This is a genomic window from Kribbella sp. NPDC104740, from assembly GCF_055583505.1.
Map to the genome: position 1 here is coordinate 182,322 of NZ_JBVJNV010000009.1, position 54,229 is coordinate 236,550.

General features: G+C 69.8%; 58 protein-coding genes (1 of these 58 running past the window's edge). 36 read left to right on the plus strand and 22 right to left on the minus strand.

The window, feature by feature from the left end:
* Positions 1-58 precede the first annotated feature (58 nt).
* Positions 59-565, plus strand: a complete 507-nt coding sequence (locus tag ACZ6Z4_RS34925; protein ID WP_465574982.1) for a hypothetical protein — start codon at positions 59-61, stop codon at positions 563-565.
* A 227-nt stretch (positions 566-792) separates the two neighbouring features.
* On the opposite strand, the gene ACZ6Z4_RS34930 is transcribed toward ACZ6Z4_RS34925, so the two are convergent.
* From ACZ6Z4_RS34930 to ACZ6Z4_RS34940, 3 genes are all read right to left on the minus strand, one after another.
* The gene (locus ACZ6Z4_RS34930) at positions 793-1,431 is read right to left on the minus strand and encodes an arginase family protein (RefSeq protein ID WP_465574984.1); all 639 of its coding nucleotides are present in this window, start codon (positions 1,429-1,431) and stop codon (positions 793-795) included.
* 300 nt (positions 1,432-1,731) lie between these two features.
* Positions 1,732-2,922 carry a hypothetical protein gene (locus ACZ6Z4_RS34935; protein ID WP_465574987.1) on the minus strand — a complete coding sequence of 397 codons (1,191 nt, stop codon included), beginning with the start codon at positions 2,920-2,922 and terminating at the stop codon, positions 1,732-1,734.
* A gap of 15 nt (positions 2,923-2,937) precedes the next feature.
* Complete coding sequence (locus ACZ6Z4_RS34940; RefSeq protein WP_465574991.1) at positions 2,938-3,372, minus strand: hypothetical protein; 435 nt, start codon at positions 3,370-3,372, stop codon at positions 2,938-2,940.
* 146 nt (positions 3,373-3,518) lie between these two features.
* Between ACZ6Z4_RS34940 and ffh the strand changes: the two genes are divergently transcribed.
* From ffh to ACZ6Z4_RS34980, 8 genes are all read left to right on the plus strand, one after another.
* Positions 3,519-5,090, plus strand: a complete 1,572-nt coding sequence (gene ffh, locus ACZ6Z4_RS34945; protein ID WP_465574994.1) for a signal recognition particle protein — start codon at positions 3,519-3,521, stop codon at positions 5,088-5,090.
* A gap of 242 nt (positions 5,091-5,332) precedes the next feature.
* Positions 5,333-6,703, plus strand: coding sequence for a lytic transglycosylase domain-containing protein (locus ACZ6Z4_RS34950; protein WP_465575001.1), 1,371 nt, complete (start codon positions 5,333-5,335; stop codon positions 6,701-6,703).
* Positions 6,704-7,345: 642 nt separating this feature from the next.
* Complete coding sequence (locus tag ACZ6Z4_RS34955; protein ID WP_465575004.1) at positions 7,346-8,380, plus strand: lytic transglycosylase domain-containing protein; 1,035 nt, start codon at positions 7,346-7,348, stop codon at positions 8,378-8,380.
* Positions 8,381-8,703: 323 nt separating this feature from the next.
* Complete coding sequence (locus ACZ6Z4_RS34960; protein ID WP_465575009.1) at positions 8,704-9,789, plus strand: amidohydrolase family protein; 1,086 nt, start codon at positions 8,704-8,706, stop codon at positions 9,787-9,789.
* A gap of 274 nt (positions 9,790-10,063) precedes the next feature.
* Positions 10,064-11,413: an N-acetylmuramoyl-L-alanine amidase gene (locus ACZ6Z4_RS34965; protein WP_465575012.1), complete on the plus strand. Its 1,350-nt coding sequence runs from the start codon at positions 10,064-10,066 to the stop codon at positions 11,411-11,413.
* A 147-nt stretch (positions 11,414-11,560) separates the two neighbouring features.
* Entirely contained in the window at positions 11,561-12,796 is a 1,236-nt protein-coding gene (locus ACZ6Z4_RS34970) for a sensor histidine kinase (RefSeq protein ID WP_465575017.1), read from the plus strand.
* Positions 12,784-13,422: a LuxR C-terminal-related transcriptional regulator gene (locus ACZ6Z4_RS34975; protein ID WP_465575020.1), complete on the plus strand. Its 639-nt coding sequence runs from the start codon at positions 12,784-12,786 to the stop codon at positions 13,420-13,422. The genes ACZ6Z4_RS34970 and ACZ6Z4_RS34975 overlap by 13 nt, the downstream gene beginning before the upstream one ends.
* A gap of 117 nt (positions 13,423-13,539) precedes the next feature.
* Complete coding sequence (locus ACZ6Z4_RS34980; protein WP_465575025.1) at positions 13,540-14,685, plus strand: alpha-lytic protease prodomain-containing protein; 1,146 nt, start codon at positions 13,540-13,542, stop codon at positions 14,683-14,685.
* 49 nt (positions 14,686-14,734) lie between these two features.
* On the opposite strand, the gene ACZ6Z4_RS34985 is transcribed toward ACZ6Z4_RS34980, so the two are convergent.
* The 3 genes from ACZ6Z4_RS34985 to ACZ6Z4_RS34995 form a co-directional block, all read right to left on the minus strand.
* Positions 14,735-15,517: a peptidoglycan DD-metalloendopeptidase family protein gene (locus ACZ6Z4_RS34985; protein ID WP_465575028.1), complete on the minus strand. Its 783-nt coding sequence runs from the start codon at positions 15,515-15,517 to the stop codon at positions 14,735-14,737.
* 141 nt (positions 15,518-15,658) lie between these two features.
* Positions 15,659-17,002 (minus strand): flotillin family protein, encoded by a 1,344-nt coding sequence (locus tag ACZ6Z4_RS34990; RefSeq protein WP_465575031.1) that lies wholly within the window; start codon positions 17,000-17,002, stop codon positions 15,659-15,661.
* A gap of 27 nt (positions 17,003-17,029) precedes the next feature.
* Positions 17,030-17,224, minus strand: a complete 195-nt coding sequence (locus tag ACZ6Z4_RS34995) for a hypothetical protein (RefSeq protein WP_363677410.1) — start codon at positions 17,222-17,224, stop codon at positions 17,030-17,032.
* A 99-nt stretch (positions 17,225-17,323) separates the two neighbouring features.
* On the opposite strand from ACZ6Z4_RS34995, the gene ACZ6Z4_RS35000 reads away from it, so the two are divergent.
* Positions 17,324-17,965 carry a maleylpyruvate isomerase family mycothiol-dependent enzyme gene (locus tag ACZ6Z4_RS35000; protein WP_465575035.1) on the plus strand — a complete coding sequence of 214 codons (642 nt, stop codon included), beginning with the start codon at positions 17,324-17,326 and terminating at the stop codon, positions 17,963-17,965.
* Between the two features lie 36 nt (positions 17,966-18,001).
* Here the strand turns inward: ACZ6Z4_RS35000 and ACZ6Z4_RS35005 are convergent, their stop codons facing one another.
* The 4 genes from ACZ6Z4_RS35005 to ACZ6Z4_RS35020 are packed head-to-tail and all read right to left on the minus strand — an operon-like array spanning position 18,002 to position 22,038.
* Positions 18,002-18,823 (minus strand): carbohydrate ABC transporter permease, encoded by an 822-nt coding sequence (locus tag ACZ6Z4_RS35005; protein ID WP_465575039.1) that lies wholly within the window; start codon positions 18,821-18,823, stop codon positions 18,002-18,004.
* Positions 18,820-19,755, minus strand: coding sequence for a carbohydrate ABC transporter permease (locus ACZ6Z4_RS35010; RefSeq protein ID WP_465575043.1), 936 nt, complete (start codon positions 19,753-19,755; stop codon positions 18,820-18,822). Before ACZ6Z4_RS35010 ends, ACZ6Z4_RS35005 begins: the two co-directional genes overlap by 4 nt.
* Positions 19,752-21,035, minus strand: a complete 1,284-nt coding sequence (locus tag ACZ6Z4_RS35015; protein WP_465575047.1) for an ABC transporter substrate-binding protein — start codon at positions 21,033-21,035, stop codon at positions 19,752-19,754. Before ACZ6Z4_RS35015 ends, ACZ6Z4_RS35010 begins: the two co-directional genes overlap by 4 nt.
* 4 nt (positions 21,036-21,039) lie before the next feature.
* A complete protein-coding gene (locus ACZ6Z4_RS35020) occupies positions 21,040-22,038 on the minus strand; it encodes a carbohydrate kinase family protein (RefSeq protein ID WP_465575050.1) in 999 nt (332 codons plus the stop codon).
* Between the two features lie 125 nt (positions 22,039-22,163).
* Between ACZ6Z4_RS35020 and ACZ6Z4_RS35025 the strand changes: the two genes are divergently transcribed.
* From ACZ6Z4_RS35025 to ACZ6Z4_RS35075, 11 genes are all read left to right on the plus strand, one after another.
* On the plus strand, positions 22,164-22,916 hold the full coding sequence (locus ACZ6Z4_RS35025) for a DeoR/GlpR family DNA-binding transcription regulator (protein ID WP_465575053.1): 753 nt from the start codon (positions 22,164-22,166) through the stop codon (positions 22,914-22,916).
* Positions 22,913-24,256 (plus strand): 6-phospho-beta-glucosidase, encoded by a 1,344-nt coding sequence (locus tag ACZ6Z4_RS35030; protein ID WP_465575056.1) that lies wholly within the window; start codon positions 22,913-22,915, stop codon positions 24,254-24,256. Before ACZ6Z4_RS35025 ends, ACZ6Z4_RS35030 begins: the two co-directional genes overlap by 4 nt.
* A gap of 170 nt (positions 24,257-24,426) precedes the next feature.
* Positions 24,427-24,936: a 30S ribosomal protein S16 gene (rpsP, locus tag ACZ6Z4_RS35035; RefSeq protein ID WP_465575059.1), complete on the plus strand. Its 510-nt coding sequence runs from the start codon at positions 24,427-24,429 to the stop codon at positions 24,934-24,936.
* Between the two features lie 5 nt (positions 24,937-24,941).
* On the plus strand, positions 24,942-25,193 hold the full coding sequence (locus ACZ6Z4_RS35040; RefSeq protein WP_363677423.1) for an RNA-binding protein: 252 nt from the start codon (positions 24,942-24,944) through the stop codon (positions 25,191-25,193).
* Between the two features lie 105 nt (positions 25,194-25,298).
* On the plus strand, positions 25,299-25,847 hold the full coding sequence (gene rimM / locus ACZ6Z4_RS35045; RefSeq protein ID WP_465575062.1) for a ribosome maturation factor RimM: 549 nt from the start codon (positions 25,299-25,301) through the stop codon (positions 25,845-25,847).
* Positions 25,847-27,046 carry a tRNA (guanosine(37)-N1)-methyltransferase TrmD gene (gene trmD, locus ACZ6Z4_RS35050; protein WP_465575067.1) on the plus strand — a complete coding sequence of 400 codons (1,200 nt, stop codon included), beginning with the start codon at positions 25,847-25,849 and terminating at the stop codon, positions 27,044-27,046. The genes rimM and trmD overlap by 1 nt, the downstream gene beginning before the upstream one ends.
* Before the next feature lie 154 nt (positions 27,047-27,200).
* On the plus strand, positions 27,201-27,551 hold the full coding sequence (gene rplS, locus ACZ6Z4_RS35055) for a 50S ribosomal protein L19 (protein ID WP_363677394.1): 351 nt from the start codon (positions 27,201-27,203) through the stop codon (positions 27,549-27,551).
* Positions 27,552-27,687: 136 nt separating this feature from the next.
* Positions 27,688-28,317 (plus strand): signal peptidase I, encoded by a 630-nt coding sequence (gene lepB, locus ACZ6Z4_RS35060; protein ID WP_363677392.1) that lies wholly within the window; start codon positions 27,688-27,690, stop codon positions 28,315-28,317.
* A complete protein-coding gene (lepB, locus tag ACZ6Z4_RS35065; protein ID WP_363677391.1) occupies positions 28,314-29,084 on the plus strand; it encodes a signal peptidase I in 771 nt (256 codons plus the stop codon). Before lepB (ACZ6Z4_RS35060) ends, lepB (ACZ6Z4_RS35065) begins: the two co-directional genes overlap by 4 nt.
* Before the next feature lie 368 nt (positions 29,085-29,452).
* Positions 29,453-30,151 (plus strand): ribonuclease HII, encoded by a 699-nt coding sequence (locus ACZ6Z4_RS35070; protein ID WP_363677390.1) that lies wholly within the window; start codon positions 29,453-29,455, stop codon positions 30,149-30,151.
* Positions 30,148-30,471 carry a DUF2469 domain-containing protein gene (locus tag ACZ6Z4_RS35075; protein WP_012922325.1) on the plus strand — a complete coding sequence of 108 codons (324 nt, stop codon included), beginning with the start codon at positions 30,148-30,150 and terminating at the stop codon, positions 30,469-30,471. The genes ACZ6Z4_RS35070 and ACZ6Z4_RS35075 overlap by 4 nt, the downstream gene beginning before the upstream one ends.
* 165 nt (positions 30,472-30,636) lie before the next feature.
* Here the strand turns inward: ACZ6Z4_RS35075 and ACZ6Z4_RS35080 are convergent, their stop codons facing one another.
* Complete coding sequence (locus ACZ6Z4_RS35080) at positions 30,637-31,419, minus strand: phosphotransferase (protein ID WP_465575081.1); 783 nt, start codon at positions 31,417-31,419, stop codon at positions 30,637-30,639.
* Between the two features lie 96 nt (positions 31,420-31,515).
* Here ACZ6Z4_RS35080 and ACZ6Z4_RS35085 point away from each other — a divergent pair, with 96 nt between their 5' ends.
* Entirely contained in the window at positions 31,516-32,283 is a 768-nt protein-coding gene (locus ACZ6Z4_RS35085) for an SDR family NAD(P)-dependent oxidoreductase (protein ID WP_465575084.1), read from the plus strand.
* A 525-nt stretch (positions 32,284-32,808) separates the two neighbouring features.
* Positions 32,809-33,075: a hypothetical protein gene (locus tag ACZ6Z4_RS35090; protein WP_465575090.1), complete on the plus strand. Its 267-nt coding sequence runs from the start codon at positions 32,809-32,811 to the stop codon at positions 33,073-33,075.
* 535 nt (positions 33,076-33,610) lie between these two features.
* Here ACZ6Z4_RS35090 and ACZ6Z4_RS35095 read toward each other — a convergent pair.
* The 5 genes from ACZ6Z4_RS35095 to ACZ6Z4_RS35115 all read right to left on the minus strand — a co-directional run bounded on the left by ACZ6Z4_RS35095 (position 33,611) and on the right by ACZ6Z4_RS35115 (position 39,454).
* Positions 33,611-34,453 carry a LysR family transcriptional regulator gene (locus ACZ6Z4_RS35095; RefSeq protein WP_465575093.1) on the minus strand — a complete coding sequence of 281 codons (843 nt, stop codon included), beginning with the start codon at positions 34,451-34,453 and terminating at the stop codon, positions 33,611-33,613.
* A gap of 41 nt (positions 34,454-34,494) precedes the next feature.
* Positions 34,495-35,583, minus strand: a complete 1,089-nt coding sequence (dprA, locus tag ACZ6Z4_RS35100) for a DNA-processing protein DprA (protein ID WP_465575096.1) — start codon at positions 35,581-35,583, stop codon at positions 34,495-34,497.
* A 191-nt stretch (positions 35,584-35,774) separates the two neighbouring features.
* A complete protein-coding gene (locus ACZ6Z4_RS35105; RefSeq protein ID WP_465575101.1) occupies positions 35,775-37,358 on the minus strand; it encodes a YifB family Mg chelatase-like AAA ATPase in 1,584 nt (527 codons plus the stop codon).
* A complete protein-coding gene (locus tag ACZ6Z4_RS35110; RefSeq protein ID WP_363677379.1) occupies positions 37,358-37,717 on the minus strand; it encodes a YraN family protein in 360 nt (119 codons plus the stop codon). Before ACZ6Z4_RS35110 ends, ACZ6Z4_RS35105 begins: the two co-directional genes overlap by 1 nt.
* A 126-nt stretch (positions 37,718-37,843) precedes the next feature.
* Positions 37,844-39,454 carry an APC family permease gene (locus ACZ6Z4_RS35115; RefSeq protein WP_465575105.1) on the minus strand — a complete coding sequence of 537 codons (1,611 nt, stop codon included), beginning with the start codon at positions 39,452-39,454 and terminating at the stop codon, positions 37,844-37,846.
* Between the two features lie 136 nt (positions 39,455-39,590).
* Between ACZ6Z4_RS35115 and ACZ6Z4_RS35120 the strand changes: the two genes are divergently transcribed.
* Positions 39,591-40,529 carry a tyrosine recombinase XerC gene (locus tag ACZ6Z4_RS35120; RefSeq protein WP_465575107.1) on the plus strand — a complete coding sequence of 313 codons (939 nt, stop codon included), beginning with the start codon at positions 39,591-39,593 and terminating at the stop codon, positions 40,527-40,529.
* 72 nt (positions 40,530-40,601) lie between these two features.
* Positions 40,602-41,081 (plus strand): RrF2 family transcriptional regulator, encoded by a 480-nt coding sequence (locus ACZ6Z4_RS35125; RefSeq protein WP_363677375.1) that lies wholly within the window; start codon positions 40,602-40,604, stop codon positions 41,079-41,081.
* A 12-nt stretch (positions 41,082-41,093) separates the two neighbouring features.
* Here ACZ6Z4_RS35125 and ACZ6Z4_RS35130 read toward each other — a convergent pair whose 3' ends face one another.
* A complete protein-coding gene (locus ACZ6Z4_RS35130) occupies positions 41,094-41,726 on the minus strand; it encodes a M23 family metallopeptidase (protein WP_465575113.1) in 633 nt (210 codons plus the stop codon).
* A gap of 297 nt (positions 41,727-42,023) precedes the next feature.
* Between ACZ6Z4_RS35130 and rpsB the strand changes: the two genes are divergently transcribed.
* The 6 genes from rpsB to ACZ6Z4_RS35160 all read left to right on the plus strand — a co-directional run bounded on the left by rpsB (position 42,024) and on the right by ACZ6Z4_RS35160 (position 47,210).
* A complete protein-coding gene (rpsB, locus tag ACZ6Z4_RS35135) occupies positions 42,024-42,968 on the plus strand; it encodes a 30S ribosomal protein S2 (protein WP_465575120.1) in 945 nt (314 codons plus the stop codon).
* A 423-nt stretch (positions 42,969-43,391) separates the two neighbouring features.
* Positions 43,392-44,210 carry a translation elongation factor Ts gene (gene tsf, locus ACZ6Z4_RS35140; protein WP_465575123.1) on the plus strand — a complete coding sequence of 273 codons (819 nt, stop codon included), beginning with the start codon at positions 43,392-43,394 and terminating at the stop codon, positions 44,208-44,210.
* Between the two features lie 54 nt (positions 44,211-44,264).
* A complete protein-coding gene (gene pyrH / locus ACZ6Z4_RS35145) occupies positions 44,265-45,026 on the plus strand; it encodes a UMP kinase (RefSeq protein ID WP_344183774.1) in 762 nt (253 codons plus the stop codon).
* A 156-nt stretch (positions 45,027-45,182) separates the two neighbouring features.
* On the plus strand, positions 45,183-45,737 hold the full coding sequence (gene frr, locus ACZ6Z4_RS35150; RefSeq protein WP_465575417.1) for a ribosome recycling factor: 555 nt from the start codon (positions 45,183-45,185) through the stop codon (positions 45,735-45,737).
* Positions 45,737-46,570 (plus strand): phosphatidate cytidylyltransferase, encoded by an 834-nt coding sequence (locus tag ACZ6Z4_RS35155; protein WP_363677369.1) that lies wholly within the window; start codon positions 45,737-45,739, stop codon positions 46,568-46,570. Before frr ends, ACZ6Z4_RS35155 begins: the two co-directional genes overlap by 1 nt.
* A 31-nt stretch (positions 46,571-46,601) precedes the next feature.
* On the plus strand, positions 46,602-47,210 hold the full coding sequence (locus ACZ6Z4_RS35160) for a GNAT family N-acetyltransferase (RefSeq protein WP_465575128.1): 609 nt from the start codon (positions 46,602-46,604) through the stop codon (positions 47,208-47,210).
* Here the strand turns inward: ACZ6Z4_RS35160 and ACZ6Z4_RS35165 are convergent.
* Positions 47,200-48,195: an LLM class flavin-dependent oxidoreductase gene (locus ACZ6Z4_RS35165; protein WP_465575131.1), complete on the minus strand. Its 996-nt coding sequence runs from the start codon at positions 48,193-48,195 to the stop codon at positions 47,200-47,202. The two genes, ACZ6Z4_RS35160 and ACZ6Z4_RS35165, sit on opposite strands and share 11 nt — an antisense overlap.
* A gap of 146 nt (positions 48,196-48,341) precedes the next feature.
* Here ACZ6Z4_RS35165 and ACZ6Z4_RS35170 point away from each other — a divergent pair, with 146 nt between their 5' ends.
* Positions 48,342-48,983: a C39 family peptidase gene (locus ACZ6Z4_RS35170; RefSeq protein WP_465575134.1), complete on the plus strand. Its 642-nt coding sequence runs from the start codon at positions 48,342-48,344 to the stop codon at positions 48,981-48,983.
* Here the strand turns inward: ACZ6Z4_RS35170 and ACZ6Z4_RS35175 are convergent.
* From ACZ6Z4_RS35175 to ACZ6Z4_RS35185, 3 genes are read right to left on the minus strand one after another with little or no spacing between them, the layout of a single operon-like run.
* On the minus strand, positions 48,971-49,159 hold the full coding sequence (locus ACZ6Z4_RS35175; protein ID WP_465575139.1) for a hypothetical protein: 189 nt from the start codon (positions 49,157-49,159) through the stop codon (positions 48,971-48,973). The two genes, ACZ6Z4_RS35170 and ACZ6Z4_RS35175, sit on opposite strands and share 13 nt — an antisense overlap.
* Positions 49,114-49,587: an NAD(P)-dependent oxidoreductase gene (locus tag ACZ6Z4_RS35180; protein WP_465575143.1), complete on the minus strand. Its 474-nt coding sequence runs from the start codon at positions 49,585-49,587 to the stop codon at positions 49,114-49,116. The genes ACZ6Z4_RS35175 and ACZ6Z4_RS35180 overlap by 46 nt, the downstream gene beginning before the upstream one ends.
* Entirely contained in the window at positions 49,584-50,405 is an 822-nt protein-coding gene (locus tag ACZ6Z4_RS35185; protein WP_465575146.1) for an SDR family NAD(P)-dependent oxidoreductase, read from the minus strand. The genes ACZ6Z4_RS35180 and ACZ6Z4_RS35185 overlap by 4 nt, the downstream gene beginning before the upstream one ends.
* A 71-nt stretch (positions 50,406-50,476) precedes the next feature.
* Here ACZ6Z4_RS35185 and ACZ6Z4_RS35190 point away from each other — a divergent pair, with 71 nt between their 5' ends.
* The 3 genes from ACZ6Z4_RS35190 to ACZ6Z4_RS35200 all read left to right on the plus strand — a co-directional run bounded on the left by ACZ6Z4_RS35190 (position 50,477) and on the right by ACZ6Z4_RS35200 (position 53,119).
* Entirely contained in the window at positions 50,477-51,379 is a 903-nt protein-coding gene (locus ACZ6Z4_RS35190; RefSeq protein ID WP_465575151.1) for a LysR family transcriptional regulator, read from the plus strand.
* Between the two features lie 61 nt (positions 51,380-51,440).
* Positions 51,441-52,559: a dual-specificity RNA methyltransferase RlmN gene (rlmN, locus tag ACZ6Z4_RS35195; protein WP_465575154.1), complete on the plus strand. Its 1,119-nt coding sequence runs from the start codon at positions 51,441-51,443 to the stop codon at positions 52,557-52,559.
* Positions 52,559-53,119, plus strand: coding sequence for a DivIVA domain-containing protein (locus ACZ6Z4_RS35200; RefSeq protein WP_465575157.1), 561 nt, complete (start codon positions 52,559-52,561; stop codon positions 53,117-53,119). The genes rlmN and ACZ6Z4_RS35200 overlap by 1 nt, the downstream gene beginning before the upstream one ends.
* On the opposite strand, the gene ACZ6Z4_RS35205 is transcribed toward ACZ6Z4_RS35200, so the two are convergent.
* Complete coding sequence (locus ACZ6Z4_RS35205) at positions 53,109-53,807, minus strand: alpha/beta fold hydrolase (RefSeq protein ID WP_465575160.1); 699 nt, start codon at positions 53,805-53,807, stop codon at positions 53,109-53,111. The genes ACZ6Z4_RS35200 and ACZ6Z4_RS35205 overlap by 11 nt on opposite strands.
* 64 nt (positions 53,808-53,871) lie before the next feature.
* On the opposite strand from ACZ6Z4_RS35205, the gene pdxY reads away from it, so the two are divergent.
* Positions 53,872-54,229 carry the start of a pyridoxal kinase PdxY gene (gene pdxY, locus ACZ6Z4_RS35210; protein WP_465575163.1) on the plus strand. The gene runs 494 nt beyond the window's last position, so the window shows 358 of its 852 coding nt (coding positions 1-358); it begins with the start codon at positions 53,872-53,874; its stop codon lies off the right edge, out of view.

Consider the following 54,229-nt stretch of genomic DNA (forward strand, 5'->3'; position numbering starts at 1 on the left):
TCTGAGCGTGTTAGTTAGGTAAACCTAACCTAACTTCAGACGAGAGGATTGCGCCCCGATGATCCGTCGTACCGTCCTGACCGTGGCCGCCGCCACCGCGCTGGCCGCCGGTCTGGTCACCCCCGCCCACGCCGCGCCCGGCAGCGCCAGCAACCTCGGCAAGACCCTGACCGCGTCGAACGCGACCGGCCTGGCCGCGGCCGGCGAGACGATCACCGTCACCGGCAGCGGGTACAGCCCGAGCCAGGGGTACTACGTCGCGCTCTGCGCGGTCCCGTCCGACTACAGCTACGGCACCAAGCCCAGCCCGTGCGCCGGCGGCGACGGCCAGGGCGGTACGACGGTCGGCCCGTCCGCCTGGGTCACCAACAACCCGCTCGGCGGCAGCGCGTCGTACCCGATCGCCGCGAACGGCACCTTCACCGCCCAGATCCGGATCGCCGAAACCAGCCCCGGCCTGGACTGCGCCGACCCCGACATCACCTGCGCGATCGTCTCCCGCCGCGACCACTTCGCCGCCAACGACCGCTCCGGCGACGTGTACATTCCGGTCTCCTTCAGCTGATCGCCCTGATCGCCCTGGACGTCCATCGGGGCGCCGATCTCCTTCGATGCGACGAGCGCTGAAGATCCCAGACGCCGGTCCGGCTGACCTGTTCTCGGTCGGTCAGCCGACCGGTCCTCGACCGGCGGCAGCTGTCAGGTGGCTGCAGCCCCCGGTCGAGCAGTAGCGAGTTCTCGGCTCGCCACTGTCGGCCCCACCCGCGCATGGCGGCCCGGGTGGGGCCTTCCTCACGTCAGCGCGGCGACGAGCGCATCCGTCAGCTCCACCGCGTACTTCCCGTCCGGATCCAGATCCGGGTCGAAGATCCCGATGTCGATCCCCACGCACCCCTCGGCCCGCACCAACGGCTTGAGCAACGCCACCAGCTCGTCGTACCCGATCCCACCCGGATCCGGACTGTCCACCGCCGGCATCACCGAGGCGTCGAGGATGTCCACATCCAGATGCACCCAGAACCCGTCGAGCCCGCGCATCCGCTCCAACACCTCACCCGCGGTCCCGTCCCCGATGGAAGCCGCCGGCCAAACCCCGATCCCCGCCGCCACCATCTCTTCCCGATCCGAGTCGTCCTCCCGAATCCCCACGGACGCGGCGTCGCTGTCCCGCACATACGGCGACAATCCCTCCAGATCCGTCAAATCCCCCTGCCCCCGCCCGGTGACCAACGCCAACGCCTCCCCACCGGCCGCCCCCACCTGCCCCGAGTTCTCCACAGTCCTGAAGTCCGAATGCCCATCCAGATAAACCACCCCGAACCGCCCCCGCCGCCGCAACGCCACCGCCGGCCCGAGCAGATTGCTGCACTCCCCACCCAGCAGCACCACGAAGTTCCCGTCGTCAATGAGCCGCCCCACCCGCTCAGCCACCCGCAAGCTGTACGCCGCAATCCCCGCCGCGTTGAACACCCCGTCCCCCGGAGCCCAGTCCCCCCGGTCATACCGAGGCGGCGTCACACACCCTCCGTCGACCGCCCCGATCCGCCCCAAGAACCCCAGATCCCGAACCGCCCCCGCCAACTTGTAACACCCCGGCACCGCCCCCACCACCGGCGGCCGCAACCCCAAGTTCGAAGGCCCATCCACCACGACTCGCCGCTTCACCACACGCCACTCCTAACCGCTAATCAGTCACGTAGCGGTTAACCCTCACATCCACCCCACCCCCTGTCAACGCTCCACCCCCGACCGCCCCTCACTTCCACGCCCACGCCCGTCCGCCCCCACCCCACGAACCCCCTGCCCCAACACAGGCACCTTCCGCACAGCCCCGGCAGCCCCCGCAACCCCATCCAAAAACCGCATCTCCACCCCACCCGAAGCCGCCTCCCCGCGAGCTTCGTCAGCACCCCTCGTGACAGCGCCGCCAACCGCAGACTCCGCCGCAACCTCACCCGCAGCCGCGGCCCTCCCCGCGGAGCCACCATCCGGCCCGCCCGCCGGAGCCCTCACGTCCGGCACCCACCCGCCCCGCACCGGCCCCTCCACCCGATCCCGCGCCACAGGCGGCGGCAACGCCGCCAACTTGTTGCCCTCAGCAACACGCACGACCTCCGCGTTCGCCCCCTCCGCGGGAAACACCACCCCCGGCGCCGCCCGGTAGTGCCGCCGGATCTCGTCCACCTTCGCGTCCACCGCCGAGCGGATGTCGTTCGCCACCCCCTCCCCGATGCTCGCGTGCCGCGCGCCCTTCAGATCGGGCCACCGCGGGTGCATCATCGCCTCGATCAGCGCCGCCCGCACCGCGAGCCGATCCTCAGCTCGGTCCGGCACGAAGTCGTGCAGCCGATTCAGCAGCACCCCGTTCGCGAACTGATCGATGTGCATCACCCCGGGCCCGCGCGTACCCTCGGCGATCAGGTCGGCGAACGTCCTCCGCGGCCCTGCCGCTTCCTTCATCAACTCCGCGACCGCGGTGTAGACAGCCGGATAGTGCGGCGTCGGCAGCGTCAGCCCGGCGTACCCGGTCAGTCGGGCGAAAGCGCGAAAGTCCCTCAGTGCACGGACTTCGGCGAACCCCTCCATCACCCCGAGCGAGTGCTTGCTCCGCACGGCGTTCGGCTCGTCGGGAGCGTCGGTGGGCATCTGGGCGTGCGTGGCCTCGTGCAGAACCGTCGTCAGCGCCTGCGCCTGCTCGTCGGGGCTGGTCGTGTACCCCGATCCCTTGAGGTGACGCAGGACCAGCTCCCGGGACAGGCTGATACGGCCGGAGCCCGGATCGAAGGAGCCCCAGGTGTCGTCGTCGATGACCGCCAGTTCGCCGTTCCACCGGTCCGCGACCGTCGGCCGGAGGACCTGCGCCAGGCGGTACAGCCGCTCGAACTCGCGGTAGACCGCGGAGCCGCGCGGGACGAGTGTCACGCCTGGGCTCATCGATCAGTCGGTCGTCGCGGGCGGATCCGCCGGCCAGTTCGGGTTCCGCAGCGCGTTCTCGATGTGCTCGAGCGACCGGGTCATCGCCTGGATGTGCGGCCTCTCGTCGTCGGCGGCCCGGTCGGCGATCGCGAAGATCTCGCGGCGCGCCTGCTCGATCGCCGCGATCTTCTCCTCTGCTGTCCCTCCTTGCGCGTACGCCGCCTCGGCCACCGCCCCGGCCTGGTGGTACAGCTCACTCCACTCTCGCGGCGGCTCCGGCGGCTCGGCGAGGGAAGTCACCAGGTACTCGGCCCAGTCACGGTCCTCCGCGGCGGCGTCGTCCGGGATCAAGGTCCGGAGCTTGGCCTGCTCCGTGGGAATGTCGGCCTGGTGCTCCTCCACCTGGAAGCGTGCCTCCGTGTACGCCGAGTTGAACTGTGCGATGTCGAGTGGCACCGGTGCTCCCTTGGTCTGGTCGTGTCAGCAAAACGCTAGCCGCTCCGGCCGACCGGGCGTGGGAGTTATCCACAGGTTCGGGCGCCCCGGACCGGCCGGTAGACTCGTCGAGTTGTCTGGGTTGGACTGAAGAAACGGACTTTGCTGTGTTCGACACGCTTTCCGATCGGCTTTCTGGTGCGTTCAAGAACTTGCGGGGCAAGGGCAAGCTGACCGACGCCGACATCGACGCGACCGCCCGGGAGATCCGGATCGCGTTGCTGGAGGCCGATGTCGCGTTGCCGGTGGTGAAGGAGTTCATCGCTGCCGTCAAGGAGCGGGCCAGTGGGGCCGAGGTGCGCGGTGGGCTGAACCCGGCGCAGCAGGTGATCAAGATCGTCAACGAGGAACTGGTCAAGATCCTCGGTGGCGAGACCCGTGAGCTGCGGATGGCGAAGCGGCCGCCGACGGTGATCATGCTGGCCGGTCTGCAGGGTGCCGGTAAGACCACGCTGGCGGGCAAGCTCGCCAAGTGGCTGAAGGAGGTCAAGCACCAGACGCCGATGCTGGTCGCGGCGGACCTGCAGCGCCCGAACGCGGTGACCCAGCTCCAGGTGGTCGGCGACCGCGCCGGCGTACCGGTGTTCGCGCCGGAGCCGGGCAACGGGGTCGGTGACCCGGTCCAGGTCGCCCAGCAGGCGATGGACGAGGCCCGGACCAAGCAGTACAGCGTCGTGATCGTCGACACCGCCGGCCGGCTGGGTGTCGACGAGGAGCTGATGAAGCAGGCCGCGGACATCCGCGACGCGGTCACGCCGGACGAGATCCTGTTCGTCGTCGACGCGATGATCGGCCAGGACGCGGTCACCACCGCGCAGGCCTTCCTGGACGGCGTCGGCTTCGACGGCGTCGTCCTGTCCAAGCTGGACGGCGACGCCCGCGGTGGTGCGGCGCTGTCGATCGCGCAGGTCACCGGCCGCCAGGTGATGTTCGCCTCGAACGGCGAGAAGCTCGAGGACTTCGACGTCTTCCACCCCGACCGGATGGCGTCCCGCATCCTCGGCATGGGCGACGTGATGAGCCTGATCGAGCAGGCCGAGCGGACCTTCGACGCCGACCAGGCGGCCAAGACCGCGGCGAAGCTGCAGAAGAAGGGTGGCAAGGAGTTCACCCTGGACGACTTCCTCGCCCAGATGCAGTCGGTGCGCAAGATGGGCCCGCTGACCAAGATCTTCGGGATGCTGCCGGGCGCGGCCCAGTTCAAGGACCAGCTGGAGAACTTCGACGAGCGCGAGATCGACCGGATCGAGGCGGTCATCCACTCGATGACCCCGGCCGAGCGCAACGACCCGCACATCATCAACGGCTCCCGCCGGGCCCGGATCGCGAAGGGTTCCGGGACCGAGGTGGCCACCGTCAGCGGCCTGGTCGAGCGGTTCTTCGAGGCCCGCAAGATGATGTCGGCGATGGCCAGCGGCAAGGGCATGCCGGGGATGCCCGGGATGCCGGGCATGCCGGGGATGGGCGGCGGCAAGAAGGGCAAGCAGCAGGCCAAGAAGGGCAAGCCGAAGCGCGGCTCGGGGAACCCGGCCAAGCGCGCCAAGGGTCCGGGCCAGCCGGCCGAGCCGGCCGCTCCGGGTGAGCTGCCGGCCGCGTTCGGTGGTCAGCTGGGCAACAGCAACTTCGAGCTCCCGGACGCGTTCAAGAACCTGCTCGACGGCGACGACAAGAACAAGTAGCCAATTCTTCGGCGGAGGGTGCGGCCGCCGGTGGTGGTGACGTACGGTGATCCTGCGGGGTTTCGCCTCGCGGGGGAGCCGGCGGTACGACGGGCGCCAGTACGTCGTACGAGCGCCGGCAGCGGTTGTTCGGGCAGTGGGGACTCACCGTGACCGGTTGTGCCTGACGGGTCACCGGTTAAGATCGTCCCTGCGCCCGGAGCACGGGGGTACTGCAGAACACGTCGAGGAAACGGGTTCGGATGAGGCGGCAGTTCAAGGATCTCGACACGTGGCGGGGCAAGTTGACCGCGACGTGGATCTGTCTTGCCCCGCCGGCCGCGATGGTCGCCGTGTTCGTCGCCGGCGGCCCGTCGAACACCTTCGTGGTCGACGCGCACGCGCTCAGCCAGCCGCGCCAGGACTCGATCTTCGACGCCCTGGTCGACGACGTGCCGAACCAGCCCGGTGTCGACGGCAGCATCCCGTCGGAGAAGAAGTCGACGATCGAGGTCCCGGTGACCGGGACGACGAACAACAACCAGCAGCCGGTGATCGGCCCGAGCGGAGCCGTCTCGGGGATTCCGGGGACGGTGCTGGCGGCGTACCAGAAGGCGGCGAACGACCTCGCGGCGCTGAAGCCGGGCTGCCACATCACCTGGCCGCTGCTGGCCGGCATCGGCAAGGTCGAGTCGGCGCACGCCTCCGGCGGCCGCGTCGACGCCGCGGGCAACACGCGTGGACAGATCCTCGGGCCGGTGCTCGACGGCGGGCCGGGGATGGCCGCGATCGCGGACACCGACGGCGGTCAGTACGACGGCAACGCGCAGTGGGACCGGGCGGTCGGGCCGATGCAGTTCATCCCGGGCACCTGGAAGGGTTTCGGGGCCGACGGCAACGGCGACGGCGTGAAGAACCCGCACAACGTGTTCGACGCCTCGCGGGCCGCGGCCGACTACCTGTGCTCGGCCAACGCCGACCTGAGCAGCCCGCAGGGGCTCGTCGAGGCCGTGCTGCGCTACAACCACTCGATGGACTACGTGTCCACGGTGCTGCGCTGGATGAAGTCGTACAGCAACTCGACGATCACCACGCCGGACGACGACAACGTGATCACCCCGCCGTCAGGTGACGACGGCAACGTGCAGCAGGACGACGACCCACGACAGGTCCCGGGCGACGACGACAGTACGCCGAAGCCGAGCGCGACGACGACCACGACGCAGCCGACCACCCGGCCGACGCAGCCGACCAAGTCACCGACGCTGACCCCGACCAACTCGCCGTCGTCGCCGCTGCCGACCAAGTCGCCGACCTCGCTGCCGCCGTGGACGAACACGCCGAAGCCGCCGACCAAGCCGACGCCGCCGACGCTGACCCCGACCACGCCGACGCCGACCAACACCCAGGACACCGAGACGCCGACGCCGACCCCGACGCCGACTCCCACGCCGACGGACACCCCGACGACGACCACGCCGCCGCCCACGGGCGAGCCGACCTGTACGTCGGAGGAGACGCCGACCGCGACGCCGACGCCGACGGTCACCCCCACCCCGGACCCGAACTGCGCGGCGACCGAGGCGCCGGACAACAACGCGACGCCGGACGAGGCCCCGAAGCCCGCCAACTGAGTTCGGCCGGGCCTGCCGCTGGGCGCGCACCGCACACGCTGCGCGGGCGGCAGGTGAGGGAATGCGGTGCCGCTCGGAGTAGAGGCCCGGGGGAGTGAAGGCCTGCAGGCCGGCACTCCGCGCGGAGACGTGCAGGTCGGCCACCCGCGCGGAGATGTGGAGGCGTGAGGCCGGCTATCCGGCGCGGAGATCCGCGGAGGCGTAGATGCCGGTCATCGGCGCGGTAGTTCCGTGCCGAGGGCTCGCAAAGCGGCCTCAGCGTCTCGGGCTGTGGGCAACCGGCGTACCCGGTTAACGCCGTACGCGGACGGACCTGTACGGTACTCGGACGACGATCGAGCACCGTGCACCCGTCCGCCGAGCGCCCGCCGGCTGACGGGCCGACGGCTACGTTAACTTTCCGTCAGATCTCGATAACTTTCTGGCGCATCGATCGTTGAGGGGTCTATGCGCCTAACCCGTAGTGGAAACCGTCGGGTCAAAGTAATCATCGCTTCACTGTGCACGGCCCCCCTCCTGGTGGGGGCCATCGTGACAGTCGCCTCGGGCGGAGCCGGTGCCTCCGGCCAGCTCGCGGCGGACAGCCCGGTCGCCCCATCGCCTGGAGCCGGACTGAACAGCGGTGAATTCGACGAACTGACGATGATCGTTCCGCAGCGTCCCGGAGTGGACGGCCGGATCGGATCGGACAAGCCCGCCCGTGCCGACGTCCCCGTCCAAGGGGCCACCGACGGCCGCTCGGTCGTCCGTCCCGGCCGGCCGAACGCCGTGAACGGCATCCCCCGCGGGGTCTTCCCCGCCTACCGCCGCGCCACCGCGAATCTCGCCGTGGTCCGGCCGAACTGCGGCCTCACCTGGCCCCTGCTGGCCGGGATCGGCAAGGTCGAGTCCAACCACGCCAGCGGCGGCCGCGTCGACGTCGCCGGCACCACCCGCGGCAAGCTGCTCGGCCCGGTGCTCAACGGCCGGGCCGGCCTGGGCAAGATCCCCGACACCGACCGCGGCCGGTACGACGCCGACCGGGTCTGGGATCGCGCGGTCGGCCCGATGCAGATCGTCCCGGGCGTCTGGAGCGAGTTCGGCGCCGACGGCAACGGCGACAGCTTCCGCAACCCGAACAACGTGTACGACGCGGTGACCACGGTCGCCGTCTACTTGTGCTCCGAGGGCGACGACCTGAAGCGCCCGCGCGACCTGGTCGCGGCCCTGCTGCGGTACCAGCACTCCAAGGACTTCGTGGCGACCGTGCTGCGCTGGATGCGGGTGTACAGCAAGAGCGCCGTGCTGATCCCGAACGCGAAGGGCAACCTGTCGGCCGCGAAGCCGCTGGGCAACGCCGAGCGCAAGGTCGACCCGCGCGACGTCCCCGACGTACCGGACGACACCAAGGCGACCGTGAAGCCGACCGAGCCGATGCAGACGTCGATCCCGTCGCCGGTTGACCCGACCCCGCCGACGACCGACCGCCCGACCCGGCCGACGAAGCCGCCGACGGTCAAGCCGACGCCGACGCCCACCGAGGACACGCCGACGCCGACCCCGACGCCGACTCCCACGCCGACCCCGACTCCCACGCCGTCCGACACCCCGTCGCCGTCGGAGACCCCGAGCGGTTCGCCGTGCGCGACCGAGGGGAACCCGACGCCCTGCACGCAGGGCAGCGGCTCGCACGGGTAGATCCCACCTGCTGTGGACAAGTCCGCGCGGCTCCTGAGGAGCCGCGCGGACTTGTTGTTTGACGGGGAGTTCGCGCGGCTTGTCGCGGTGTGCGCGGCTGACCCCTTCGCCTCGAGTCAGCGCGGCCCGCGACGAGTCGCGCGGACTTGATGGTTGGAAGGAGTTCGCGCGAGTAACCGCGGCGTGCGCGGCTGACCCTTCACCTCGAGTCCGCGCGGCCCGGGACGTGTCGCGCGGACTCGGGCTGCTTCGAGCAGAGCTGCCGCACCGAGGGATCAACCCCCTGGGTGCACGACCCGGCCCCGCCGGTTACGGTCGGCGGTATGACGGTGATCAAGCTGGTCGGCACAGTCCTTCCGGACGGGGAACGCCGGGACCTCTACCTCAGCAACGGAACGATCGTCGACAAACCCGGTACCGGTGACGTGACGACGCTCAGCACCGGCGGCTGGATCGTCCCCGGCCTCGTCGACGCGCACTGCCACATCGGCCTCGACCAGCGCGGCGCGGTCGACGAAGAGACCCAGGTCGAGCAGGCGATCGCCGACCGCGACGCCGGCGCCCTGCTCGTCCGCGACGCCGGCTCCGCCGCCGACACCCGCTGGATCGACGACCGCGAAGACCTCCCGAAGATCATCCGCGCCGGCCGTCACATCGCGCGCTCCAAGCGCTACATCCGCAACTACGGCTGGGAGATCGAGCCCGAAGAGCTCGTCGCGTACGTCGAGCAGGAGGCGGCCCGTGGCGACGGCTGGGTGAAGCTGGTCGGCGACTGGATCGACCGCGACGCCGGCGACCTGACGCCGTGCTGGCCGGCCGACGTCCTCGACGCCGCGATCGCCCGCGCCCACGAGCTCGGCGCCCGCGTCACCGCCCACGTCTTCGGTGAGCACGCGCTCCCCGATCTGCTTGCCGCAGGCATCGACTGCCTGGAGCACGCGACCGGCCTGCGCCCCGAACTGCTCGACGACATGGCCGCCCGCGGCGTCGCCGTCGTCCCGACGATCATCCAGCTCGACAACTTCCCCCTGTACGCCGACCAGGCGGAGGCGAAGTTCCCCCAGTACGCCGCCCACATGCGCGACCTGTACGCCCGCCGCCACGAGACCCTGCGGAACGCGGTCGAGGCCGGCGTCCCGGTCTACGCGGGCACCGACGCCGGCGGGGTGCTCGGGCACGGCCTGGTCGCGGACGAGATCCGGGCGCTGACCGAGATCGGGATGACCGGCGAGCAGGCGCTCGCGGCCGGCTCGTGGGCGGCGCGCGAGTGGCTCGGCGTACCGGCGGAGCTGACGCCGGGCGCGCCCGCCGACCTGGTCGTGTACGACGAAGACCCGCGCGCGGATCCCCGGGTGCTCGACGCTCCGCGGCTGATCGTCCTGCGCGGTCAGGTGGTGCTGAGTCGGTAGCGGTGCGTGGGCAGGTGGCCTTCAGCTGCTAGCGCGCTGCCGGTCAGGAAGCCCGGAGTCGATGGCGTGGCCAAAGCCGCCGCCGCCTGTTCTTTCCTTGTTGAGTTTACAAGTGGAGGCGTGGATGGCTTGGAGTTGTCCACAGCAGTGCTACTGCGTGAGCGCGTCAGTTCACCCCGTGACGGGAAAAAGTTCACTCAACCTCTGGTCTGGCCGGAAGTTTTTGCCCTACCGTGAGGGAAACCTCCGCCGCCCCTCGGAAGGATTCCCGCCCATGCACCCCAGCATCCCCAGGCTGACCGCCGTGCTCGCTGCCGGCGCGCTCGCGTTCAGTGCTCTTCCCAGCAACGCCGCGCCCCCGGTCGAGACTGGCTCCACCTCGACGCTGTCCGAAGCGTTCAAGACCGCCGCCGCCCAGTACGACGTACCCCGTGAGCTCCTCGTCGGCATCGGCTACGCCGAGTCCCACCTCGACGGCCACGACGGTCAGCCCAGTCAGGCCAACGGGTACGGCGTCATGCACCTGGCCAGCAACCCGAGCAACCCGACCATGTTCGAGGCTGCGAAGCTGACCGGGCTGCCGGTCGAGCAGCTCGCCAAGGACGCGAACGTGCGCGGCGCGGCCGCCGTTCTCGACTCGTACGCCGACCAGGCTGGGCTGCAGGGCCAGGCTCGGCGCGACATCGGCAAGTGGTACGAGATCGTCGCGAAGTACTCGCACTCCGCCGACGGCCCGACCGCGCGCCTCTACACCGACGAGGTCTACCGGATCATCGGCCTCGGTGTCGGCGCGGAAGGTGTCTCCACGCAGCCGGTCAAGGTGACGCCGCAGCGCGGCAAGTACGCGAACGTCGCGCCGCTCGGTACCCGGACGCCGGCCTCGATCCAGGCCGCCGACTACCCGGGTGCGATCTGGAACCCGGCGAACAGCGCCAACTACCGGGTCGGCCGGACCGCCGCGATCAGCACCATCGTGATCCACGTGACCCAGGGCTCGTACGCCGGCACGATCAGCTGGTTCAAGAACGCGTCCTCGCAGGTCAGCGCGCATTACGTGGTCCGTTCCAGCGATGGCCAGATCACCCAGATGGTCGCCGAGAAGGACACCGCGTACCACGTCCGGAGCGCCAACCCGTACACGATCGGCATCGAGCACGAGGGCTTCGTCGACCAGCCGTCCTGGTTCACCGACGCGATGTACCGGGCCTCGGCGGCGCTGACCAAGAACATCGCCGAGCGGCGCGGCATCCCGAAGACCCGCTCGTACATCAAGGGCCACAACGAGATCCCCGGCAACGACCACACCGACCCCGGTCCGAACTGGAACTGGACCTACTACATGCAGCTGGTGAACGGCGGCAACCCGAACCCGCCGACGTACAACTTCACCACCTACGGCAGCGGCGTCCGGGTCCGCTCGGACGCGAAGCTGACTGCCTCGATCGTCACCACGCTGCCCGGCCCGACACAGGTCTACGTGACCTGCCAGAAGCAGGGTGACGTGGTCAACGCGGAGGGCACCAGCAACAACTGGTGGTCGAAGCTGCGCGACCAGGGCGGCTACATGTCGAACATCTACATCGACCACCCGGCAGCGCAGCTGCCCGGCGTACCGGTCTGCTAGAAACGCCCGAGCGAGCCCCCTGTCGTGGAAACACGGCAGGGGGCTTTGCCATCATCTAGTCAGGGCCCGGTGGAAGAGTAGAGCCTGCTGTACCGACGCGAGGGTGGTCGGCGGCGGAGGATCGGTGCTGACGACGATGGAGGCACGATGCTCACGAAGATCCTGACCCGCGGCTGGCCCGCCTGTCGGTACCTGTACGCCCGGTACCTGTACGGCATGGTCGCTCTGGCGGCGACTCCGATCGGCCTGCTGCTGAGCTGGGCGATTCCGGGCATCACTGCTGGCCTGGTCGAGTTCGCCAACGCCGAGCGGGACAAGGCGACCCGGTACCTCGGGCTGCCGCAGGAGCAGCCGCTGCCACGGGCCGTACCCCGCCAGCCGGGCGACGTGGCCACGCTGGTGAAGGACCGCTCGTTCCGGCGCAGTCTCCGGGTGCTGCCGATGGCTGTGCTCGCGATCCCCGGTCTGTTCGTGGCGACCATCGCGCTCTTCGGAGCGCCCAGCGGGCTGCTCAGCATGTTCCTGTGGAAGCTGCAGCCCGGTGAGTTCAGCCTGATGGGTCTGCCGGTCAACAGCTGGCTGGACGCGCTCCTGCTCGGCCCGGCACAGGTAGCGGCCAGCCTGTGGGTGCTGGGCTGGGGTGCTCCGCTGGCAGCCAGGAGCTACGCCCGGGGCCTACGACGAATGCTGGCCCCGAGCAGTGCTGAGCTGGAGACGGCAGCGCTGACCCAGCGAGTAGAGGAGCTCACCAGGACCCGCGCCGGAGCAGTCGACTCCCACGGCGCCGAGCTCCGCCGCATCGAGCGCGACCTGCACGACGGCACCCAGGCCCAGCTCGTCTCGCTGGCCATGCGGATCGGTGTGGCCAAGCAGCTGATGGCTGACGACCCCGAGAAGGCCGCCAAGCTGCTCGACGACGCCAGGGACGGAGCCGAGCAGGCGATGACCGAGCTGCGCGGCGTACTGCGGACCATGTACCCGCCGATCCTCCAGGACCGCGGGCTCACCGGCGCGGTCGCGGCACTGACCGCGCGCTGCCCGATCCCGGTCGATCTGCGGATGGGCGCGCTCGGCGACGTACCGGCCGCTGTCGAGGCCGCGGCGTACTTCGTGGTCGCCGAGTCGCTGACCAACATCACCAAGCACTCCGCCGCCGGCCAGGCCGAGGTGCAGCTCGAGCGGCGCGGTACGGACCTGTACGTCGCGATCACCGACAACGGCATCGGCGGCGCCCGGGTCGGCGACCAGCCGGACCTGCTCGGCCGGGGGAGCGGGCTGCGCGGGATGATGCACCGTGTGGAAGCGATCGACGGACATCTGGAGCTGACCAGCCCGATCGGCGGGCCGACGACGGTCGAGGTGATCCTGCCGTGCGGGTCGTGATCCTCGAGGACAACCCGATCCTCGCCGAGGGCCTCGGCCTGCTGCTCGGCAACTCCGGCTTCGAGGTGATCGGCGTGGCCGGCGACGCGACCGAGTTCGCGACGCTGGTCGACAACGACCCGCCGGACATCGCCGTCGTCGACGTCCGGCTCCCGCCGACGTTCACCGACGAGGGCCTGCGCGCGGCGATCGAGGCCCGCGGCAAGCGGCCCGGCCTGCCCGTGCTGGTCTTCTCGCAGTACGTCGAGGAGGTGTACGCCGCCGAGCTCCTCGCCTCCGGCAGCGAAGGCATCGGCTACCTGCTCAAGGACCGCGTCTCCCGCGTCGACGAGTTCCTCGAAGCCGTACGCCGGGTCGCCGCGGGCGGCACCGTGCTCGACCCCGAGGTCGTCAGCCAGCTGATGGTCAAGCGCAACGACCCGCTCGACCGGCTCACGCCGCGCGAGCGCGAGGTGCTCGCGCTGATGGCCGAGGGGCTCGGCAACGTCGCGATCGCCGAGAAGCTGGTGATCAGCGAAGGGGCCGTGCACAAGCACGTCGGCAACGTGTTCCTCAAGCTCGACCTGCCGCCGACCGACTCCGGCCACCGGCGGGTGCTCGCCGTCCTGGCCCATCTCGGGCTGTAAGCGTTTGCCCTGACAACGTAGGTCTTCCACCCCTTGACGGCTCGTGCGCGATCCAGCACGCTGAGTCGCGAGAGCGCTCTCACCGCACCCCAACCGCCCCGAGGTGAGGAGAGTCCCGTGAAGATCTTCGTGACCACAGCCCTGGTCGCCACCGTCCTGGCCGTCCCGGTCCAGGCGTCGGCCGCCCAGACGTCGGCCGTCCAGGCGTCAGCGGCCGAGCAGCTGGCCGTCCCGCGCCAGCAGACAGCGATGCAGAAGGACCTCGGCCTGACCGAGCAGCAGATGCGGAAGCGCCTCCGCGCCGAGTCCGCCGCCACCAAGCTCGTCCCCGCTGCCCAGAAGGCAGCCGGCGCAGCGTTCGGCGGCACCTGGTACGACGCGGCCCGCGAGAAGCTCGTCGTCGGCGTCACCACCCCGGCCGCGGCAGACGCCGTACGCCGTACCGGCACCGAAGCCGCGCAGGTGAAGCTGTCCGCCACCGAGCTGGACCGGCGGAAAGCAGCGGTCGACAAGGTCGCCGGCCAAGTCCCCGCGGCCGTCAGCGGCTGGTCGACCGACGCGAAATCCGGCACGATCGTCGTCAACCTCCAAGCAGGCAAGCGATCCGCCGCCACGGATGCCTTTGTCAACAGGCTCGCCCGAACCACGCCGATCACCGTCAAGGAGGTCGCCGCCCAAGCCCCGACGACCTTCGCCGCCGGAACAGTCGGCGGCGACCCGTACTACACCGGCAACGTCCGCTGCTCGATCGGCTTCTCCGTGTACGGCGGCTTCGTCACCGCCGGCCACTGCTCCGGCGCGGGCGCCAGGACCCGCGGCTGGGACGGCTCCAACCAGGGCGTCTTCCGCGGCTCGTCCTTCCCCGGCAACGACTACGCCTGGGTCCAGGTCGACAGCGGCTGGTGGACCGTACCGGTGGTCCTCGGCTGGGGTCAGGTCAGCGACCAGCTGGTCCGCGGCTCCTGGGAAGCACCTGTCGGTACGTCGGTCTGCCGCAGCGGCTCGACCACGCACTGGCACTGCGGCACGATCCTGGCCAAGAACGAGACCGTGAACTACGGCAACGGCCAGCTGTTCTACGGCGCGACCAAGACCAGCGTCTGCGCCGAGGGCGGGGACTCCGGTGGCTCGTTCATCACCGGTGACCAGGCCCAGGGCGTCACGTCCGGCGGCTGGGGCAACTGCTCCAGCGGCGGCGAGACCTGGTTCCAGCCGGTCAACGAGATCCTCGGCGCGTACGGCCTGACTCTCCACACCGCCTGACCAAGAGCCCGGATCCCCTGCCTGAGCAGGGGATCCGGGCCCGGGGCGGCTAACAGATGGGCACGCCTGGCAGCTGTGCCGCGGGATGGTCGATGTAGATGTTGGTGATGAAGCCGTTCTGGTCGCGCAGCTTGGACCACCAGTTGTTGGTGTAGCCCTCAGCGTTGACCGTGTCGCCCTGCTTCTGGCAGAGCACGAACACCTGCGTCGGGCCGGGCAGCGTGCCGACCACCGGAGCGGCCAGCCGCGCGTCGCTGCGGATCCGGATGCCGGAGCCCCAGGTCATGAACGGCGTACCGCCGCCCCCTCCACAGCCGTTGTCGCTGGTCAGGAAGTACTGGTTGTACGAGCCCGGGTAGGCCAGGCCCTGGCCGTTGATGACGATGTTCTGGCCGACGCCGTTGTAGAGCTGCTCGTAGTGGATGTGCGGACCGGACGAGTTGCCGGTGCTGCCGGTCAGCCCGATCTGCTGGCCCTGCGCGACCTGCGCGCCGCTGGGCACGGAGTACGCGTTCAGGTGGAAGTAGTAGGTCTTCCAGCCGCCGCCGTGATCGATGGCGATGTAGTTGCCGGCGCCGGACGGCTGGGAGTAGCGGGTGGCCACGCCGGCCGCCGAAGCCAGCACCGGCGTGTTGTTGGTGGTGCCGCCGTCCGCGCGGACGAAGTCGAGCGCGCGGCGGACCTCGGCCGAGTGGTGGCTGTAGGTCCAGCGCTGACCACACGGGAACGGGGCCTTGAAGTTGGGGGCGGCCAGCGCCTCGGTCGGTACCGCCACCAGCGTGGCGGCACCGACCAGGAGCGAGGCCAGAACAGCGAGAGTCCGTCTGAGCACGATGATCAGTCCCTCAAGCGACCGGTCACGGGCGGTGATGTCCGTGACGCCTGGAGTGATGGGCTCAAGCTAGCGCACCACTGGCCAGTGAGGAACAGAAAGTCGACAGATCCCGTTACTGATTAACCTACGGTCGAAAGGCTAGGCCGTTTCGTCCTTCACCGGCTCCAGCGTGGGCTGCTCCTTGGTGCTCAGGGAGTCGATCAGCTGCTTGGCCAGGGCGAAGCCCGAACCACCCATCGTGATCGTCTTGACCAGGGTGTCCTCGATGCCCTGGGCACCGTTCAGCACCACCATGTTGCCGACCTTGTCGAACGACGAGGACGCGGCCCGGACGATCTCCGGGTAGGCCTCGGCCAGCTGCTGGGCGACGACGGCGTCGGTGTTCGTGGCCAGCGCCTCGGCGCGCGCCTTGATACCGGCCGCCTCGGCCATCGCCTTCGCCTGGACGGCGGCCGCCTCGGCCTTACCGGTCAGCTCGGTGGCCTTCGCCTCGGCCTCACCGCGCAGCGTCACCTCGCGAGCCTGCGCCTCGGCGGCCGCGATCTGCGCGTCCCGGGCGGCCGCGGCCAGCGTGCGCTGCTTGTACGCCTCGGCGTCGGCCGGCTTCAGCACGCTCGACTCGAGCTGCTTCTCGGCCAGCGACGCGTTCAGCTTCGCGGTCTCGGTCTCGGCGACCACGACCTCCTGGCGGGCCAGCGCCTCGGCCAGCGGGCCGGACTGCGACGCCTTGCTGTTCGCCTGGTCGACCTCGGCCTGGTACCCGGCCTGCGCGATCGAGCTCTGCCGTACGGCGGCCGCCTTGGCCGCGGCCGCGACCTGCTCGCGCTCGGTGGCCTCGCGGTCCCGCTCGGCCTGCGCGATCCGGGCCGCGGCCTCGACCGCCGCGGCCTGCGGGCGGCCCAGGTTCTTGATGTAGCCGGACTCGTCGTCGATCTCCTGGATCTGCAGCGAGTCGACCACCAGGCCGAGCTTCTCCATGTCGCCGGCCAGCGAGCCGCGGATGTTCGTGGTCAGCGTCTCCCGGTCGTGCAGCATCTCCTCGACCGTGGTCGAACCGACGATCGCCCGCAAGTGACCCGCGAACAGTTCGTGGATGGTGCCCATCACCTGCTCGTCGCTCTGCTCCAGGAACCGCCGGGCCGCGTTCGCGATCGAGCCGTAGTCGTCACCGACCTTGTACGCCGTGACGCCCTTGATGTGCAGCGGGATGCCCTGGCTGGACACGCAGGTGACGGTCAGCGGCGTCGCGCGGATGTCGAGCGGCAACCGGCGTACGGTCTGGAAGCCCGGGAGCACCGCGGTGCCACGGCCGACGACGATCTTGAAGCCCAGCGTCTCGTTGACCTGCTCGACGCTGGAGTGCGCGCCGAGGCCGGAGATGATCAGCGCCTCGTTCGGCTCCGCCACCCGCCAGACCATCCGGAACAGGATCAGCAGCACCACCAGCGCGATCGCGCCGATGATCAGGTACGTCCAGAGCATTTCCCCTCCAAGGGAACGTGTTGCGGATCAGATGGCGCGAGCGACGTAGACCGTCCGGGGCGGATCGAAGTCGACCACCACCACCGGTGTCCCGACCTCGATGACCTCGTCGGTCGCGGGGTAAGCGTAGAAGGCCTCGGTGGCACCGCGGACCGGCAACATCACCTCGCCGACGATCCCCGGACCGACCCGCCCGATCACGCGTCCCCGTTTCCCCACCATGTCGCACCTTCCGACGCACTCCGGCCTGCTCCAGTTCCCGCACCCTACCGCCCGGTCGAGCTCTACCGGCTGCCGTCGGCCGGTGCCACACTGCCGGGTATGGGGGAGTTGCACGAGCTGATCCGCACCGAGCGGCTGGGCCTGATCGAACTGCTGGAGACCCTGGGGCCGGCCGAGTGGTCCACGCCGTCGCTCTGCGGTGCCTGGACCGTGCAGCAGGTCGCCGCGCACCTCGCGTGGGCGCCGGTGACGCCGATGGCCGCAACGCTGGTCGCGCTGGCCCGTTCGGGTTTCCGGCTCAACCGGGCCAGTGCCGAGCAGAGCCGTACGGCGGCCGAGGCCGGACCGGAGGCGATCCTCGCGCAGTTGCGTGACAACGCGCGGACGGGCGCGCTGCCCAGCGGCGTACCGGTGCCGGCGGGCGTGGTCGAGGCGGTTGTCCACGGCATCGACATCCGGCGGCCGCTGGGCCGGCCCGTGACGATCACGCCGGAGGCCTTCCGGATCGCGGCCGACACCTCGGTCGGGCTGCGCTGGCCGCTGACCGTCGTGGTCGGCGGCAGCGCCCGCAAGCGGCTGGCCGGGCTGACGTTGGTTGCCGAGGGCTACGACTGGTCGTACGGCGAGGGGCCGGAGGCGGTCGGCTCGGCGGAGACGGTACTCCGGGTGCTGAACGGCCGGCCGGTCGACCGCGCCGAACTGACCGGACCGGGAGCGGGCCTGCTGATGTCCCGGCTCTGAGCGACCGCGGCTCGGGACAGCCGCGGTCGCTCAGTTCTAACCGCGGACAGCGCCTTCGGTGGCGCCCTTGATGAACTGCCGGGCGAAGACGATGAACACGATGATCAGCGGGATCATCGCCAGCAGCGCGCCGGTCATCACCATGCTGTAGTCGACCCCGTGCGACCGGTTCAGCGACGACAGCGCCACCTGGAGAGTCAGGTGGTCCGGGTTGGTCAGCACGATCAGCGGCCAGAAGTAGTCGTTCCAGCTGCCGACGAAGGTGAAGATGCCGAGGAACGCCAGCGCCGGCCGGGCCGACGGCAGCGCCACGTGCCGGTACACGCCGAAGAAGCCGCAGCCGTCCAGCGTCGCGGCCTCGATGAGCTCGTTGTGGATCGAGTTCTGGAAGTACTGCCGCAGCCAGAAGATGCCGAACGCGTTCGCCGCGGCCGGGATCACCAGCGCCTTCAGCGATCCCACCCAGCCGAACGCGATCATCGTCTGGAACTGCGGTACGACGGACAGCTGCGCCGGCAGCAGCATCGTCGCCAGCATGATCACGAACAGCGCCTGCCGTCCCGGGAACCGGAACTTGGCGAACGTGAACGCGGCCAGCGAGTCGAAGAACAGCACCAGCACCGTCGTACTGATCGCGACGATCGCCGTGTTGGCCATCGAGGAGAAGAACGCGACGTTCTCCAGCACGTGCCGGACGTTGTCGTCGAACTGCGACCCGAAGGTGAACTTCGGCGGGTAGCGGTAGATGTCGGCGGTGGTGTTGGTCGCCATCACCAGCGTCCAGAAGAACGGGAACAGGCAGAGCAGCCCGGCCACCGCCAGCCCGACGTGCAGGGCGATCCCGCGACCCCGGTTCATTCGGAGCTCCTTCCGCGCAGCAGTCGCCAGTTGATCGCCGTGAACAGCAGCACCAGCAGGAAGATGCTGATTGCGATCGCCCCGGCGTAGCCGTAGTCGTTGGCCCGGAAGGCGGTGTTGTAGAAGTACAGAACGGTCGTCAGGCCGCTCTGGTCGGCGCCACCGGTCTCACCGACCATGACCTGCGGCTCGGTGAACGTCTGCAAACCGCCGATCGTCGACATGATCACGGTGAACAGCACCACCGGCCGCAGCTGCGGCAGCGTGATCGAGAAGAACGTCCGCAGCGGGCCGGCGCCGTCCACCTTCGCCGCCTCGTACTGCTCGGTCGGGATCGCCTGCAGCCCGGCCAGGTAGATGATCGTGTTGTAGCCGGTCCACTGCCACACGATCATCGCCGAGACCGCGATCTTGATCCCCCACGGCTGCCCGAGCCAGTCCTCGGTGGGCAGCCCGAGCGCCCGCAGCCCGGAGTTGATCAGGCCGAAGTTGGTGCTGAAGATCGCGGCGAAGAAGATCGCCGCCGCGACCAGCGAGGTGATGTTCGGGATGAAGTACGCGATCCGGTAGACGCCCTTGAACCGGATCGCCGAGTTCAGCATCACCGCCAGCGTCAGCGCGATCGCCAGCGTCGGCACGGTCGACATCACGAACAGCACCAGCGTGTTCCACAGCGACAGCCAGAACGTGCTGTCCTCGAGCAGGAACCGGAAGTTCTGCAGCCCGACGAACGTGCGCGGCCCGAGGCCGTCCCACTTCTGGAACGCCAGCAGGATCGTGGAGCCCAGCGGGTACAGCCCGAACACCGCGAACAGGATGTAGAACGGCGACAGCGCCAGGTAGTACCGCCAGTACGACCAGATGCTCTTGCGCCGCGGCCCCGAGCCCGCCGTACCGGCGGACCGGGGCGGGGCCGTCGCGGTCAGCGTCACTGCACGCCCTGACGCTTGCCGATCTGCTTCGCCTGCGAGACCGCCTGCTGCCAGGCCGCCTCCGACGACTTGCTGCCGGCCTGGACCGACTTCAGCGCGGCCGTGTACGCGGCGGCGAGCGCGGAGTCGAACGGCGACTCGTAGGCGATCGGGACGTCGGCCGCCGCCGGGCCGAGCACGTCGATCGTCACCTGGCCACCGAAGAACGGGTCCGGAGCCTTCAGCTGCGGCTTCTCGTACGCCGCCGGCGTGGCCGGGAAGATCTGCGCGTCGGCGAACGCCTTGGCCTGGTTGTCCGGGCTGAGCAGGTACTTGATCACCTCGAAGGCGGCCGCCGGGTCCGGGCAGTTCTTGGTGATGGCCAGGAACGAGCCACCGAAGTTCGCCGGGCCGCTCGGGGTCGGCGCGACCCGCCACTTGCCGACGCCGGTCTTGCTGGCCGCCTTGATGTCGAGCGCCACCCAGGCGGCGCCGACCACGGTCGGCACGGTGCCCTGGTCGAGACCGGCGTTCCAGTCCGGCGTACCGCCCGGGGTGCGGCCGTCGACCTTGGTGGTGATCGCCTTCACCGACAGGTCCCAGGCCCGGCGGATGTGGTCCTGGTCGCCGATGAACCTGTTGTCCTTGTCGATGTAGCGGTCGGTGCCCTGGTTGATGATCGTGCCGTACATGTCGGTCGCGTCGGCGACGATCGGCGCCTTCGGGTTGGCCTTGCGCAGCTCCAGCCCGGCGGCCAGCAGGTCCTCCCAGGTCTTCAGCTCCGCGGCCACCTTGGCCGGGTCGCTGGGCAGACCGGCCTTGGCGAAGACGTCCTCGCGGTAGAACAGCGCGGTCGGGCCGATGTCGATCGGCAGCCCGATCACCTTGCCGTCCAGCGTGGTGGCCTGCTTGACCTTCCACTCGACGTACTCGCTCAGCACGGAGTCCGCGCCGACCGACTTCAGGTCGACGAACCGGTCGGCCTGCGGCAGCAGCGAGGCGATGTCCTCGCCCTTCAGACCGGTGATGTCGGGGATCGCGGTGCCGCCGTTGAGCGTGGTGACCAGCTTCTGCTTGAAGTCGCCGCCGATCTCGGAGTACTTGATGTGCTGGTCGGGGAAGTGCGCGATGGTGTCGTCCAGCACGGACTTGCCGAGGCCGCCGCCCCAGCACCACAGTGCCAGGTTGCCTCCTCCGTTCTTCTTGCCGGCGCCGGCGTCCATGCTCGACGAGCAGCCGGTGGCCGCGGCGACGACCGCGGCGAAGCTCCCAGCGAGCAGCGTGCGACGGGAGAGCTCCATGGTTCTACCTTCCTGACTGGTCGCGCGACGTCGCGCTTCCGATGGGTGCGCCCTGGGGGGATCCGTGGGTTTCCAGGAGCGCGGCAAGGGATTGGTCTTCCGGGTGGTGCTGGTGCCAGGCCGCGAGATCGGCCCAGGTCGGGGCCGCGTCGGCCCCGCCGTACCGGGTGACGGAGACGGCCGCGGTCAGCGCGCCGAACCGGACCCGCTCGGCCAGGGGCAGCCCCCACAGCGTGGCGGCGATGAATCCGGCGGCGAACACGTCACCCGCCCCGGTGGTGTCCACCGCCGGAACCTTCAGAGCCGGTACGGCGATCCGCTCGCCGGTCACGGCGTCGAGGGCGAGGGCGCCCTGGTCCCCGTTCGACACGACCACCAGCGGGACCAGCTCGGCGAGCGCGGTCAACGCTTGGTCGGGAGTGTCGGTCCGGGTGTAGTTCATCGCCTCGCCGGCGTTGGGCAGGAACACGTCGCAGTGCTGGAGCTGGTCCAGGACCTGCGGGTCCCACTGCTCCGACGGGTCCCAGCCGACGTCGGCGAACACCACGCTGCCGGCCGCCTTCGAGGTGGCCAGCCACTCGTTCGGCCAGGGGCCGATGTGGGCGGCGACCGCGCGGGCGGCCGGCGGCGTGGTGATCAGCTCGTCGGCCGACAGCGGGGGAGGGGTACCCCGGGTGACCAGCGCCCGGTCGTTGTCGTAGGCAAGAGCCACCGTGAGGGGGGTCTGCCAGCCGTCGAGCCTGCGGGAGAGCGTCAGGTCGACGTTCTCGTGGTTGGTGAGCCGGTCGCGGAGGCGGTCGCCGAGATCGTCGGCGCCGAAGGTCGCGGCCAGTCCGGTGCGGAGTCCGAGGCGGGCCAGCGCGACCGCGAAGTTCGCGATCCCGCCGGGGCTCTCGGCCGAGTCGGTCGCCCAGACCTCGGTGCCGGAGCGGGGCGCGCTGGGCAGGCCGAGCACCAGGTCGTGGAAGACCAGGCCGGACACCACCACATCCAGCTCGCTCATGTTCGGCACACTCCTGCACTGTCGCTCAAACTCGTGCAGACAGTGTGGTCCTTTCGAGCAAACCGCGCAATACCCGTGCAGATTGTTGCGTGAGTGTGACGGAGTTTGCGTGATACGGTCTCTCCGTGTTGCCGAAGCAGCGTCAGGACCAGATCGTGCGTGCACTCAAGGCCGACGGGGCCGGGGGCGTCAAAGTGCTGGCCGCGCAGCTGGGGGTCAGCGAGGCGACGATCCGCCGCGACCTCGAGCAGCTGCACGAGCAGGGCCGGCTGACCCGGGTGTACGGCGGGGCGCTGGCCGTCGACGGCGGCGACGAGCCGTTCGCCGAAGTCAGTGCGGTGCACGCCGACGAGAAGAACCGGATCGCCCGCGCGGCGGCCGAGCTGATCTCCGACGGCGAGTCCGTGCTGCTCGACATCGGGACCACCGCGCTGCGGCTCGCGCAGCAGCTGCACGGCCGGTCCCTGACCGTTGTCACCAGCAACCTCGCCGTCCTGGAGGAGCTGCAGAACGACGAGCAGATCGAGCTGATCGTGCTCGGCGGGTTCCTGCGCCGCAGCTACCGCTCCCTGGTCGGGTACCTGACCGAGGAGAGCCTGCGCCAGATCCACGTCGACACGCTGTTCCTCGGCACCAGCGGGGTCCGCCCCGACGGCCGGGTGATGGACAGCACGATGATCGAGGTCCCGGTCAAGCGCGCGATGATCCAGGCCGCCGACCGGGTGGTGCTGCTGGCCGACGGCACCAAGTTCCCCGGCCACGGCGTCGCGAAGGTCTGCGACCCGGCGGAGCTGGCGATCGTGGTGACCGACCCCGGCGCGGACGAGAAGACCCGCGCCCAACTGACCGAAGCGGGAGTGCAGGTGGTACTGGCGTGAAACTCACCATCCTCGGCGGCGGCGGTTTCCGCGTCCCGCTGGTCTACCAGGCGTTGCTGTCGGATCGCGGTGAAGGCCGGATCACGTCGGTCACGCTCTATGACACCGACCACCACCGCCTGGACGCGATCACCGCAGTACTGAAGCAACAAGCTGCTTCCTTTTCTGATGCTCCTTCGGTTTCTCCGACGACTGATCTCGACGAAGCCATTCGTGGTGCCGACTTCGTCTTCTCCGCCATCCGCGTGGGCGGCCTCGAAGGCCGCACCGTCGACGAGCGGGTCGCTCTCGACCTCGGTGTCCTGGGTCAGGAGACCGTCGGCGCGGGCGGGATCGCCTACGGCCTGCGAACGTTGCCGGTGGCAACTGCCATCGCGCGGCGGATCGCCGTACTGGCTCCCGAGGCCTGGGTGATCAACTTCACCAACCCGGCCGGCATGGTGACCGAGTCGATGCTCCCGTACCTCGGCGACCGCGTGATCGGCATCTGCGACTCACCGTCCGGCCTCGGCCGCCGCGCCGCGCTCGCGCTCGGTCTCGACGCTGATCAGACCTTCTACGACTACGCGGGCCTCAACCACCTCGGCTGGCTCCGCAGGCTCGAGTACGACGGCGTCGACCGCCTGCCCCAGTTGCTCGCCGACCCCGAGGCGCTCGGCGCCTTCGAGGAGGGCCGCCTGTTCGGCGTCGAGTGGTTGCGCTCGCTGGGCTCGATCCCGAACGAGTACCTGCACTACTACTACTTCGCCCGCGAGACGCTGGCCGCCGTCCAGTCGGTGGAGAAGACCCGCGGCAAGTTCCTGCTCGACCAGCAGTCCGACTTCTACGCCGAGACCGGCCGCCGCCCCGGCGACGCGCTGGAGCTGTGGCAGAAGACCCGCGCCGAGCGCGAGTCGACGTACATGGTGGAGAGCCGTGAGGTCGCGGACGCCGGGGAGCGCGACGAGCGCGACATGTCGGCCGGCGGCTACGAGCAGGTCGCGCTGTCGCTGATGCGCGCGATCGCCCACAACGAGCGCGCCTCGCTGATCCTGAACGTGCGCAACCGCGGCACGCTGGAGCACCTGGACGCCGACGCCGTGGTGGAGATCCCGTGCACGGTCGACGCCAACGGCGCCCGGCCGCTGACCGTCTCCCAGCTCACCGACCACCAGGCCGGGCTGGTCAGCGCGGTCAAGGCGGTCGAGCGCTCGACGATCGAGGCGGCCGCCTCGGGATCGCGGGCGACCGCGCTGCGGGCGTTCGCCTGGCACCCGCTGATCGACTCGGTGAACACCGCGGGCAAACTGCTCGACGGGTACGTCGACCGGCTGCCGGATCTCGCGGCCTTCCGGGCCTGACCCGGATTGGGTTGCGGGCGCCTGATCTGGCAGAATGTCAGGCTGAGTCCGTCCGGATGTCGTGCAGCCCTCTAACTCCACGCGCCGGCCGGCCCATCGAGCCATCCTCCGTTGTCCCCACGACGGCGTGCAGCTCACCCATTTGTATTCCCAAGGGAGACCACACAAACGTGGCAGTCAAGATCCGTTTGAAGCGCATCGGCAAGAAGCGTGCGCCGCACTACCGCATCGTCGTGATGGACGCCCGCGCCAAGCGTGACGGCCGCGCCATCGAGGAGATCGGCAAGTACAACCCGAAGACCGAGCCGTCGTTCATCCACGTCGAGTCGGAGCGGGCGCAGTACTGGCTGGGCGTCGGCGCGCAGCCGACCGAGGCCGTCGAGGCGATCTTCAAGGCCAGCGGCGACTGGCAGAAGTTCAAGGGCCTGGAGGCCCCGGCGCCGCTGCGGGTGGCCGAGCCGAAGCGCGACAAGCAGGAGATCTTCAACGAGGCCCTCGCCGAGGCGCACGGCACGCTGAAGACCGAGGCCGTCACCGCGAAGAAGTCCGCGGCCAAGAAGGCCGACAAGAAGGACGACGCCGCCAAGGACGAGGCCAAGACCGAGGAGCCGAAGGCGGAGGCCGCCGAGGCCGAGGCCCCGGCCGCCGAGGCCGCGCCGGCCGACGACGCCAAGGCCTGACCATGATGGAGACCGAGGCGCTGGAGCACCTGGTCCGAGGCATCGTGGACAACCCTGACGACGTCAACGTCCGGTCGCGCAACCTGCGCCGCGGACGCACCCTCGAGGTGCACGTGCACCCCGACGACATCGGCAAGGTGATCGGCCGCAACGGCCGGACGGCGACCGCGATCAGGACCGTGGTCGGGGCGCTCAGCTCCGAGCAGTCGGTCCGGATCGACTTCGTCGACGAGCTCAACCGGCGCCCGCGCCGCTGATCTCGAGCAGTCTCTGGAGGGCCGTACCCCTTGGGTGCGGCCCTTCGCCTTATCTTCGGTACGTCGGCCCGCTGGGGGCCGTGGAAAGCAGAGAGGGACACGCAGGTGCTGGTGACCGTCGGCCGGATCGGCCGGGCACACGGGATCAAGGGTGAGGTCGGGATGATCGTCCGGACCGACGAGCCGGACCGCCGGTTCGCCGACGGCGCGGTCCTGATGACGGAGGGCAAGCCCGCCCGGGCCCTGACCGTCCAGTCCACCCGCTGGCACAGCGGCCGGCTGCTGGTGAAGTTCGCCGAGGCCCCGGACCGGACCGCCGCCGAGCTCCTGCGCAACCTGGCCGTCCAGGCCGAGATCGGCGACGAGGAGCGGCCGGAGGACCCGGAGGAGTACTACGACCGCGAGCTGGTCGGGCTGAAGGTCCGGACCACCGACGGCGCCGAGGCCGGCGAAGTCATCGACGTGGTGCACCTGCCGTCGCAGGACCTGCTGGAGATCCGCCGCCCGGGCGGCAACGCCGTACTGGTGCCGCTGGTCGAGGAGCTGGTCCCGGAGATCGACCTGGGCGCTGGGTTCGTGCTGGTGGCCGACCGGCCCGGCCTGCTGGACCCGGACGGCGCTGAAGTGGTCCCGACCGAGCCGGACGCCGGCTGATGAGGCTGGACGTCTTCTCGATCTTCCCGGAGTACCTGGCCGCGCTGGACCTGAGTCTGGTCGGCAAGGCGGCGAAGAGCGGCCTGCTGGACGTCCGGCTGCACGACCTGCGCGACTGGACCCACGACCGGCACCGCACCGTCGACGACACTCCGTCGGGAGGTGGCGCCGGCATGGTGATGAAGCCGGAGCCGTGGGGTGAGGCGCTGGACAGCGTGGCGCCTCTCGACGGTCCGGCTCAGCCCCGGCTGATCGTGCCGACGCCTGCTGGTCGCCCGTTCAGCCAGGAGCTCGCCTACGAGCTAGCCGCGGAGCCGTGGCTCGCCTTCGCCTGCGGCCGGTACGAGGGGATCGACGCGCGCGTCGCGGCGTACGCGGGGGAGCGGATGCGCGTCGACGAGGTCTCCATCGGTGACTACGTGCTGAACGGCGGTGAGGTCGCCGTTCTGGTCATGGTCGAGGCGGTCGCCCGGCTGCTGCCCGGTGTGATCGGCAACCCGGAGTCCCTGGCCGAGGAGTCCCACTCGGGTGACGGCCTGCTGGAGTACCCGGTGTACACCAAGCCGACCTCCTGGCGCGGCCACGACGTACCGGACGTCCTGCTGTCCGGGAACCACGCCCTGATCGCCCAGTGGCGCCACGACCAGGCCGTACGGCGTACTGCTGAGCGCCGCCCGGACCTGCTGGCCGCCTGGGGCGGTGTGGTCGCAGGCAAGGACGACGCGGCCGCGCTGGTCGACGTACTGCCTGCTGCTGAGTCGGACGCCGGGGAGCTGCTCACGCTGCAGCGGGCCGCGTACCTGTCCGAGGCGCTGGCGTACGACGACTTCACCATCCCGCCGCTGCTCGAGCCGGTGGAGGGCGTCGCTGAGCGGATCCGCCAGGGCGTGGTCTGGAAGGCCGTCGCCGGGACGCGGATCGTCGGGTCGGTGCACCTGGCCGTGGACGGCTCGGTGGGCCGGGTCGGCCGGCTGATGGTCGCGCCGGACTGGCAGGGGCGCGGGGTCGGGACGCGGCTGCTGAAGGTGGCCGAGCAGACGGCGCCGGCCGAGGTCACGGCGTACGAGCTGTTCACCGGGACGGAGAGCGAGCGGAACCTCGGGCTGTACCGCAAGGCCGGTTACCGAGAGGTACGGCGCGAGCCGCACACCGCGAAGATCGAGTTCGTGCTGCTGGCCAAGCGGCGCCGCCGCCGGTGATTTCGCCGCGACCGGGGCCGTGTGGCAAACTTGGTCGCTGTTGCCAGTGCGGTGCTCCTGCCACAGGGGGTGACCATCGCACAGCGACATCCTTCAGCTTCTCACCACCTATTTCGTGGGTGACCTGTGGCACGCGCGAGAAAGCGAACACCTGATGACCAACGTCCTGAACGAGCTCGACAACGCGAGCAAGCGTGACGACATCCCCTCCTTCCGCGCCGGCGACACGGTCAACGTGCACGTCAAGGTCGTCGAGGGCAGCCGCTCCCGCGTCCAGGTGTTCAAGGGCGTCGTGATCCGCCGCCAGGGTGGTGGCCTGCAGGAGACCTTCACGGTCCGCAAGGTCAGCTTCGGCGTCGGTGTCGAGCGCACCTTCCCGATGCACACCCCGATCGTCGAGAAGGTCGAGGTCGTCACCCGCGGTGACGTCCGTCGCGCCAAGCTGTACTACCTGCGTGAGCTGCGCGGCAAGGCCGCCAAGATCAAGGAGAAGCGGGACGTCTGAGTCCTAGCGACGACGGTCAGGTATGGCGCCGAGCACTGCGACTCGCGCTCGCCCGGTAGCCAAGAGGGCACGTCGCAGCAAAGGACGACATCGCAGGCTCAAGCAGCGCAACCCGCTGCTGAGCCTGCTGATCGAGATGACCACGGTGACGGTGCTCGCCCTGGTCATCACGGTCGTTCTGCGGCTTTTCGTCGCCGAGGCGTTCTACGTCCCCTCGGAGTCGATGTACGACACGCTCACGACGAACGACCGGATCCTGGCCGAGAAGGTCAGCTACCTGCACCGCGACGTCGACCGGGGCGACATCATCGTCTTCAAGGACCCCGGCAACTGGCTGAACGAGGAGCAGGAGACCCCCGGTCCGCTGCGCCGCGTCGGTGAGTTCGTCGGCATCCTGCCGCGCAGCGGCGAGGGACACCTGGTCAAGCGGGTGATCGGCCTGCCCGGCGACCGGGTGTTCTGCTGCGACCGGTCGAGCCGGATCCTGGTCAACAAGATCCCGCTCGACGAGCAGGAGTACCTGCTGAAGGACGCGAAGCCGTCGCTGCAGCCGTTCGACGTCGTCGTACCGCCTGGTCATCTGTGGGTGATGGGGGACAACCGCGCCGAGTCGGCCGACTCGCGCGCCCACATGGGGGGTCCCGGTGGCGGGTTCGTGCCGATCGAGAACGTGGTTGGCCGGGCCTGTTGCGTAATCTGGCCGTCTGACCGGATGACGATGCTGCGTCCTCCGGAAACCTTCAAGAAGCCGGGGCTGAAGAAGTGACCGATACATCGACCGAGGCGACGCCGGACAAACCCACCCACCGCTCGGGGCTGGCGGCCGCGGCCCGCGAGTTCGTGCTGATCGTGGTCGGAGCGCTGATCGTCTCGTCGATCCTGCGGGCGTTCGTCGGGCAGATGTTCATCATCCCGAGCGAGTCGATGCAGAACACGCTGCTGGTCGGCGACCGGGTCGTGGTCGAGAAGCTGACCGACGTCGAGCGCGGTGACGTCGTCGTCTTCGAGGACCCGGGCGGCTGGCTCGGCACCGAGGAGAGCGGCCAGAAGCGCGGCTCGATCGGCCGCTTCTTCGAGGTCGTCGGCCTGCTTCCCGACTCCAGCCACGGCCACCTGATCAAGCGCCTGATCGGCATGCCCGGCGACAAGGTGGAGTGCTGCGACGAGAAGGGCCGCCTGCTCGTCAACGGCCAGCCCCTCGAGGAGTCGTCGTACCTGTACCCCGGTGACGCCCCCTCCGCGATGGAGTTCCAGGTCGTCGTCCCGGCCGGCAAGATCTTCGTGATGGGCGACCACCGCTCCGAGTCGGGCGACTCCCGCGTCCACCTCAGCGACACCGGCCCCGACGGCGGCGCCCCCGGTGACGCCGCCTTCGTCCCCCTCGACAAGGTCACCGGCCGCGCCATCCTGGTCGTCTGGCCCGCCAGCAACTTCACCAAGCTCGGCGTCCCCGACACGTTCAAATCCATCCCGGCCCCCGCGGGCCCACCGCCCGCCAAGCCGTCGATCTCGCTGACACCACCCCCCAAGTAGGCGGAGCCCGTGCCACTCACCGCACACCCGCCCACCGGCAGTTCCTTCCGAGCATCGGCCACCGGCAGCTTCTTTCAAGTACCGGCCACCGCCGGGTCCGGCGACCTCTTTCGGGTGCCGGTCACCGCCGGGTCCGGCGACCTCTTCCGGGTACCGGCCACCGCGGGGTCGGGCGACCTCTTTCGGGTGCCGGCCACCGCGGGGTCCGGCGACCTCTTCCGGGTACCGGCCAGCGCGAGGTCCGGCGACGTCTTTCAAGTACCGGCCACCGCCAGCTCCAGCGACCTCGCCACCCCGCTCGCCAGCGCCGTACCTGGTCGTCCCGCCTCCCATGGCGGTGTTCGCCCATGCCCTGCGGGGAGACTCGGATGAGCGCTCTCCCGCGCGGCAGCACGATCCGCCGCGACGCGGGCCTGTACGGCTACGAGCGCGCCCTGCGCCGCGTCGGGCTCGACCCGATCGCCGGCGTCGACGAGGCCGGCCGCGGACCCTGCGCCGGCCCGCTGGTCGCCGCGGCCGTGATCCTGCCCGACGGTAAGCGCGGCCAGATCCCCGAGCTCGCCGACTCGAAGCTGCTCACCGCGAAGGCCCGCGACCGCTGCTACGACCAGATCCGCGCCCGCGCGCTGGCCTGGTCGGTGGTGTCGATCGAGGCCGACGAGTGCGACCGGCTCGGCATGCACGTCGCGAACGTGCAGGCGCTGCGGCGGGCCCTGTTCCGCCTCGACGTGCGGCCGTCGTACGTGCTGACCGACGGTTTCGGCGTCGACGGTCTCGGCGTACCGGGCCTGGCGATCTGGAAGGGCGACCGCGTCGCCGCCTGCATCGCTGCCGCGTCAGTGATCGCGAAGGTGACCCGCGACCGGATCATGGCGCACTGGGACACCGTCTACCCGGAGTACGATTTCGCGGTCCACAAGGGCTACTGCACGCCTGAGCACCAGGCGGCACTGGACAAATACGGCCCGTGTCCACAACATCGCCGCCGATTCGAGAATGTCCGCCGCAGTCTGCGGCCCGATATGGGACAGAATGTGACCAGTCCCACCGGAGTGGAGAGCCGATGAGTGCTGACGACCTCGAGAAGTACGAGACCGATATGGAGCTTCAGCTCTATCGGGAGTACAAGGACGTCGTCGGGATCTTCAAGTACGTCGTGGAGACCGAACGGCGCTTCTACCTGTGCAACGCCGTGGACCTCAAGGTCCGCACCGAAGGCGGCGACGTCTACTTCGAAGTGACGATGGCCGACGCCTGGGTCTGGGACGTCTACCGATCGGCCCGCTTCGTGAAGAACGCCAAGGTCGTCACCTTCCGCGACGTCAACATCGAAGAGCTCGCCAAGTCCGACCTGGAAGTCCCCAAGGACTCCGACTTCGGCCGCTGACCCGCGCTGAGCACCGGGCGGTCCTCCTCGGGGTGCCCGGCTCAGCGCGCGGTCATCCGCAGGACTGCGTCCGTACGCCGTCCTGCGCTTCCGCGCGCCCTGGCTTCTCCGCACTGATCGTCCGCGAGTACGTCGCCCTGGACAGCTCCGCGTGCAGCACGTCCCTCAGCGCAGCGCCAGCTCGAGTTCCTCGGTCTTCGTCTCCAACCACCGAAGCTCCCGCGCGTAGAACTCCAGCGACACCGCCGAGTCCCGCGCTCCCAATCCCCACCCCTCGACCTGCCCCGCGGCCCGGAGCTTCGCCTGAACCAAGGCCGGCACCAGCCGCGCCCGGTCCTCCAACCCGTAAGCATCGGCAAGCACCCGCAGCCGCCGCCCGAGATCCGGCTGCTCCTCGAAGCCGGTCTCGACCAGCTCCTGCTCCGAAGCCAGCGGCACGAACGCCCAAGCCGCCGCCGCGACATCCAGCAGCGGCGTACTGGCTCCGCACGCGTCCCAATCGATGAACGCAACCGGCAGCCCGTCGCGGTACACCGTGTTCCAAGGCCCCAGGTCTCCATGCGACATCACCTCACCGGCGCCCAACCCACCCGGCGGCACGAACCCCGCACTCGCCTCATGCAGCCGCCGCAACAGGCGGCCCACCTCGGCGAGTGCCTCCTCCGAGCGCATCGCAGCGGTCAACGGGTTCCCCTTACCGGGCGTCCACTCCGGATCCGCCGGCACCTCACCCGCCAGCCAGCTGAGGACCTCCACGCCATCCTCCACACCCAGAACCCGCGGCGCCCCCTCGAACCCCACTACTTCCAGATGCCGCAGATACGCATGCACGACCGGCGAACCCGCGCCAACCTCTCGCCGTACGGTCTCCCCACGCCGCACGACCCCACCGTTGTTGCGCCCGCCCACCAGCGTCTGGTCAGCTCCCGCCGCCACCTCATCGTCCATCTCCCCAGCATCCCGCACCCACCGATACCCGCCGGGTATTGCTGCCCCACCCAAACCGTCATTGTTCGCCCAGTCGTCGCTTGATGGAGTTGTTGCATGAGACAACTTCAGAACAAGGTCGCCCTGATCACCGGCGGGACCGCAGGTATCGGCCTGGCCACCGCACAGCGCTTCACCGAGGAAGGCGCGACCGTCTACATCACTGGCCGCCGCCGGCCCGAACTCGACACCGCAGCCACCAAGTCAGGCGCCATCCCAGTCCAGGGCGACGTAGCCAACCCAGCCGACCTCGATCGCCTCTACGCCCAGATTCGCGCCGACGGCCACCGCCTCGACGTACTGGTCGCCAACGTAGGCGTCGGCGACTTCGTCCGCCTCGAAGACATCACCGAGCACCACTACGACCGCATCTTCAACACCAACGTCAAAGCCACCCTCAGCACCGTCCAAAAGGCCCTCCCGCTCCTCAACGACGGCGCCTCGATCGTCCTCGTCACCTCGATCGCCTCAGTCACCCACCAGGAGGGCCTCAGCGTCTACTCCGCCTCCAAGGCAGCAGTCCGCTCCTTCGCCCGCAGCTGGGCCAGAGAGCTGAGCCCCCGCAACATCCGAGTCAACGCAATGTCCCCCGGCAGCACCGACACCCCCGCAGTAGACACCGCCCTCACCGCCGCCGGCCTCACCACCGAGTCCGCCCGCACCACCTGGAAAACCAACCACGCAGCCAACATCCCCCTCTCCCGAGTCTCCCAACCAGAAGAACAAGCCGCCGCAATCCTCTTCCTGGCTTCCCCACAAAGCACCTACGTCACAGGCACCGAACTGGTAACCGACGGCGGCACCACCACGGGCCTCAACCTCTAAACCACTTCGCAGGCACGCCGCCAAGCTCGCGCTGTTTGTGATGGCTGGCGGCGCTTGCCGCACTGAGGACCCGCTGCCGCAGACCCGGTTCGTGCTCCGCAAGGCCAGCGAGGCTCGGCCGGCGGGGCCGCAGCGTAGACGACCGGGACCGCCGCGCCGCCAGCACCTGCCGCGTGCACCGAACCGCCGCGTCCACCGAATGGCCGAACCGCAGCGCTGGCCGAGCCTTCGCGCTGGCCGAGCCACCGCGCGGCAGCACCTGCCGCCCCCGCCGAACCGCCGCATCCGCCGAATCGCAGCGCTGGCCGTGCCGCCGCGCTGGCAGCACTCGACTAACCGCCCCGCCGATCGCGGTGGTGGCGCCGGTTGCGGTGACCGCTCTGCCGGCGCTGCCTGCGCTGGCAGCACCCGCCGCACCTCCGCGCTAGCCGGCCTGCACCGCTCGCTGGCCTCGCAGTACCGGCCGCGCCCGCCGCACCACCCCAACTGCTGACCGCGGCCGCCGGGCTGACCGGGCTGCCCGCAGTGGTCGTGGTGGCGGCGGTGGTCGTGGTGGAGCAGCAGCTCGCGTTCGTCCTCGGCTCAAGGCTGGTCAGGCTCGCCGGGCTGGCGGCGCTGACCGTATCGCCGCCGCTCCCGCCGCGCTGGCGGCGCTGGCCGCGCGCGCCAGGTTCGCCGTACCGCGGCGCTGGTTGCGATGACCGCGCTGCTGCGGCCGGCAGCCCGCAGCCCGGTGGCGCGGCAGATCGCGTTGACCTCAGCGCCGGGCTGTTGCCGGTGCATGGTCCGTGATCGCTCGGTGCCAAGTGGGCGAGGTTCGTTGCTTCTGGCAACGCGGTGGGTCGTGGGGTCGGCGTGGTGAGAGCGCTTCCGGTGTCAGCTCCAGCCCGCGCAGCTGCCTCGGCGTCTGATGAACGCTGGGCGGTTGGTGAGGCTGACAGTCTGGCGGCCGGTGTTGGAGTCGGCGTACGGCGCGCGGGTGGTCAGGCCGAGGCGGCTGGTTGGGGGAGGAGGTTCGGCTGGGTGGCGGTAGCTGTTGCGGTGGAGGCCGTGGTGCGGCAGTGCGCGTTCGTACGCGTGCCGGGCAGGGGCTGGTGGGTTGTCCGCGAGTGCGTGGCGCCAGGTGGGCGAGAAGTTGGTTGCTTCTGGCAACGTGGGGTGGGTCGCGAGGTCGGTGTGGTGAGAGCGCCTCTGGTGTCAGCTCTAGCCTGCGCAGTTGCTTCGGCGCCTGGTGGGCGCTGGGGGATTGGCGAGGCTGACTATGAGGTGGCTGGCGTGCGGCGTGCGGCGTGCGGCGTGCGGCGTGCGGGGTGCGGGGTGCGGGTGGTCAGGCTGTGGCGGCTGGGTGGGGGAGGAGGTTGGGGTGGGTGGCGGCGGTGGATTGGGTGGTTCGGGTGAAGGAGGTTCGGGTGGTGGGTGGGTTTTCGGGGTGCCAGGCGAGGACTAGGTGGGTGGTGGGGGCGTCGATGACTGGGACTGCGGCGATCTGGGGGCCGGTTCGGGTGGTGGCGGTGGCTCCTACGGTGACGATGCGGTGGCCTAGGGAGACCTCTTCGACTAGTTGGTCGAGGGTGTCGGTGGGGGCGCAGGCGGGGCGGTAGGTGGGGTCGGTGGTGATGTCGTGGGTCGTGATGAAGGGGCGGGTGGCCAAGGGGTGGTCGGTGGGGAGGAGGGCGACTGTTTGTTCCTCAGCAATCTGGGTGGTGGTGAGATCGGTGAGGTCGTTACGGCCGCAGATGAGGGCTACGTCGGCGGTGCCGGTGTGGACCTCTTGGAGGGGGTCTTGGGTGAAGATCACTTGGACTTCGGCGGCACCGGGTTGGCGGCGGTAGGCGCGGAGGGTGTTGGCGAGCAGGCCTGGGCCTACGCCTGGGCGGGTGGCGATGACCAGGCGGTGGGGGCGGCCGGTGCGTTGGGCGCTGAGGACGGCGGTGTCGATTGCTCTGAGCGCTTTTCGGGACTGGGTGAGGAACGTGCTGCCAGCGTCGGTGAGGGCTACTCGGCGGCTGGTTCGTTCGAAGAGTTGGACGCCTAGGCGGCGTTCCAGGCGGCTGATGGCTCGGGAGAGTGGGGGCTGGGCGATGCCCAGGCGGTCGGAGGCTCGGCCGAAATGGAGTTCCTCGGCTACTGCTACGAAGTACTCAAGCGCTCGGGTTTCGACTCGTTCCATACCTTCAAGGTAACAATCGCCGGGGAATCGGCAGTGCTGGTTCACGGTGCGCGCCGTTGGGTGGGGGAGAGGCGGTAGCCGGACTCGTCGTGGGTGATCAGGTTGGCTTCGGTGAGGGTTTCGAGGGATTGCTGGACGGTGGTGCGGTCGAGGCCGGCGGTGGCGGCGATGCGGGTGGCGGGGACTGCGCGGAGTACCGGGACGGCGTCGAGGGTTCGGCGGAGGTCGTGGGTGAGGGCGTCTTCGGGGGTGGTCGGGGCGTGCGGGTACTGGGTGAGTTGGTGGCCCAGGGGTGCGATGGCTTCGAGGATGTCTGCTACTGACGTCGCGAGGGTGGCGTTGCGTTCTCGGATCAGGAGGTGGGTGCCGTCCGACATCCTCGAGGTGATGGGGCCGGGGACGGCCAGGACTGGGCGGCCGCACTGTTCGGACCAGGTGGCGGTGTTGAGGGCTCCGCTGCGGATGGCGGCTTCGACGACGACGGTGCCTTGGGTCATGGCGGCGATCAGGCGGTTGCGGGACAGGAAGCGGAGTTTGGTGGGGGAGCAGCCGGGTGGGAGTTCGCTGACGAGGAGGCCTTCGGCGGCGATGCGGTTGAAGAGGGCTGAGTTGCTGCGGGGGTAGCTGACGTTGACGCCGCAGGCGAGGACGGCGATGGTCGTGCCGGTGCTGGCCAGGGCGCCGCGGTGGGCTGCCGCGTCGATGCCGTAGGCGCCGCCGGAGACGACGGTGGTGCCTCGGTCGCCCAGACCGCCGGCGAGCTCGGCGGCTGCGTGTTCGCCGTACGAGGAGCAGGCTCTGGCGCCGACGATGGCTACCGAGGACTGGAGCAGGTGGCGGAGGTTGGCGGGGCCTTTGATCCAAAGGCCGTACGGCGTGCCGCCGCGGCGGGCTTGCTGGCCGGCGTCGGTGAGGACTTCGATCTGGTCGGGCCACTCGGCGTCGCCGGGGATGACGAAGCGGGCGCCGGCGGCGTGGGCTCGGGTGAGGTCGGCTTCGGGGGAGACGACGGCGACGCGGGAGGACCAGCGTTCGACGCCGGGGGCTTTGCTACGGAGGAGGTCCCAGATCTCCAGTGGGGTGAGGTCGGCGAAGGTCTTCTGGGTGGTGGGGTCGCCGGGTTCGATCACTCGGGACAGCGCCGCTCTCGCCAGTCGGTCTTCGTCGGAAGGGGCCGGAGGGGCGAGGGCTGTGGAGGGGGCGTTGCCTTGGGCAATCGGTGGGGTGAGCGGAACGACGGAGGAGGTAGAAGGAGTGCGGGTTGGAGTGGAGTCGTGGGCGGGAGGCTGGGCGCCTAGCGGGATCGGGTTTGAGGGGTGGGTCATTGCGGGATGGGCTCTCTGAGGGGGCGGAGGTCTTCGAGTGGGGTGAGTGGGGAGCCGGTGCGGAGTTGGAAGGCTTCGTGGGTGAGGGATGGTGTGGGGGCTGGGAGGCCGGCCAGGTCGGTGAGGGTCCAGGCGAGGCGGACTACGCGGTCTAGGCCTCTCGCGGTGAGGCGGCCTTCGGCGTAGTGGGATTCGAGGATGGACTGGCTGGTGGGGTCGAGGGGGAACTCGCGGCGCAAGACCGGGCCGGGGATTTCGCTGTTCAGGCGCCAGGGGGTGTCTTGGTAGCGGTGGGACTGGCGGTCTCGGGTGGCGCGGACTCGGGCTGCCACGTCGGCGGTGGACTCGGGGGTGTCGGCGGCGGTGCCGATGCCGCGGGCGGCGGGGAGGATCTGGCGCTGGATGTCCATCCGGTCCTTGATCGGGCCGCTGATGCGTTGGCGGTAACGGTTGAGGATCTGTGGTGTGCAGTTGCAGATACCCGTGGGGGTGCCGGATTGGCCGCAGGGGCAGGGGTTTGCGGCCAGGACCAGGAGGAAGCGAGCCGGGAACTTCGCGACCGCGGCGGCTCGGTGGACTTCGACGAAGCCGGATTCGAGCGGCTGGCGCAGGGTGTCGAGGGTCAGGGGGTGCATCTCGGGTGCTTCGTCGATGAAGAGGATTCCTCGGTGGGCGCAGCTGATCGCGCCGGGGCGTGGGACGCCGGAGCCGCCGCCGACGAGGCTGACCAGGGACGCCGTGTGGTGGGGCGCGATGAACGGTGGGCGGGTGACGAGCTCGGCGTCGTTGGTGAGCAGGCCGGCTAGCGAGTGGACGGCGGAGACTTCCAGGGAGTCGTCGGTGCCCAGGTCGGGCATCAGGCCGGCGAGGCGTTCGGCGAGCATCGTCTTGCCGGAGCCGGGTGGACCGTACAGGTACAGGTGATGGCCGCCCGCGGCCGCCGCTTCGATCGCGCGGCGGCCTTCGCGCTGGCCGAGGACGTCGTCGAGGTCGACCTCGGGGACGCGGGTGAGGGACTCCGACATCAGTCGGGGTTCGGCGCGCGGTGGGTCCTCGTCGGGGATCTCCTCGCCGCGGATCATCGCGAGGACCTGGCGCAGCGAGCGCACGCCGTACACGCTGATGTCGGGGACCAGGCGGGCCTCGCCGGCGTTGAGCTCGGGGACGATGATGCGGGTGAAGCCGGCGCGGGCCGCGGCCAGCGTCATCGCGAGGGCGCCGCGGACCTCGCGGATCCGGCCGTCGAGGCCGAGCTCGCCGATGATCGCGCAGTGCCGCAGCTCGCCGATCGGGAGCACACCGCTGGCCGCGAGCAGGGCGCACGCGATCGTCACGTCGTAGTGCGAACCGGTCTTGGGCAGGGTCGCGGGGGACAGGCCGATCGTGACCTTGCGGTCGGGGAACCGCTCGCCGCTGTTCATGACGGCGGCGCGGACGCGGTCCCTTGCCTCGGACAACGAGGCGTCGGGCAGGCCGATCAGCGTCGTCTTCGGCAGGCCCTGGGCGATGTCGGCCTCGACCTCGACGAGATGGCCTTCCAGGCCGACGAGAGCGACCGACCAGGCTTGGGCGAGAGACATCAGCCGACTCCTCTCAGGTGCTCGACGGTTGGTTTGCCGCCGCCTGGTGGGACCAGGACGGCGATCACGTCGATCCGGATCTCCGGCGGGTGCAGCTCGTGCTCCTGCAGCCAGCGGCCGACCAGCCGGCGCAGGGTGCTGAGCTTGCGATAGGTGATCGACTCCAGGGGGCTCCCGTACCCGAGGCCGCGTCTGGTCTTCACCTCGCAGACGACCAGCGCGCGGCCGTCCCGGGCGACGATGTCGATCTCACCCTGGTCGCAGCGCCAGTTGCGCGCGAGGATCGCGAAGCCCTGGTCGCTGAGATGTTCCGCGGCGAGTTGTTCGCCGTACTGCCCGACTGCGTCTTTGGTGCGCATCGATGACCACCTCCGACAAAGAACATGCCGGGATTCGGGGCGGATTCTGAGGCGACTTCGCAGCTGTGGACAAACGAAAACGCCGGCCGGGCCCGAGGGGCCGGCCGGCGTTCAGGTGGTGCTGGATCAGTTGCGCATGTGCTTGCCGCGGTTGGACTTCGGTGGGTTGCGGACCGCGCGGAGCTCGTTGTTCTCGTGGCGGACCGGCTGCAGACCGCCGGTACCCGGATCGGTGTCGCCGATCTCGAAGTCCCAGCTCTCCTCGTTCGCCAGGCGGCTGTGCCAGCGGCCGTACAAGCCGTAGATGGCCAGGCCGATCAGCATCCAGATGCCGAACTTGGTCCACGTGCCGGTCTTGAGGTTGAGCATCAGCCACAGCGTCGCGGCCAGCGACAGCAGCGGGATCAGCGGCACCAGCGGGACGCGGAAACCGCGCTCCAGGTTCGGCTCGGTACGGCGGAGGCGGAGGACTCCGACGGCACAGAACGCGAAGCAGAACAGGGCTCCGATGACCAGCAGCTCCTCGAGCTCGACCACCTTCGGGTAGAGCGTGAGCAGCAAGGCGGCAACGCCCGCCGCCGTGGCGGCGCGAGCGGGCGAGGAGTAGACCCGGCTGACCCGGCCCAGGCTCTTCGGCAGCAGACCGTCACGGCCCATGTTGAAGAGCACGCGGCTCTGGGCGATCAGAACCACCATGATCACCGTCGACATCGCCAGCAGCGCCCCGAGATTGACCACGTCCGCAGCCCAGCCGACCCCGACCGATTCCAGCGCCTCCGAAACCGGAGCGCCGCCGCCGAGCTGACCGTACGGCCGCAGTCCGACCAGGACGACCGCCATCGCGACGTACAGGACGGTGACGACGACGACGCCGAGCAGCATGCCTTGCGGGACCGTCTTGCGCGGGCTGCGGGCGTCCTCGGACGCGGTGGCGATCAGGTCGAACCCGATGAAGGCGAACACGATCGCGCTGGCGGCCGTGAAGATGCCCATCATGCCGAACGAGCCGAACGACGAATCGAGCATCCAGCCCAGGAGCGTTGGATTCGCCGTGGCCGGTGCCGGACGCTCCATCGGGACGAAGGGCTTGAAGTTCTCCATCTTGATGTGCGTCGCGCCGACCACCACGACCAGCAGGATGACCGCGACCTTGGCTGCCACCACCACGGTCAGGACCCGGGCCGACAGCTTGGTGCCGGTGACGATCATCGCGGTCAGCAGCAGGATCAGCAGCGGGGCGACCAGGTTCACCTTCGCCTCGGGGCCGAAGAACTGGGCCAGCCCGTCGGGCAGGGTGACGCCGAAGCCGTTCAAGGTGGCCAGGAAGTACGCGGACCAGACACGGGCGACGATCGCGGCGGCGGTGACGAGCTCGAGGACGAGCGCCCAGCCGACCAGCCACGCCCACATCTCACCGAAGGTGACGTAGCTGAACGTGTAGGCGCTGCCGGACACGGGAATGGTCGACGAGAGCTCGGCGTAGCACGCGGCTGCCAGCAGACAGACGAGCGCTGCCACCACGAACGACAGAATCACGGCAGGGCCGGCCACGTTCGCGGCCTGCTTGCCGCTCAGGCTGAAGATGCCGGAACCGATCATCACACCGAGGCCGAGCACGACAAGGTCGCGTCGACCGAACAGCCGCGGTAGTCGGTGCCGCGCCTCCTCGACTCGGGTGAACGCCGACTCGACCGGCAGGCGCCGGCCTACGGTCTGTCCGTTCGCTGAGGGGGCCATGGTCAGGGGTGCCTCCGTTGCTACTAGGGCAATCGGGCCGAACAGTAGTCGACCTGGGGACTACGGGCCAGACCTCCTTCGTGTCGCCACCGCGCGGCTGCTTGCGATGCCGGGGCCACTCACGCATGGTCGAACCATGGCACCGGACGACGTCGGCCCAGCGCGTTCCGTACCCGAGGAACTCGCTGCGTTACTGGCTGACTACGAACGGCATCTGACGGCGGAAAGAGGCCTCAGCGATCATTCGGTCCGAGCGTACATGGGAGACGTCGCCGATTTGATCGATCATTTGAATCGGCTTGGTCACGATGAGTTGGGCACGCTCGACATTCGTGGGCTGCGATCCTGGCTCGCCAAGCAGCAGAGCCTCGGCAAGGCGCGCAGCACGATGGCCCGGCGGGCCACGGCGGCGCGGGTGTTCACCGCGTGGGCGCAGCGGACCGGGCGGATCGCGACCGATCCTGGGGCGTTGCTGGCCAGTCCCAAGGCGCACAAGACGTTGCCGGGGGTGCTCGGGCAGGCGGATACGCGAGCTGTGCTCGATGCTGCCGCGGTCGCGGCGGATGACGGGAGCGCTGTCGGGCTGCGGGATCTGGCGATCATGGAGCTGCTGTACGCGACCGGGATCCGGGTTGGAGAGCTTTGCGCTCTCGATCTGGATGAAGTCGATAGGGAACGGCGCGTGGTTCGGGTCTTTGGTAAGGGGCGTAAAGAGAGGTCGGTGCCGTACGGCGTACCGGCTGGGGCTGCTTTGGAGTCGTGGCTGGGGGTGCGGGGGCAGTTGGTGCGGGACGGGAGCGGGGCCGCGCTGTTCCTCGGGGCGCGAGGTGGGCGGATCGATCAGCGGACCGTACGGCGGGTGGTGCATGCGCGGATCGGGGCGGTGGAGGCGCCGGATCTGTCGCCGCACGGGTTGCGGCACACGGCTGCTACGCATCTGCTCGAAGGCGGGGCTGATTTGCGGAGTGTGCAGGAGCTGCTCGGGCATGCTTCGTTGGCTACGACGCAGGTCTATACGCATGTGTCGAGTGAGCGGCTGCGGGCGGCGTACGAGCAGGCTCATCCGCGGGCTTGAGGTCGCCTCCTGTGGATGGGGAAGCGGCGGGGTGATGGGCGGGCGGAACGGGAATGGGGCAGACTGCGGGCCATGCGGGTTTCGGCTAAATCTGACTATGCGTTGCGGGCGCTGATCGAGATCACTCAGCGCTGGGTCGCCAACGATCCCTCGGTGGTGTCGGCGGAGGAGCTCAGCCGGCAGCAGGGGATACCCCACGGGTTCCTGCAGGGGATTCTGGCTGATCTTCGGCGGGCCGGCGTGCTGACGAGTCAGCGGGGGCAGTCCGGTGGGTGGAAGCTGGCTGTGGATCCGAACGAGATCTCGGTGGCTGATGTGATGCGGGCTGTGGACGGGCCGATCGTGAGCATCTCCGGGGTGCGGCCGGAGAGCGTTGACTACAACGAGCGGGCTGTGGTGCTGCAGCGGGTGTGGATCGCTGCTCGGGCGAGTCTGCGGGACGTGCTGGAGCACACGACGCTGACGGATCTTGCCAAGGGCAAGCTTCCGGCGGGGGTGGAGCGGCGGTCGAAGGACGAGGACGCTTGGCAGGCGCGGGTTCCGGGGAGCTGAGGGCATCTTTCGTCAGTGGTTTCTGATGAGGGCTGCTGCGGTGATGGTTAGTAGGGCTGTGACGGCGACCAGCAGGGTGGGGGCCAGGGGGTTGGCTTCTCGGGCTGGTTGTTCGGTGGTTGGTGGGGTGGTCGGGAGTGGTGGCACTGCGTTGGGTGGGACCTGCCGCGCTGCGTTGGGTTGGGGTGGTCCGGCGAGGTGGGGCTGGGGCGGGTCCGCGGGGAGTAAGCGGATCGGTTGGGTGGGGAGTAGGGCTAGGGGGTTGAGGTAGGTCGGTCCCTCCAGGAGGCCCCAGTGGAGGCAGGTTGTGGGGGTGCAGTGGGAGGCGGCTGCTGAGAGGGTGCCTATGGGTTGGCCTTGGGTTACCTGGGTGCCTCGGGGGAGGGTCGGGATGACCGGCTCGTAGGTGGTTCTGTGGGGGCCTCGGGTTATGACCACGACGGAGCGGCCGGCTACGGGGCCGGCGTACGTGATGGTGCCAGGGGTGGCGGCCAGGACTTTTTGGCCGGGGGTGCCTTCGAGGTCTACGCCTCGGTGGCCGGGGAGCCAGGGTTTTGGGGGTGGGGCGTAGGGGTGGACGATTCTGGGTTGGGGAGTGAGGGGCCAGATGGCGTCTGCGGGGGGTGGGGGCTGGAACGGGGTCATGTGGGGAATGTGCAGGTGGGAGGGGTGAAACGCGGGGGTGAGTTGGGGGCTGTGGACGGGGTGGGGGCCGGTTCGACCAGGGGTGGGGTTCTCGCGTAGACTTTTGGTGGCGTCCCACCTCGGTGGGGCGACTTCGCACGTCTGCACACATCCGAATCCTCTTGGTCCCGGTTCGCCGGGGTGGGGTTCGCGCGGGCGTCAGGCGCGACGGACCAAACCCGGTCCGCCGCGGAACAACCGAGACAGCGTCACCGTGACGGGTAACCCGTGCGGGGCGCGACAGGAGAGAACCACGTCATGGCCGTCGTCACCATGAAGCAGCTGCTCGAGAGCGGCGTGCACTTCGGGCACCAGACCCGTCGCTGGAACCCGAAGATGAAGCGCTACATCCTCACCGAGCGCAACGGCATCTACATCATCGACCTGCAGCAGTCGCTGTCGTACATCGACCGCGCCTACGAGTTCGTCCGGAGCACCGTCGCCTCCGGCGGCGCGATCCTGTTCGTCGGCACCAAGAAGCAGGCCCAGGAAGCGATCGCCGAGCAGGCGACCCGGGTCGGCATGCCCTACGTGAACCAGCGCTGGCTGGGCGGCATGCTCACCAACTTCCAGACCGTCAACAAGCGGCTCCAGCGCCTCAAGGAGCTCGAGCTGCTCGACTTCGACGACGTCGCCGCCTCCGGTGTGACGAAGAAGGAGCTGCTGCAGAAGCGTCGCGAGCACGACAAGCTGCTCAAGACCCTCGGCGGTATCCGCGACATGGGCCGCGTCCCGTCCGCGGTCTGGATCGTCGACACCAAGAAGGAGCACCTCGCCGTCGACGAGGCGCGCAAGCTCAAGCTGCCGATCATCGGCATCCTGGACACCAACTGCGACCCCGACGAGGTCGACTTCCCGATCCCGGGCAACGACGACGCGATCCGCTCCGTCGGCCTGCTCACCCGCGTCGTCGCCGACGCCGTGGCCGACGGGCTGATGGCCCGCTCCGGTCAGGGCGCTGCCGCCGCCGGTGAGGAGCTGGGCGCCGAGGAGCCGATGGCCGCCTGGGAGCGCGAGCTGCTGGAGAGCCAGAACGCCGCCGCGGCCGCCCCGGCGAAGGCCGACGAGGCCCCGGCTGCTGCCGAGGCCCCCGCCGCCGAGGCGCCGGCTGCCGAGGCCGCCGCGACCGAGGCGCCTGCCGCCGAGGCCACCGAGGCTCCGGCCGAGGCCGCTGCCGACGAGGCGCCGAAGACCGAGGCCTGATCCCGATCCGGGCTGCCGGACGACCTGGTACGCCGCCGGGACCCGCGAGGGTCCCGGACCGGCGGGCAGGACAACGGTGGCCCGGGCCAGGCAGGACCCGGAAGGCTACGGAGGAAACGGCCCGGACCGCGAGGCCCGGGTCAGGAACAGCCGGACCGGACGGACCAGGGTCAGCGATGGCTCCGGATCGAACGGTCCCGGAACGGCCGGATGGATCGGGGTCAGAGATGGCCCCGAACCGGACGGACCCGAACGGCCGAACGGATCGGGGTCGGGAACGACCCCGGGACCGGAAGGCCCGGCCGGAATCCGTACAAGCTTCAGGATCGACAAGGTTCCGAGTGTGGAACCCCGATCGCCCGGCGATGCCGCCGGGCGGCGACCCACCAGCTGATCGCACCGACTAGATCGAGAGAACGAGGAATGGCGAACTACACCGCCGCTGACGTGAAGAAGCTCCGCGACGCCACCGGCGCGGGCATGATGGACGCGAAGAAGGCGCTCGAGACCACCGACGGTGACTTCGAGAAGGCGATCGAGGAGCTGCGCATCCACGGCGCCGCCAAGGCCGCCAAGCGGGGCGCCGAGCGCTCGGCCTCCAACGGCCTGGTCGCCGCCGCCGAGAACGCGCTGGTCCAGCTGAACTGCGAGACCGACTTCGTCGCCAAGAACGAGCAGTTCCAGCAGCTCGCCGCCGACATCGTCGCGCACGCCGCCGCCAGCAAGGTCGGCGACGTCGAGGGCCTGCTGAACGAGAAGCTCACCGACGGCAAGAGCGTCGCCGAGAACATCGAGGCCCTGGCCGCGGTCATCGGCGAGAAGCTCGAGCTGGGCAAGGTCGCCGTCTTCGACGGCAAGGTCACGGCGTACATGCACAAGCGTGCCGCCGACCTCCCGGCCCAGGTCGGCGTGCTCGTCGAGTTCGAGGGCGACGACGTCGAGGCCGCCCGCGGCGCTGCCATGCAGGCCGCCGCGATGCGCCCGCTCTACACCAACCGCGACGAGGTCCCGGCCGAGACGGTCGAGAACGAGCGCCGGATCGCCGAGGCGACCGCTCGCGAGGAGGGCAAGCCGGAAGGCGCCCTGCCGAAGATCGTCGAGGGCCGGGTGAACGGCTTCTTCAAGGAGGTCGTGCTGACCGAGCAGTCGTCGGTCCAGGACAGCAAGAAGTCCGTGAAGGCCGTTCTCGACGCGGCCGGCGTGACCGTGAAGCGGTTCGCCCGCTTCGAGGTCGGCGCCTGACCGTCGCCGGTTAGGACGAGACAGCACAGCATCATCGACGAGGAGGCCGGAATCGTGACGGAAACCCTGGGTACCGAGACGAATCCGGCCTCTTCGCCGTTCGATCCGGCCTACCACCGGGTGCTGCTCAAGCTGTCGGGGGAGGTGTTCGGCGGCGGCAAGCTCGGCGTCGACCCCGACGTGGTGAACTCGATCGCCAAGCAGATCGCCGAGGTGGTCCGGGCCGGCGTCCAGGTCGCCGTGGTGGTCGGCGGCGGGAACTTCTTCCGCGGCGCCGAGCTCCAGCAGCGCGGCATGGAGCGCAACCGTGCCGACTACATGGGCATGCTCGGCACCGTGATGAACTGCCTGGCGCTGCAGGACTTCCTGGAGAAGCTGGGCGTGGAGACCCGGGTCCAGACCGCGATCACGATGGGTCAGGTCGCCGAGCCGTACATCCCGCGCAAGGCCGACCGGCACCTGGCCAAGGGCCGGGTCGTGATCTTCGGCGCCGGCTCCGGAATGCCGTACTTCTCCACCGACACCGTCGCCGCCCAGCGCGCGCTGGAGATCGGCGCCGAAGCGCTGCTGATGGGCAAGCAGGGTGTGGACGGCGTCTACGACTCCGACCCCAAGACGAACCCGGACGCGGTGAAGTTCGACCAGCTCTCGTACGACGACTTCCTGGCCCGCGGGCTGCGGGTCGCCGACGCGACCGCGATCAGCCTGTCCCGCGACAACGCGCTGCCGATCGTGATCTTCGGCCTCGAGGAGGGCAACATCGCCCGGGTCGTGCGCGGCGAGAAGATCGGCACCGTCGTCTCCCCAGGCCAGTAGCGCGGTCAGTGGCCGGGCGCCCGATAGGGTACGTCCGGTCGGCCGGGTACTAGGATCGTTCGACACGCGGGCCCACGTCCGCGGGCTGGTCCGCCAGCGTTCGTAGGGTTTGAGCGGCCGCACCGACGCGGCCCCGAGGAAGCGAGGAATGTCGTGATCGACGAAGCACTCCGCGAAGCCGAGCAGAAGATGGCGAAGGCCGTGGAGGTCGCGAAGGACGACTTCGCCGCGATCCGCACCGGCCGCGCGCACCCGTCGATGTTCTCCAACATCGTCGCCGACTACTACGGTTCGCCGACGCCGCTGCAGCAGCTGGCCGGCTTCCAGGTCCCGGACCCGCGGACCGTGCTCATCTCGCCGTACGACAAGGGCGCGATGGCCGCGATCGAGAAGGCGATCCGCGACTCCGACCTGGGCGTGAACCCGGGCAACGACGGCGCGGTGATCCGGGTCTCGATGCCGCAGCTCACCGAGGACCGCCGCAAGGAGTACATCAAGGTCGCCAAGACCAAGGGCGAGGACGCGAAGATCTCGGTCCGGACCATCCGCCGGCACGCCAAGGACCAGATCGACAAGTCGGTCAAGGACGGCGAAGCGGGCGAGGACGAAGGCAAGAGTGCTGAGAAGCGGCTCGACGGGATGACGAAGAAGTACGTCGACTCGATCGACCAGCTGCTCAAGCACAAGGAAGCCGAACTGCTCGAGGTGTGATGGGACTCGACCAGAGCCCCTCCGTGCCGAGCCGCGCCGGGCGGAACCTGCCCGCCGCGATCGGTGTCGGAGTCGGTCTCGGTGCGGTGATCATCGGGTCGCTGTTCTGGCAGAAGTCGCTGTTCGTCCTGGTCGTGCTGGCGACGGTGCTGGTAGCCGTCGACGAGATGATCCGTGCGCTGAAGACCAGCGGGGCGACGATCCCGCGGATCCCGGTGCTCGCCGGGACGACCGCGATGCTGGTCGCGGCGTACTTCGGCGGGCCGATGGCGCTGCTCACCGCGATGGCGCTGACCGCGCTGGCGACGATCTTCTGGCGGATGCCCGGCGGCTCGATCGGCTTCGTCCGGGACGTCACCGCCGGGGTGTTCCTGCTCGGCTACATCCCGCTGCTCGCCGGGTTCGCCGTCCTGCTGGTCCAGCCGGACGACGACGGGCCGCAGCGGGTGGTGACGTTCTTCCTGGTCGTGGTGGCCAGCGACGTCGGCGGCTACGTGGCCGGTGTGCTGTTCGGCAAGCACCCGATGGCCCCGACGATCAGCCCGAAGAAGTCCTGGGAGGGCTTCGCCGGTTCGACGCTGGCCTGTATCGGCGCCGGGATCGGGTCGGTCGTCTGGCTGCTCGACGGCGCCTGGTGGGTCGGCGCGATCGTCGGCGCGATCGCGGTGCTGACGGCAACGGTCGGCGACCTCGGCGAGTCGATGATCAAGCGCGACCTCGGGATCAAGGACATGTCCAACCTGCTGCCGGGCCACGGCGGCGTGATGGACCGGCTCGACTCCCTGCTGGCCACGGCTCCGGCCGTCTGGCTGCTGCTCCACTTACTGGTTTGACCGGTTGCCGCTCCGGAGGTTGGCTGGTGCCATGACCATCGCTCCGGACGGCCGCCCGCTGGTCGGCGACCTCGTACGCCTCGACCGCTTCGTTGCCAGTGACACCGATCAGCTGTACGCCGCGATCGACGACGAGCGCGTGTACGCCGCGGGCTTCAGCGGCGGCCCCGGCGGTCGCCCGGCCGACGTCGAGCAGATGCGCGCCAAGTGGGCCAAGTCGACGCAGGACCGGACGGCGTACGTCGTACGACTGGCGAAGGACTCGGAGCTCGGTGCCGAGGGCACCGTCGTCGGGACGACGAGCCTCGGCGACGTGGACCTGGCCAACGAGCGCGTCCACCTCGGCTGGACCGGCTACGCGCCGGCTGTCTGGGGGACCGCGGTCAACCCGTCCTGCAAGTTCCTGATGCTTCAGCACGCCTTCGAGGACTGCGGGTTCAACCGGGTCAAGATCCAGACCAGTCTGGTGAACACCCGCTCGCAGGCGGCGATCGCGAAGCTCGGCGCGACCCGTGAGGGCGTGCTGCGCCGGCACATCAAGCAGCCCGACGGCACTTGGCGGGACACGGTCGTGTTCTCGATCCTGGCCGACGAGTGGCCCGGCGTACGGAAGGGTCTGCTCGCGCGGATCAGCGGCTGAGCTCGGCCAGCAGGCGGTAGTTCTCGAGCAGGTCGGCGCGGTCGTAGGTGTTGGTGGTGATCAGCACCTCGTCGGCGCCGGTCCGCTCGACCAGGCCGCCGAGCGCGACGTCCACCTCGGATGGTGTGCCGTAGATCTGGCCCTGCAGCGACTGCTCGAAGAAGCCGCGCTCCTTTTCGGTCATGTCGCGCTGGGCATCGACAGGCTCCAGCGGTGGAAATACCCCGCGCGTCCGCGAATAGGCGCTCGACCAGGCCTCTGGCAACAGCAGCTCCCGCGCGGCCTCAGCTGTTGCAGCGACAGCCGCAGTAGCAGCCAGTACGACGTACGGCCACTCAGCCCACTCCGACGGTGTGAAGCCCGCGCGATAGCCAGCGACCGAGTCCAGCAGCGCCGCCTCACCGCGAGCCCCGGCGATCACCAGCGGCAGCCCCAGCGAGGCGGCAAGCTGGGCGCCCTCACCAACAGCCAGCACAAACGCGGGTACGCGGAGCCCCTCGCCAGGACGTGCGTGCACCTGCGGGTGCGTCTGCTGCTTGCCGGTGAAGTACCCGAGCAGCTCCCGCACCTGTTCGACGAAGTCCTCCGCCGCGTCCTTCTCGACGCCCAGCGCCCGGCGGATCCCACCGGTGAAGCCGACCGACCGCCCCAGACCCATGTCGATCCGCCCCGGATACAGCGACTCCAGTACGCCGAACTGCTCCGCCACCACCAGCGGCCGGTGATTCGGCAGCATCACCCCACCGGTCCCGACCCGGATCCGCGACGTCGAGGCGGCAACGGCCGCGGCCAGTACGGTCGGCGCCGAGCCGGCCACCCCGGGCACGCTGTGGTGCTCGGACACCCAGAACCGGTGGTAGCCGAGCTTCTCGACCTCCTGCGCGAGCCGGACCGTGCCGCGCAGAGTCTCCGCCTCGGTCTCGCCGGCGCGGGTCCGGGAGCGGTCGAGGATCGACAGGGGGACACCGCGCAGCGAGGGACTCATGATGCAGAGTCCAACCGCGCGGTCAAGCTTTGGCATTCCTGGTGGAAAGGAAGCACCGATCTCAGCAAATCGTCGGTAACTCCTTTACATCTGCCGCCGAACCGAGTGCACTGTGGGTGATCGGGGGGCCACAGTGAGGAGTTGAGATGAGGAAAGCGAAAGCCGTACTCAGCGGGCTGGTGCTCACCGGCGCGTTGCTGATGCCGACGGCCGGTCCTGCGGTGGCAGCCGACCCGGTTGCCACCAAGGCGGTCCCCAGCGGAGCCAGCAAGACCCTGACCGCCAAGACGCTGCAGGTCGACTTCCAGTACCAGGAGACGAGCTACTGGTGTGGCCCGGCGGCCACGCGGATCGCTCTGTCCGCCCGGGTCTCTCCGCCCAGCCAGCAGCAGCTGGCCAACGAGCTGCCCACCACCACGAACGGCACCGACTGGATCGGCCAGGTGACGCGGGTGCTCAACAACCACGTCGGCACCGGCTGGTACGAGACGAAGGAGATGCCGAACGATCCGCCTACGCAGGCTCAGCGCGACCTGCTCTGGCGCGACATCGTGCTCGACATCGACAACAACTACCCGATCGTCGCCAACATCGTGGCGCCGGCCAGCAACCACCCGCCGGGCTACCCGAACTACACGATCTACCACTACTTCACCGTGATCGGCTACGACACCGCCGACATGACCGTGCTGATCGCCGACCCGGCCGGGTTCGCCCCGACGGCCACGTACTGGCTGACGTTCAACCAGCTCGCGACGCTCATCCCACCGAAGGGCTACGCGGCCTGAGCCAGCTCCTCGAGCACCGCGGCGACGTGCTGCAGGCGCAGGTCTCGCACCTCGCGCAGGCTGAAGGTGCCGCCGCGGTGCGGGCTCAGGACGACGTTGACCAGGACGCTCGGCTCGGGCAGTGCTGCGATCAGGTCCGGGCCGAAGAGCCCCTCGGTGGCCGGCGATCCAGGCACAGCTGGTACGACGACCCGCGACTGCGCGACGAGCGCGGGCGGAGCTGGACCTCGCCGTCGACGGACGCGGTGTCGGCCGAGCGGATTGCAGAGACCCGCATGCCGAGACCGGTCAGCGCGCGGGCGACGCGGCGGCCGACCTCGCCGTAGCCGACCACGAGCGCGGGATGGCCGCCGAGGACCATCGTCGGGTTCGGCGGGACGAAGCGTGGGGTCCAGTCGCCGGTGCGCATCGCCTGGTCGGCGGGGACGATCGCGCGGGCGGCGGCGAGGGTCAGGGCGATCGCGAGCTCGGCGGTCGGGCCGGCGTTGTGGTGGACGGTGCGGACCACCAGCTCAGAGCGGGTGGACAACAGCGCCCGCGTCTCCGCCGGCACCCCGGCGTACGGGATGACCAGCACGCGGATCAGCCGAGCCGCGCGAGTCACACTGCTGTGGAGCGGCTGAGCTCCTCCCACTCGGTCACCGACGCCAGCAGAGCCTCGTGGTGCTCCCGCAACCCATCCACCGCGTCGTTTCCCAGCAGCAGCCGCAGCGGTGGGTTGCCGCTGTCCAGCGCCTTCATGATCGCCGCGACGCCCTTGACCGGGTCGTTCTGCTCCGAATCGAGCAGCGCGACGGTAGCCGCCCGGGTGGCGCCAGCGGTCTCCCGGTAGACCTCCAGCGCCTCAGTGGTGACCTTGTTGCGGTTGAACTCCGTACGGAAGGCTCCCGGCTCGACGATCAGCACCCGGATGCCCAGCGGAGCCAGCTCAGTCGCCAGCGCCTCCGAGTACCCCTCCAGTGCGTGCTTGGCCGAGTTGTACGCGCCGTAGCCCGGGTACGTCTTCAGCCCGCCCAGCGAGCTCATCTGCACGATCGTCCCCGACCCTTGCGCGTGCAGCACCGGCAGTACCGCCTCGACTACCTGGGCAGCCCCGAAGAACACCACGTCGAACTGCTCCCGCAACCGCCGTACGCCGACCTCCTCGATCGCGCCCATCACCATCGAGCCGGCGTTGTTCACCAGTACGTCGATGCGGCCGAAGACCGCCAGCGTCGCCTGCACCGCCGCCTCGATCGATGCCGGGTCCGTGACGTCCAGGGCCGCCGTCGAAGCGCCACGCTCAGCCAGGTCGACCAGCGTCTCGGGCCGGCGGGCAGTGGCCATCACCTGGTCGCCCGCAGCCAGTGCGGCGAGCACCAGTTCGCGTCCGAACCCTGTGGAGCAGCCGGTGATCAGCCAAACCTTGTTGTTGTTTTCCATGCTTCGAGTCTTCGTCCGGACCCCCGTGCGGGACCAACACCGGCTGCCTGGCGCAGCAGTAGCCTGGGCCTGTGACCCCCGAGCTGCGGCAGCTGCGCTACTTCGTCGCGGTAGCGGAGGAGTCGAGTTTCACCCGCGCCGCTGCCCGGCTGACGATCGCTCAGCAGTCGCTGTCGCAGCAGATCACGTTGCTGGAGCGGCAGGTCGGCGCCAAGCTGTTCGACCGGGACAGCCGGGGCACTGCGCTGACAGAGGTGGGTGCGCTGTTCCTGCCGGAGGCGCGGGCGGTGCTGGAGCGAGCTGACCAGGCGATGGCTGTCGTAGCCCGCGCTGTGCGTGGCGAGATCGGCCTGCTCCGGCTGGCGTTCCTGGCGACTACTGCCAACTACCTGCTGCCACCGGTCGTCCGGGCGCTGCGGGAGCGCTTCCCCGACCTGCAGCTCGCCACTGAGGAGACCACGATCGGCCCGCTGGTCGAGGGCGTCCGCAGCGGCCGGTACGACGTGGCGTTCACGCGGCCGCCGCTGGTCGACGACCTGGCCAGCACCACGCTGGTCACCGAGGAGATCTGCGCCGTGCTGCCGGAAGGGCACCGGCTGGCTGACCAAAAACAGCTCGACCTGCGGGACCTGGCCGACGAGCCGTGGCTGCTGACGCCGCGCAGCTCGTGGCAGCCCTGGCACGACGTGTACGACGCGGAGTTCCGCGCGGCCGGGTTCGAGCCGAAGGTGGTGCACCGCGACGCGAGCGTCCAGGTGCTGCTAGGAATGGTCGCGGCCGGGGTCGGGGTGACGCGGCTGGCGCGGTCGGCGTCGAGCTTGCGGCGTACCGGCGTGGTGTTCGTGCCGATCGCGGGGGAGCGGGTGGCGACGGAGATGGTCTGGCTGCCGGAGAACGCGTCGCCGGTGCTGCCCGCCGTACGGCGAGCGGTGGAGGAACTCGCCGCCGGTAGCGATCTGACCGCTGCCGGGTAGTGACCGGTGCCACCGGTGTGAATTTGTGAAAGCGGTCGGCCGCGAGGGACAATCGAGGGCGATGACTACCTCCCTCCCGCTCGTTTTCGATGAACCGCGCCGTGCCAAGAAGCCGCCGCGGCACCTGGCCGACCTCAGCGGGGAGGAGCGCAAGGCCGCGGTGGTGGCGCTCGGCGAGCCCGGTTTCCGGGCCAAGCAGCTGTCCAACCACTACTTCTCCCGGCTGGTCTCCGACCCGGCCGAGATGACCGACCTGCCCGCGGCGACCCGGGACAAGCTGGCCGCTGATCTGCTGCCGCCGTTGCTGACCAAGGTCCGCGACCTGGAGTGCGACAACGGGCAGACCCGCAAGTCGCTGTGGAAGCTGCTCGACGGCTCGCTCGTCGAGTCCGTCCTGATGCGCTACACCGACCGTACGACGATGTGCGTGTCGTCCCAGGCCGGCTGCGGGATGGCCTGCCCGTTCTGCGCCACCGGGCAGGCGGGGCTGACCCGGAACATGACCACCGCCGAGATCGTCGAGCAGGTCGTCGACGGCGCCCGGGCGCTGTCTCGGGGCGAGATCGCGGGCGGTCCGGGGCGGGTCAACAACATCGTCTTCATGGGCATGGGCGAGCCGATGGCCAACTACAAGGCCGTCATCGGCGCTGTCCGCCGGTTCACCGACCCGTCGCCGGAGGGCCTCGGCATCTCCGCCCGCGGGATCACCGTGTCGACCGTCGGCCTGGTGCCGCGGATCAACCAGCTGGCGACCGAGGGCATCCCGGTCACGCTGGCGCTGTCGCTGCACGCGCCGGACGACGAGCTGCGCGACGAGCTGGTCCCGATCAACAACCGCTGGAAGGTCGACGAGGTCCTCGACGCCGCCTGGGGGTACGCCGAGAAGACCAAGCGCCGGGTCTCGATCGAGTACGCGATGATCCGCGACATCAACGACCACGCCTGGCGCGCCGACCTGCTGGCCGAGAAGCTGGCCGCCCGCGGCGACTGGGGCTGGGTGCACGTCAACCTGATCCCGCTGAACCCGACCCCGGGCTCGAAGTGGACCGCCTCCGACCCGGCCGACGAGCGCGAGTTCGTCCGCCGCCTGCAGGCCGGCGGCATCCCGGTCACCGTCCGCGACACGCGCGGCCAGGAGATCGACGGCGCCTGCGGCCAGCTCGCCGCCGCCAACAGCTGATGGAGGCCCCGCTCTTCCGCCGCGTCAAGTGGCAGGAGGGCTACGACATCGCCGAGGTGGACGCCTTCGTGGCGCGCATCGAGGCGACGGTCGAGGGCCGTCCGGGGGTCGAGCCGGTCAGCGCCGCCGATGTTCGCAACGTAGCGTTCACGCCCGTCCGCTTCCGCGAGGGCTACGCGATCGAGGACGTCGACGCGTTCCTCGACGTGGCAGCGCAGAGTCTGGCCGACCGCCCGGCTGGGAACCAGCCGCCGAGCACTGCCGCAGTGCACCCGGCCAGCGCCGCCGCGGCGCAGCCGTCGAGCAGCACCCCGACCGCCGTACAGCGTGAGACTCCCCGCTTCACCCTCGTGAAGCTCCGCGAGGGCTACGAGATCGCCGAGGTCGACGACTTCGTCGACCGCGTGATGGCCACCGTCAACGGCTTCCCCGTCGACCACCCGGTCACCCGCGACGAGGTCAGCCGGGTCCAGTTCTCCCCGGTCCGCTTCCGCGAGGGCTACGACGTGATGGAGGTCGACCTCTTTCTCGAAGAGGTCGAGGGCTGGCTCACGCCGTAGCCAGCAGCAGCTTCGCGAGCTCGTTCGGTTGGGAGAACATCGGCCAGTGGCCGGTGTCGAGCTCGGTCAGCTCCCACGACGGCGACTCCAGGTGCGCCAGTACGGCGGCGCTCGGCGTCGCGCCGTCCATCAGGCACTTCACGTACGTCGTGGGCAGCTCGGTGATCGGCCGGGGCAGCACCGCCGGCTCGGTCAGCGCGCGCCCGGGGTGCGGTGTCGAGCGCTCGACGAGCTTGGTGATCTCGGCGTCGGTGAGATCCTGCCCGGCGTAGTCCTCCGCGGTGAGCGGTGGCCAGAAGCCGCCGGACTCGGCCAGCTGGCCGGCGAGCCAGGCGCGGCCCTCCGGCGACCAGCCGTCGGCGAAGGACTGGCCATCGACGGGGATGTTGGAGTCCAGATAGACCACGTGCCGGAGCCTGTCGCCCAGCGCAGCCGCCGCCTGGCCGGTGGGGATGCCGGAGTAGCTGTGGCCGACCAGTACGACGTCGGACAGCCCGCCCGCGACCTCCAGGACGTCGGCGACGTGCTGCGCCTGCGGGGTCTGCGCCGAGTCGGCGTGGTGCCGCTCGGCGAGCCCGGTCAGCGTCACCGCCACCACCTCGTGCCCCTCGGCGCGAAGCCGTTCAGCGACGTCGTCCCAGGCCCACGCCCCCAGCCAAGCTCCTGGTACCAGCACGAAATCCACCATGCGGAAGAACCTAGAGCACCCGACCGACAGAATCCGCGGCAGCGCCGAGTGGCATGATCGAGCGGTGAAGATCCTCTCGATCCAGTCCGCCGTGGCCTTCGGGCACGTGGGCAACTCCGCCGCCGTCTTTCCGCTCCAGCGCATCGGGGTGGAGGTGCTGCCGGTCTACACGGTGAACTTCTCCAACCACACCGGGTACGGCGCCTGGCGTGGACCGATGATCAGCCCGGACGACGTCCGCGAGGTCATCCAGGGCATCGAGGACCGCGGCGTGCTGCCGCAGATCGACGTGGTGCTGTCCGGCTACCAGGGCGGCGAGGGGATCGCGGACGTGATCCTCGAGGCTGTGGACAAGGTCAAGGCGGCGAACCCGAGCGCCGTCTACTCCTGCGACCCGGTGATGGGCAACGCGAAGTCCGGCT

What these genes read in the sequence shown, in the direction of transcription:
- rlmN (WP_465575154.1), top strand. Translation starts at nt 51,441, where the DNA reads ATGACTACCTCCCTCCCGCTCGTTTTCGATGAACCGCGCCGTGCCAAG.
- ACZ6Z4_RS35205 (WP_465575160.1), bottom strand. Translation starts at nt 53,807, where the DNA reads ATGGTGGATTTCGTGCTGGTACCAGGAGCTTGGCTGGGGGCGTGGGCC.
- ACZ6Z4_RS35115 (WP_465575105.1), bottom strand. Translation starts at nt 39,454, where the DNA reads ATGGCCCCCTCAGCGAACGGACAGACCGTAGGCCGGCGCCTGCCGGTC.
- trmD (WP_465575067.1), top strand. Translation starts at nt 25,847, where the DNA reads ATGAGGCTGGACGTCTTCTCGATCTTCCCGGAGTACCTGGCCGCGCTG.
- ACZ6Z4_RS35165 (WP_465575131.1), bottom strand. Translation starts at nt 48,195, where the DNA reads ATGAGTCCCTCGCTGCGCGGTGTCCCCCTGTCGATCCTCGACCGCTCC.
- ACZ6Z4_RS34955 (WP_465575004.1), top strand. Translation starts at nt 7,346, where the DNA reads ATGATCGTTCCGCAGCGTCCCGGAGTGGACGGCCGGATCGGATCGGAC.
- ACZ6Z4_RS35005 (WP_465575039.1), bottom strand. Translation starts at nt 18,823, where the DNA reads ATGAACCGGGGTCGCGGGATCGCCCTGCACGTCGGGCTGGCGGTGGCC.
- ACZ6Z4_RS35200 (WP_465575157.1), top strand. Translation starts at nt 52,559, where the DNA reads ATGGAGGCCCCGCTCTTCCGCCGCGTCAAGTGGCAGGAGGGCTACGAC.
- ACZ6Z4_RS35120 (WP_465575107.1), top strand. Translation starts at nt 39,591, where the DNA reads ATGGCACCGGACGACGTCGGCCCAGCGCGTTCCGTACCCGAGGAACTC.
- ACZ6Z4_RS35110 (WP_363677379.1), bottom strand. Translation starts at nt 37,717, where the DNA reads ATGCGCACCAAAGACGCAGTCGGGCAGTACGGCGAACAACTCGCCGCG.
- ACZ6Z4_RS35125 (WP_363677375.1), top strand. Translation starts at nt 40,602, where the DNA reads ATGCGGGTTTCGGCTAAATCTGACTATGCGTTGCGGGCGCTGATCGAG.
- ACZ6Z4_RS35130 (WP_465575113.1), bottom strand. Translation starts at nt 41,726, where the DNA reads ATGACCCCGTTCCAGCCCCCACCCCCCGCAGACGCCATCTGGCCCCTC.
- ACZ6Z4_RS35020 (WP_465575050.1), bottom strand. Translation starts at nt 22,038, where the DNA reads ATGAGCGAGCTGGATGTGGTGGTGTCCGGCCTGGTCTTCCACGACCTG.
- ACZ6Z4_RS34970 (WP_465575017.1), top strand. Translation starts at nt 11,561, where the DNA reads ATGCTCACGAAGATCCTGACCCGCGGCTGGCCCGCCTGTCGGTACCTG.
- ACZ6Z4_RS35170 (WP_465575134.1), top strand. Translation starts at nt 48,342, where the DNA reads ATGAGGAAAGCGAAAGCCGTACTCAGCGGGCTGGTGCTCACCGGCGCG.
- ACZ6Z4_RS35000 (WP_465575035.1), top strand. Translation starts at nt 17,324, where the DNA reads ATGGGGGAGTTGCACGAGCTGATCCGCACCGAGCGGCTGGGCCTGATC.
- ACZ6Z4_RS35185 (WP_465575146.1), bottom strand. Translation starts at nt 50,405, where the DNA reads ATGGAAAACAACAACAAGGTTTGGCTGATCACCGGCTGCTCCACAGGG.
- ACZ6Z4_RS34965 (WP_465575012.1), top strand. Translation starts at nt 10,064, where the DNA reads ATGCACCCCAGCATCCCCAGGCTGACCGCCGTGCTCGCTGCCGGCGCG.
- ACZ6Z4_RS35015 (WP_465575047.1), bottom strand. Translation starts at nt 21,035, where the DNA reads ATGGAGCTCTCCCGTCGCACGCTGCTCGCTGGGAGCTTCGCCGCGGTC.
- ACZ6Z4_RS35160 (WP_465575128.1), top strand. Translation starts at nt 46,602, where the DNA reads ATGACCATCGCTCCGGACGGCCGCCCGCTGGTCGGCGACCTCGTACGC.
- ACZ6Z4_RS34995 (WP_363677410.1), bottom strand. Translation starts at nt 17,224, where the DNA reads ATGGTGGGGAAACGGGGACGCGTGATCGGGCGGGTCGGTCCGGGGATC.
- lepB (WP_363677392.1), top strand. Translation starts at nt 27,688, where the DNA reads ATGACCACGGTGACGGTGCTCGCCCTGGTCATCACGGTCGTTCTGCGG.
- ACZ6Z4_RS35070 (WP_363677390.1), top strand. Translation starts at nt 29,453, where the DNA reads ATGAGCGCTCTCCCGCGCGGCAGCACGATCCGCCGCGACGCGGGCCTG.
- ACZ6Z4_RS35075 (WP_012922325.1), top strand. Translation starts at nt 30,148, where the DNA reads ATGAGTGCTGACGACCTCGAGAAGTACGAGACCGATATGGAGCTTCAG.
- ACZ6Z4_RS34925 (WP_465574982.1), top strand. Translation starts at nt 59, where the DNA reads ATGATCCGTCGTACCGTCCTGACCGTGGCCGCCGCCACCGCGCTGGCC.
- ACZ6Z4_RS34950 (WP_465575001.1), top strand. Translation starts at nt 5,333, where the DNA reads ATGAGGCGGCAGTTCAAGGATCTCGACACGTGGCGGGGCAAGTTGACC.
- ACZ6Z4_RS35085 (WP_465575084.1), top strand. Translation starts at nt 31,516, where the DNA reads ATGAGACAACTTCAGAACAAGGTCGCCCTGATCACCGGCGGGACCGCA.
- rpsB (WP_465575120.1), top strand. Translation starts at nt 42,024, where the DNA reads ATGGCCGTCGTCACCATGAAGCAGCTGCTCGAGAGCGGCGTGCACTTC.
- tsf (WP_465575123.1), top strand. Translation starts at nt 43,392, where the DNA reads ATGGCGAACTACACCGCCGCTGACGTGAAGAAGCTCCGCGACGCCACC.
- rplS (WP_363677394.1), top strand. Translation starts at nt 27,201, where the DNA reads ATGACCAACGTCCTGAACGAGCTCGACAACGCGAGCAAGCGTGACGAC.
- ACZ6Z4_RS34990 (WP_465575031.1), bottom strand. Translation starts at nt 17,002, where the DNA reads ATGCTCTGGACGTACCTGATCATCGGCGCGATCGCGCTGGTGGTGCTG.
- ACZ6Z4_RS35105 (WP_465575101.1), bottom strand. Translation starts at nt 37,358, where the DNA reads ATGTCTCTCGCCCAAGCCTGGTCGGTCGCTCTCGTCGGCCTGGAAGGC.
- ACZ6Z4_RS34960 (WP_465575009.1), top strand. Translation starts at nt 8,704, where the DNA reads ATGACGGTGATCAAGCTGGTCGGCACAGTCCTTCCGGACGGGGAACGC.
- ACZ6Z4_RS35040 (WP_363677423.1), top strand. Translation starts at nt 24,942, where the DNA reads ATGGAGACCGAGGCGCTGGAGCACCTGGTCCGAGGCATCGTGGACAAC.
- ACZ6Z4_RS35080 (WP_465575081.1), bottom strand. Translation starts at nt 31,419, where the DNA reads ATGGACGATGAGGTGGCGGCGGGAGCTGACCAGACGCTGGTGGGCGGG.
- ACZ6Z4_RS35095 (WP_465575093.1), bottom strand. Translation starts at nt 34,453, where the DNA reads ATGGAACGAGTCGAAACCCGAGCGCTTGAGTACTTCGTAGCAGTAGCC.
- ACZ6Z4_RS35155 (WP_363677369.1), top strand. Translation starts at nt 45,737, where the DNA reads ATGGGACTCGACCAGAGCCCCTCCGTGCCGAGCCGCGCCGGGCGGAAC.